Raw genomic sequence first — 50,514 nt, forward strand, 5'->3', positions numbered from 1 at the left:
GAATATGGAGATGATTGCCGAAGGCGTGGAAACCCAAGAACAGGTAGATTATTTAGCAGCTAAAGGGGTGTATCAACATCAGGGCTATTTTTATTCTAAGCCACTACCATTGAAAGAGTTATTACATTTTTATCTACAGGTTTCCCATGTAAGGTAAAGATCAAGGCAAAAAGAAGAGGCTCATCAGAGCCTCTTCTTTTTCAACTCATTATCAGTGGGTCATTTTATTTTTGATTAGCACGCAACGCTGCTCTGCTTGACGCGTTTCTAATAAAGTACGACGGCTAAGATTAGATAAGCCTGTTTGGCTGTCTAATACTTTATCCAAGGCGGTAATACTATTGTAATTACAGTCGGTTGGGATCAAGTTACGGCTGTAGCTACGCATAAACACTGGGCCCTTTTTGTCCATATCGGCTAAGTTTGCGAGGCGCTCTTCGGCGGTGGCTGCGCTTAAGAGTTTTTGCTCAGCAGGATAAAGGTTTTCCATGATGATGCGCTGCTTAGCAAACGGTAGGGCATCGGCGTGGACTTTACTCAACCAGCGACGTTTTGCGGCAGCTTCAGGACGGATCACTTGAGCGGCTAATGCCGCTTTTTCCCCAGAATCTGAGTTATCGCGTGCTATTTCCCGTGTTATACGTTGCTGCGCATTCGGGAAGTCGTAGCGATTAAGCTGGATTATGATAGCCCAGCGCAGATCTTGATCTAAAGTTAACCCTTTGATTTTAGTAGTGCCGTCTAGCAATTGCGCTAAATGACGTAAACTGTCACGATCGCTGGCTAATTGGATATAGGCATCGAACCAGCGGCGCTGGAAGTCATTGTCCCCTCGACTCTCCATGGTCTTACGAAGGCTCATTTGCGCTAAGCCTTTAACTGCATTTTCAGCATAGTTTTGCTGAATAGGCGCGATCTGCGCGAGGTATTCTTTACTGCGTAGCAAGCTAGAAATAATTTGACCGACCACAGTGTAGTCATTCTCCGCTGGGGCGTTGACGAATACTGTGCTGAGGTATTGATCTAAACTCAGGTTGCCCTCACGTACACTGTCCCACAAGCTTTGCCATAACATTGAGCGCAATAGCGGATCTGTAACTCGGCTTAACTGTTGCTTGGCGGTATCGAAGGATTTTTCATCGAGTTGCACCTTCACAAAGCCCCAATCATCATAGTTGGGGTAAACCAGATCGGGACAACGCTCACCGACTAATTGTTTCACCTCGGTACGCTCGCCCTTGTAGGTTACTGGTACTGTGGTCTCATGCCTTAAATCGAAACGTCCTTTAGTAAACAGTGCAATTTGGACTTTTTGCTCCCTCAGTGTCGGTAGTTCGCTGCTAGCGGGATATTGCAATAGGCTAAATTCGCTAATGCGGTTACCGTCGCAGCGGTATTCGGCTTTAATGGTGTTTACCCCAGCGCTGTATAGCCATTCCTGTGTCCATGCGCTTAAGTCTCTGCCCGCAGCTTTAGCGAGGCTATTGATAAAGTCATCAAGCTCGGCATTTTGGTAGCTGTATTGTTTGAGGTAGTTGCTCACGCCGCGGCGGAACACCAGATCACCAAGTAAATGGCGTAGCTGCTTGAGCGTCGAGGCGCCTTTTTGATAGGTAATAGCATCGATATTGTCGAAGGCATTTTGGGTGGTCGCTACAGGCACTTCAATCGGATGGGTAGTGACTAAGCTGTCTTGCTCATAGGCGCGCTGTTTGCCTTGAGCATAAAAACTGCGCCAAGCATTCGTAAATTCTGTGGCTTCTTGGGTCGCGAGTGTACCCATAAAAGAAGCAAAACTTTCGTTTAACCACAGGCCATTCCACCACTTCATCGTGACCAAATCGCCAAACCACTGGTGGGCCATTTCGTGCATAATAACACCCGCCAAGCTTTGTTTTTGCTCGGCGGTCATTTCTGCTTTGTGGAGGAAATGATCTTCGGCAAAGGTCACTGCTGCTGCGTTTTCCATTGCGCCATAGAGAAAGTCTGGCACTAGGATTTGGTCGTATTTTTTAAAGGGATAAGGAATACCAAAATAGGCATCAAAGAAGGTTAACCCCTGTTTTGTATAGGTAAACCAGTCCTGTGGGGTCACTTGGTGAGCAACGGATTGTCGTGCAAATAATCGCATAGGATAACGGCCGGAATTATCCTGCCACATATGGTACGGGCCTGCATGCATAGAGAAATTGTAAGGGCTTAATTTAGGCGTTTCAGGAAACTCCCAACGATTAATGGTCCCCGCAGGTGTGACAGAGGACTCGCGCATGGTACTGATCACTTGCCAATCCTTCGGCGCGGTCACACTGATTTTGTAATTGGCTTTTAAATCGGGTTGATCAAATACTGCAAACATCTGTTGAGCAGCGGCAGGCTCAAAGTGAGAGTAGAGGTAGACCTTGCCATCGACGGGATCTTGGAAGCGATGCAAGCCTTCGCCATTAGTGCTGTGCGCTCGGGTAAATTGCACTTCAACCGTGTTATCACCCGAGGTCAGTAAGCGGGTGTTTAAGCTGATATAGGCACCATTGTAATTGGGGTAAATGGCGGTTCCGTTAATCAAAAAACGCTTAATTTGTGCTTTGCTTAGATCCAAGCTCAGTTGCTTAGGAACCTCGCTAAGATTGAAGTGGATCTTAGTTGTTGCGCTGAATTGCGTGTCACCTGTCAGTTGAAAATCCAACTCATAATGCACATCCGATATTACCTGTGAACGTAGGCTTGCCTGATACTGGCTGATATAGGGACTGGCGTCCCTTGGCCCTGTATTTAAAGGACTTTTAACGGCGCACGACATTAATGCAGAGCAGGTGAGGGCGACTAGGCTAGCTTTAAACAAATTCACTACTTAAATCCTTCAACGATTTACTTTATTTATGGCGTAGATGCGGCGTCGTGGGGCAAGAGTCGGCCTGATTGTGTCGCGAACTCTTCTCCATACAAAAGCGGCATCATTGCTTAGTGTTTTGGGCGAGTACACTACCTTATTTAGCATGGATAACCAATGTTAAAAATGTAAAAAAAGCCAGCAAAAATGCTGGCTTTTTTTGGATGTTTCGGCATTAGCCTATTACTTTGAGCGGGATTACATGCCCAAGAAAGACTTAGATTTGGTCTTACGGATTTCTTTTTCGTCAGACCATTCGATAAGACCTGTTTCTAAGTCCATTAGACGCATAGTCATTTTGTAGTAAACGTCTTTGGTGCTGCCATCTTGCTTAACGATGCTAGATAGGTTGCCATACAGCATGTACTGGGCACCGATTTGACGACCAAACTTGATGGCGGTTGATGGGTCAACCATACCGGTATTGTTTTGGTAATCCAGTTGCTTACGAACTGAATCGACTTTAGTCATGTCGATGAAACGGAACTTGCCTGAGCGCAATAATTTGTTGCTGATAGAGTCGGTTACTGACTCAGTATCGATATGCTCAGAGGTTTTGTTTTTGATGCTATCGACAAACAAAATTGGGCGGTTATTCGCTGTCATGGCCACAATCGGTGGGAAAGTCATCATGCTATCAACCATTTTAGCAGCAATGGCTTGCAGATCCGTTGAGCCAAAGTTTTCGTTAACGGTTTCAACCTCTGTGGCATCACCATACTCTACTTTAGATTGACATGCAGCCAGACCCATCACGGCAGCCAGCACAAAAATCAGTTTAAATTGTTTCATAGTCAGTTCCATTTTGTGATTGTAAAAACTTAATGACACTCGTTTTATTCAAACATTCACCGCTCGGTTAAATGATTATTGAATAAATTCGGGTGTAATTACCAGTATCAATTGCCCAGACCAAGGTGGTCTTGCCTGCGGCAACGTCAATTTTGGCCGGTGGTGCTTTATCCAATTGCAGTGTGTATTCGCCAGGATTGAGATAACGCCTGCCAATTTGTGCCTGTTTCGGCAGTGTTAACCAACTACGGCGATCCGCCTGTTCGGTAACAACGTTAAAAATCTGCATAGCAATACTGCCAATATCGGCGGCATTATTGCCGGGTTTACCACTTTTTTCGACTTGATAAGCCATTTCCGATTTGGCATAAACCCTTGCAACTTGGCGGACTAAGGTTCCGGGTAAATCTTCTTTCAAGGCGGTAATCGCTAAGGCATCAATATTGGCGATAGGTTCAGTTTTAAGCACTGTGCCTAAGCCCTGCACTTGAGTCTCTGGCACATAGCTATTGTTTGGCCCATAGGTCGCTAGAGACACGGTTTGCCAGTTGCCATGGATAGTGAAGGGCACTGTTAGCGCTTGTTTTTCAGGGACAAAGCCCTTTTCGACCATCAACACTACTTGGCCTTCACCTGCTTTTGGGAGCTTGGCATCGCCCCAGCGCTTTTTAAACTCATCGTATTGCGGCATGCCGAGTTGTTTGGCAAGGCGGACTAAATCCTGTTGCAGATACGTGTTATCAGGAGTGATTTGGGCTGCTTTACGGTAATCGATAAAGGCATCGTTTGGTTCACCAAGCACTTCGTGTAGTACGCCCGTCGTGTAATAGCTATAAGCATTGAGGAAGGAGCTGGTGACTGTGCCTGCCGCTTGCCCAAGTTTATTCACTTCGGCATCGACCGTACCATTAGCCATAGCTTGTACCGATTTTTGCGATTTTTGATAGCGTTCTTGCTCTGAACTTTGCAATTCGTTACTACGACGAACTTCCACTAGCGCGCCTTGATAGTCGCCGCTGAATAGGTAATTGAGCGCCTGATATTGGTGCAGCATAATGCGCTCAAAGCCCGGGCCGCGGTAGGGAATCGCATTGTCATTTAACACTAAGCTTGTCGCCGTCGCGCCGATATCGCTGGCGCTAATCTTGGCTTTATCATCAAAGGCGGTGTAGGCCGCCACCGCTTGCTCGTAGTATTTTTTACTGCTGGCAAAATCCCCCGCAACTTGAGCGATGCGCCCTGCTTCTTGAGCGTAAAGCAAACCGTCATTGCCTTGGATATTACTGGCTAATTTGTCGATATCCGCCATGGGCGTCGCGGTATTGAGATCTTGTTTGATTGGCGCGATTTGTGCCGGATAATTGATAAAAATACTGTTATAGGCACAGCCGCTCGAACCGAAGATGGCGGCGAGCATCAATGTGCTGATGGTGGGTCTGATAAAAGAGTGAATGAAGGTGGTGTTCATGCCTGTGGGTTACCTTCTTGTGCCATTAGTGTTTGCTGTGGCATTTGTGAACGCTCAAGCAAAGTGATCCCTTGAAGATGATCAAATTCATGTTGGAAAATACGTGCAATAAAACCCGTTAATTCGGCGTGTTGCCACTGTCCCGCTAGGTTTTGATAGCGCACAACTATACTGTGGTGACGCCAAATGGTAAACCGTTGTCCTGGGACAGATAAACAGCCTTCCTCACCTTTTTCGAGTTGTAAAGATGCCAACTCGATGTGTGGATTAACCACCACAACGGGCTCCATTAGCGGTGCATCGGGGTAACGCTCGTTTGGCCGTGATGCCATGATAAATAGCGCTAGCGGGCTGTGCACTTGTGGGGCAGCGATACCGACGCCTTTTGCCTCTACCATGCTTGCCACCATTTGCGATGCTAACTGACTGAGCGTTTCATCAAAGTCGCGTACTTCAATTGCCCGTTGTTTTAAAATGGCTTCACCTACCTGGGCAATCGGTAGCGGCTGACAGGAGTGTTGTATCTCATTTTTAAACATCGCATTCCCTGGATATTTAGTCTTCATCGTTTGGCTGACGATTTTAGTTCGTTATTAATAATGGGGTGGCGGCGTTTCTTCAGCTTGGGTAGCAATATTGCTCGGCTCCATTGCCTGCAACTTGCCAACTAATAACTGGATCTGGTGCTGTTGATGGGCCACGAGTCGATTCAGCTTAATCACCTCTTGGTTTAATTCTTCGACAGTGAGTTCTTGAAAAGCTAATTTAGTTTGCAGCTCTTCAATTTGTTGTTGTACACCTTGCATGGCTAACCTCTATTGTTGCCAAGTCTCAACTAAGCCTTGGCTACTGATACTAACGACTTTATTGGTATCTCGAATTGCCACAGAGTATACAACGGCTCCTCGGTTTTGGCTGTTTTTCGTCAACGCAATTTGCCATTGTGCAATAGGTTTACCCGAACTGCGTTGCCAGAGTATGACTTCGCGGGCGGGAGTTCCCGTTAATAACTGCTTGTCTTGCTCAGTAAAACGTACTGCTGAAAAGGTCATTTGGCGACGATTAATTGCTAATTGATTTAAAAGTTTACCGGTTGAGTTGTCCCAAATTTTTGCTTCATTCGTACTGCCATTGGTAAAGCTTAAACTGCCACTGTCGTTCAGTGCCACCTTAGTCACCCGGCTACCAAGATCCCAAGTGTGGATTGGTTGTCCGGTTTGTGCCTGCCATAAAATGGCCTGCATATCATTTGACCCTGTGAGTGCGATGCGACCATCCGCCGACAGTGCAACCGTATTGACGCGTTCTTTATGGCCTAAGAATTTAATCAGTGCCGTTTTTGCCGCATTTAGAGACATTACACTGCCATCGTTTAAACCAATAAGCAAAACCCCATTGTTGGCTACCGCAACACTTTCTCCCGATGCGGGCAGTGACCACCAACCTACGGATTTTCCGTCGGCTATTGTCCATAGGGCAACTGAATCGCGGCTTAACGATGCGGCGAACTCACCATTAGGTGAAATGGCTGTGCTGGCCACGCCTGTATGAAGGTCGCCATGCACCCATTGGTATTTAAGGGTGTGCTGGGTTAAGTCCCAACATTGGACTCCTTGATTCTGAGTTGCGACAATTGCGAGAGTGCCATCACTCGAGAGACTTGCACTGTAAGAAGGGTCTTTTGAGAGCACGCGAATATCTTCGGCTTTAGGATAGCAAGCCGTCAAAAAAATCGTGCAAATTACCAGCAGTAGGGTTTTCTTCATGAACTTGCTCCTAAAGTTGGTGTCTCTAACTCGGTAGAGTGAAATTAATCACAGTTAACCCATAAAGAATCTAGTTGGTATAACCCAGATAACTAGTATAAAGTTGTCGCGCTTAGGTTATTGTAACCGCTTGAGGATGCTGAGGAAGCTTTAATGAAATCGATTTATAAATTATCGTTAGTTGCATTGGCTGTTATTGGCCTATCTGCTTGTAATCAAGAAGAAAAAGCAACAAATGCAAGCACAAATGTTGAATTAACGACAGAAGCACAAAAAGAAGCCTACAGTGTGGGTGCTTCAATCGGTCGTTATATGTCTGGTCATATTAAAGAGCAAGAAGAATTAGGCCTACCAGTTGACCGCACGCTGATCGTGACAGGTTTTACTAATGGTTTGAATGATCAGCTGAAGTTAACTGAAGAAGAAATGCAAACCATTCTTCAAAGTTTAGACAAAAAATTAAATGACAAGCGTACAGAACAAGCTAAAGCCATTGCGGCGAAAAATCTCGAGGATAGCAAAAAGTTCCTTGAAGAAAACAAAGCTAAGCCAGGCGTAGTCACAACTGAATCGGGCTTGCAATACGAAGTACTCACTCCTGGTTCAGGTGAAAAGCCAGCGGCTGAAGACACGGTTGAAGTAGATTACGTAGGTACTCTGATTGATGGCAAAGAGTTTGATAGCTCTTACAAACGTGGTGAAACGGCTAAATTTCCATTGAATCGTGTTATTCCTGGTTGGACCGAAGGCGTACAGTTAATGCCTGTTGGTGCTAAGTACAAGTTTGTTATCCCTGCAAACTTAGCTTACGGTGAACGTGATACTGGAACGATTCCACCAAACTCAACGCTGATTTTTGAAGTTGAGTTGAAATCAATTGAGAAAGCACAAGCTGCACCTGCTGCTGAACCCGCTAAGAAGTAATTTTTAGTTACAGTATGCTTTTATAAAAATACCGCCTTTGGGCGGTATTTTTTTATGCTGTTAAATCCTACTTTTGTTTTAATTCATTAGTAAACCGAGTTGTAACAGGCTATTTAGCTTTATTAGTGTTTTATTTTGTTATTTGAATAACAAGGTATTGCCGTATCAATAAGCGATTATTTTAGAACGATGGAAGACTGATTAAGTTTTAAATGAATAACGCATATTTAAAGCAACAAATTTAATACGCTTATTCAGAATGGCATGTTTAAAAATATCATAAAAATATCATATTTTTTTTGCGATTATTATTTGTTCACTTAGGTTAACTAGGGGGACTGGATGTCTTTTTCTTACTTATTGTTTTATCGCTGTTTAATAATTTTGTGTTATGGCACTGTTCTGAATGTAAGACAATTTACTCTGTAAAATTACATTTCCATCAATATGTTATGCATGCATAGTGAGATCTTGCCCCCTTTTTTTAGCCCTACAAGTCTGGAATAATCCGCCCGCACGTTAATAAAAATTAGCGGCAATATTATAATAATGGGGTTGTTGATATGGAAAATGTTAATAAGTTGACGGCTATTTCTTTAGCTGTAGCCGCGGCGTTGCCTATGATGGCAAGTGCTGATGTCATAATCACTGAGTATGTTGAAGGTAGCTCTAATAACAAAGCTATCGAATTGTATAACAGCGGTGATGCGGCAATTGATCTCACAGGTTATAAGCTCGTTCGTTATAAAGATGGCGCAACAGATGCGTCAGATATGCAAGTATTAGATGGCCAGAGCATTGCGCCTAAAGCCACTAAAGTGATTCTCAATTCAAGCGGTGTTATTACCCTGCCACAAGGCGTCGATAGTTATTCTGGTAGCTTAAGCTTTAACGGCGGTGATGCTGTCGCTTTGGTTAAAGATGGCGCCGTGGTTGATATTATTGGTGATGTGCCAACGCCAGTCGGTTGGGGACTCGATGTTACCCTTAAGCGTAAACTAGACTCATTAGTCGCAAATACCGTCTTTAATGCTGCCCAGTGGGAACAATTACCTAAAGATACTTTCACTGGTCTTGGTTCTCTGAATACGCCAACCGCACCAGAAACACCTGTATTTAGTTGCAGTGGCGCGAAAATTGTTCCTATTTATCAAGTACAAGGTGCTGGCGAATCTAGCCCTTATGTTCCTCAAGGTGCATTTGAGTCTGAAAGTGAAGTGACGGTTCGCGGGGTGGTGACTGCCCGTGGCGAGAGTTTGTTCAAAGGTTTTTATTTGCAAGAAGTGAAGGGTGATAACTCGCCATATACTTCCGATGGTGTATTTGTCTTTTTAGGTGAAACACCGCCAGCAGCGATCCAACCTGGGGTTGAAATCTGTGTTCAGGGTAAGGTCAAGGAATACTTCGGTCTAACCCAAATTGATATTAAAACCGATAAAAAATTTGAAGTGGGCGCGAAGGGGGAAGTTCCTGTCGCAGCGCCTTTCTATGTTGCCGAGGGAGAAACTCTAGCACAGGCTTTAGAGCGTTATGAAGGCATGAACGTGCTATTAGATGCTGGCAGTGATCTGAAGATCAGCCGCACCTTTAGCTTCGACTATGCGGGCAAGCGTAATAACATGTTGGTGTCTTACAAAGAACCCTTGATGAAGCCAACCCAGTTATACCCAGCGCTTTCTCCTGAGGCAACGGCATTAGTTAAATCTAACCTAGAAAATCAGCTGTTTATCGAATCCGATTACAAACCTGCTGACGGTGTAATTCCTTACTTCCCTGACTTTAATGCTGAAACAGGTTATATCCGCGTCGGTGATCAATTGACCAATCTGCAAGGGGTGATTGGTTATAGCTACGGGGCTTACCGTTTAGTGGCTACGAACACTATTACTGCTGGCGATTTTATCCGCGGCGATGATAGAACAGATGCACCAAGTGTGGCGACTAAAGGTGATATCCGTGTGGCCAGCTTTAACGTACTGAACTTCTTCAATGATGTTGTGGGTGGTGATACTAATCCATCGGGTGGCAACCGCGGCGCATTGACCGAAGAAGAAATGCTGTTACAACGTGCGAAAATCGTTAGTGCCATTACAGCCATGAATGCCGATATCGTTGGCTTGATGGAAATTGCTAACAACGGTTTTGGCGAAAAGAGCGCGATTAAGAACTTAGTCGATGCCTTAAACGAGAAGCAAACTGCTGAAAATGCTTACAGCTATATTGAAATCGTCGATGAAGATAAATACGACGGTAAGTACTTCGGTAGCGATGCGATTACCGTTGGTATGCTGTACCGTGCGGGTAAAGTAAGCCTTGCAGGTGCTGCTCGCACTATTGATACCCCAGAGCAACATGCGAGTGCAGGCAGTGTGACTCGCATTAAAGAGGGTAAGACTGAGACTAACCCAGGTAACGATGCTTACCAACGCCACAGCTTAGCGCAAACCTTTAAGATCCATAATGAAAATCTAACCGTTGTTGTTAACCATCTGAAATCAAAAGGCTCAGGCTGTTTGGAGGATTGGGTTAACTTCGAAGAGTCTGTTGATCCTGCGGATCAACAGGGTAAGTGTAATGCTTTCCGCGTGTCAGCAGCTAAAGTGATCGGTGAAGCGTTGAAAGACGTAAAAGGCGATTTACTGGTTATCGGTGATATGAATGCCTACGGTATGGAAGATCCTATCCGTGTATTGACCGACTACGATGCGAGCAAGTCTGATCGTGCAATCATGACCGCCTCTTGGACAACCTTAAATGGCAAAGTGTTTGAACGCCAAGGCAGCAAGATTGAGAAAGGTTATGGTCTTATCAATCTCAATACTAAAGCTCACGGTACTGGCACTTACTCATACAGCTACAATGGTGAGTTAGGCAACCTTGACCATGCCTTGGCAAACACTAGTCTCGCCAAGCGTTTAGTGGATATTGAAGATTGGCATATCAACTCTGTGGAGTCTACCCTGTTCGAATACGGCAAAAAATTCTCAGGTAATCTCGTAAAATCTGAAAATGCGTTTTCTGCTTCAGACCATGACCCTGTGATAGTTGCATTAAGCTATCCAGCACCTGTTGAGCCACCAAAACCTGAGCCAAAGCCTAAGGATGATGGTGGAGCACTAGGTTACTTAGGCTTAGCCTTGTTATCACTATTTGGATTACAGCGCCGTCGCCGTTAAATACGTGTTAATACGCTCACAACTTATTTTGTGAGCTAAACTCAGAGCTAAGGGATGGTTTTACCATCCCTTTTTATTGAGCTGGTTTTATTGTGTTTTCATCGTATTTCATGGGAATGAGTCTTGAGCCCAACGGAGAAAAAGATGGTTGTGAGTACACCCAAGCATTCCATTGGTGTTACCAAGGCGCCATTGTGGTTTTACGTTATCGCAGTCGTTAGTTTGCTTTGGAATATCATGGGATTATTGGCCTTTGTTATTCAAATGACTATGACGCCAGACGCCATGGCGCAGATGAGTCCTGATCAGATTAAACTCTATGAATCGACACCCGCTTGGCTCAACTTTGTGTTTGGTTTTGCGGTGGTTTCTGGCGTTATCGGTTGTCTGTTTCTACTGATTAAAAAAGCCTTCTCTTATAAAGTGTTGCTCGCGTCACTGGTGGCGGTATTGGTGCAGATGGGTTATGTATTTGGGATTCAGCTGGCGGCAGCGGTATTGGGTACTGATGCTCTTGTGATGCCAAGTGTAGTGATCCTTTGGGGGATTTTCTTAGTTTGGTTTAGCCGTTTGGCTGTCACAAAACATTGGTTAACTTAGTCGTAGCGTTTCCTTGCCGTACAGAACTGGTTAAGCGATGCCTTATGTGTTGAACTTCAGTCACTTCTTAGTAAACTGCTAGCTGGTTTTCTTTACTAGGATGTTGAAATGAGTATTTGGTTTAGGCCGGTAAGCTTAGAGGATTGTGCCCGTTTAGATGCTGGTATGGGGGGCAAAGGCACCTTGATGCAGACCCTAGGGATTGAGATCAGCGAGATTGGCGATGACTATATGAAGGCGACTATGCCTGCCACGCCCGCTGTACATAATCCCTTAGGCATTGTCCATGGGGGCGCGAACGTTGCCTTAGCCGAAACGGTTGCCAGTTATGCGGCAAACTTTGCGGTGGATTTCGAGCAATATTATTGTGTTGGACAAGAGATTAACGCCAACCATTTACGTGCTTCACGTAATGGCGTGCTAACCGCAACGGCAAAACCCATTCATCTGGGGAAACGCAGCTCGGTATGGGAAATCTTAATCCATAATAGTGCAGGGGAGTTGACCTGTATCTCACGGATGACAGCAGCGGTAGTTAAACGCTAATGCAGATTAACCAACCTGTTTCAATGTATAAATCGATAAATAAGGTTTTAATATGGATAGTGCAATGATTTGGGAATGGGTTGGTTATTTGGCGTCTGTGGTAGTAGCTATCTCTTTGATGATGTCAAACATCAAGAAGTTACGTTGGTTGAATTTGCTTGGGGCGGCACTGTTTGTTGCTTATGGGATGGCGATACAGGCTTATCCTGTTGCAGCGGTTAACTTTTTTATTGTACTCATCGATGCTTATTATCTTGTTGTTATCTACCGTGAGCAGCTAAGCCAAAAGTAAGTTTGGAGGTTGGTTTCGATGCAAGTCCTAACCAATCTGCTTATTTTTCAAACCTTTAATTTTAGTCCTCAGTGTAAAAACTCATATCTTCCATCAGTCGGGTATACCCTTTAATGGGTTTTACTCTCCAGATATTAAACAATAATACTGTCTGCACTTAAGTGATGACAGTGAGTATTTCTTAGTTTTAATCTTTAAAATAGATTGTTTAAATCTGTATTAATCGCTTTATTGGATTTTGTCTTTTCTCTATTCTAGCTCCATCGACAACACGTCGCCTGCCAAGGAGATAAGCCATGGCTACTATTTTCGATTTAATTGAATCTTGGATTCACACTAAAAAAGACTAAGGAGCAAGATATGAGTCAACAGTATTTAACCAGCCAGAGCGGTTCCCCTATTGCAGACGATCAAAACTCGTTGTCAGCGGGTGAGCGTGGCCCTTTACTCCTACAAGATTGGCATTTAATTGAAAAGCTTGCTCATTTTAACCGTGAGCGTATTCCTGAGCGTGTAGTTCATGCTAAAGGTACTGGTGTATACGGGACTTTCACTCTGACCAAAGACTTGAGTGATTACACCATTGCCGACCATTTCAATGGTGTGGGTAAGCAAACTGAAACCTTCGTGCGTTTCTCAACCGTTGGCGGTGAAATGGGCTCTGCCGATGCAGAGCGTGACCCCCGTGGTTTTGGTCTGCGCTTCTATACTGCTCGTGGTAATCACGACATAGTGGGTAACAATACGCCGACTTTCTTCCTGCGTGATGGCATTAAGTTCCCAGATTTTATCCATACCCAAAAGCGCAACCCATTGACCAACCTTAAAGATCCACAAGCGATGTGGGACTTCTGGTCATTAAACCCTGAAGCCATGCATCAGGTGACGATTTTGATGTCAGACCGCGGTATTCCGGCAAACTATCGCCAAATGCACGGCTATGGTTCGCATACTTTCTCGTTCTGGAATGCTAAAGGTGAGCGTTTCTGGGTGAAGTTTCACTTTAAATCGCAGCAAGGCGTAGTGAACTTAACTAATGAACAGGCTGATAAGTTAAAAGGGATTGACCCTGATTCATCGCAACGCGATATGGTGGTGGCGATCACCGATGGCAATTTCCCACGTTGGACGGTGAATGTGCAGATTATGCCTGAGGCTGATGCCAACACTTACCATATCAACCCATTTGATTTAACTAAGGTTTGGCCACATGGTGATTACCCATTAATTGAAATCGGTGTGTTAGAGCTAAACCGTTTACCGCAAAACTACTTTGCGGAAGTCGAGCAAGTGGCCTTAGCACCGAGTAACTTAGTGCCTGGTGTAGGCGCATCACCTGATAAAATGTTACAGGCACGTTTGTTCGCCTATGCCGATGCACAGCGTTATCGTATTGGCGCGAATTACAACCAATTGCCAGTAAACTGTCCACATGCGGCTAAAGCCAATCATCATCAACGTGCAGGCGCAATGGCAGGAACTCAATGTCCTTATCATGGCAGTCAAACAGGTGGCGATGCTTCAGCAAACTATGGCCCTAATAGCACTGCGGGCGCCTTGGTAGAACCAGCAAACTTTGCTGAGCCACCACTGCGTTTAGATGGCGAAGCGGCGCGTTACAGCCGATACAATCAGGATGATTACACCCAAGCCGGTAATTTGTACCGCATCTTCAGCGAAGATGAAAAAGCCCGCTTAGTGGAAACCATTTCAGGCTCACTGCGTCAAGCGAGTTTAGATGTACAGCAACGTATGCTGGCACATTTCCAAAAAGCTGATGCTGATTACGGTCAACGGATCCAAACCGCATTAGGGCTATAAGTTAATCTACTAACCCATAGCAAAGGCCTGTGATATCACAGGCCTTTTAATTATTTAAAATTCAATTAATTAGTTGAATTAATAGATTAAGGTTGCGACCCCAAGTAGGGCAAACAAAATCGCGCAGCCCCTGTGGATCCACTTCATCGGTAATTTTTCGGCACTAAAATGGCCCGCAATCACCACTGGCACGTTCGCCAGCAACATACCCAAAGTGGTACCTGCAACCACCATGGCTAAGGCATCGTATTTTGCGGCTAACACGACAGTCGCGATCTGGGTTTTATCGCCCATTTCGGCAATAAAGAACAGAATAAAGGTTGCGACAAAGGGGCCCATTTTATAGAAACGGCTTTCTTCAGCGTCCACTTTATCGGGGATTAACACCCAAAGGGCAATCGCGAAGAAGGAGGCGGCAACCAAGTAACGCGCTACATCAGGACTCACCCAGTTAATGGCCCATTGTCCAAGCCATGCGGCGGCAAAATGGTTAAACAGGGTTGAGAGTAAAATCCCCATAATGATCGCGGTTTTATTTTTAAATCTTGCAGCGAGTAAGAGGGCAAGCAGTTGAGTTTTATCGCCAATCTCGGCGATAGCAACCGTAAAGGTTGAGGCGAGTAACGCTTCCAAGTGTGATCCTTTTAGGGGTGGTTTTTGACATAAGCACAATAGACCGTCCACCCCTAGGTGCGGTTATTGTGCTCAGGTCTTGCAAGACAAATCGATGATTTGCTGTGAACACCATGGCATGTGGCCAAGTATGTTGATGCTCACCCTAGATATTGATGACTCAAAATCCAGTTAGCTACTCCCCCGAAGCGAGGTGGGCATTATACCCAAGTCGCGATCCGTTTCAAGGTTAAACTTATCAAGATTAAAAGCATAAAATCTGGCAGGTGCCAAAAAAATACCGATCCACATTCTGTAATTCATTGAATTGTAATAATTTAATTTTTGACAACGTTGTCTTTTGTTGTTAGTTTAGCCGCATCTCAGTCTTTGAGTTACATCCTGTTAACTTAATCAATTGAGATCCACCGTATTGGGCAAACTAATTGAAAAATTAGGACGCAAAGCCTCCGGTCTAAGGTTGTAAAAGGATGTTAACTAAGATAGCGGGGTTGCTGTAGAATTCAGCGAATATATTGAATTCTTTAAAAAATAAACGGCTTTGCTTAATGCTGTTTTGCCTAAATACCACTTTTATACCAATGCCAATCTTTTATTGAATGGCCCCTACGGAGTACATTAAAGTGGAACATCTGACTGCTTTTTCTCAATCAACTGTCCCTAAATTTGCAATTCCTAAGCTTACTCAGTTAAGCCTAGTAGCATTAGCCTTGACTGCCGGAAGTTCGTTGCTGAGCCAAACGGCATCGGCTCATGGTTATGTTATATCACCAGAGTCTCGCTCCTACGCCTGTAAATCGGGCAGCAACGTCAACTGTGGCGCCATTCAGTGGGAGCCGCAAAGTGTTGAAGGTCCTTCTGGATTCCCTGAGTCTGGCCCTGCTGACGGTAAAATTGCTAGTGCGGCAAATGGGGCATTTTCTCCTTTGGATGAACAGAGCCCAAGTCGTTGGTCTAAGCGCGATATCAAAGCGGGTTGGAATGACTTTTCTTGGCAGTTTACTGCTAACCACGTTACCCGCAATTGGCGCTACTATTTAACTCGTCAAGGCTGGGATCAAAATCAAGCTCTGAGCCGCGCAAGCTTTGACTTAGCCCCCTTTTGTGTGATCGACGGTGGCATGGTGCAACCGCCAAAGCTAGTGACTCATAATTGTTATGTGCCTGAAGATAGAACGGGTTATCACGTTATCTTGGCCGTGTGGGAAGTGGGTGACACCACCAACAGCTTCTACAATGCCATCGATGTGAACTTGAGCTCAGGCGCTGTGGTGCCGGGCGAGTGGACCGATATTGGTGATATTAATCCGTCACTCGATCTTAAAGCGGGTGATAAGGTGATGACGCGGGTGTTTGACGCCAACGGCGAGCAAACTGCCAAGCAAACTCAGATAACCATTGCCGATGCCACCCAAGGTGCTAAGCAAAATTGGCCATTCCTGTTAGCCAGTGCCATTAATGCTCAGCAGCCACAACTTAAAGCTGGGCAGAAGAATGCGGCTGGTGTGATTTCACCTGTGTATGGCAAAAATGAGATTTTTGCCGCGCCTAAGTCGGGCTTAGAGCGAGTGGAAGTGAGCTTTGATATTGCGCCAGCACCGGGAAATCAGCTTAATGTCACCTCCTTGGCCGATGATTACACCATTGTTGATGGTGCCGCGCAGGTCAGTTTTGATGTGAGCACCAATGCGGATATGCAGGTTTCGGCCTATTTATTTAGCCACGATGGCACCGCAGCAGGTTATGTGACGCAGGCGGTAAACAATACCAGCGCGAGTTTTGTGTTGGATGTCGTTGCCCCTAAGGCAGGACATTATCATTTACAAGTGAAAGCTGAGCCTAAACAAGGTGAAGTTATCCAGCAAAACTTTGATCTTTTCCTAAAAGATCAAGCCACTGCACCGGATGCTGACTTTATCTTCCCTGAGGGGATAAAAAGCTATGCTGCGGGCACTAAAGTGCTACAACCTAAAACTGGTAAAGTCTATCAATGTAAACCTTGGCCCTACAGTGGCTATTGTGTGCAATGGTCACCAACTGCAACGGGTTTTGAACCAGGCGTAGGTAGCTCTTGGACCATGGCTTGGACTGAGCTGTAATTTAACATTTTGAGTGATTGTTAAATTCAACGGAATGGACTTAAGCATATGGAAGGTGTTTAAGTCCATTATCAGCGCGTTTGTGATGTTGCAAAGGCCAAATTAACCTTACGATGATTTTAATCGCGCATTTGGCGTATTTTCACAAAGGTAGCGATTTTGTTGGTTTGTATGTTTTCGTTTATCACTGCGCTATTGAGTTGTTACCATTAGGCGCGCCTTCTATCTTTGTTCACAACTGGCTTGCCCACTGGGATTGGCTCTGTTAATGTCCCTAGCTATCTTCTATTACGCGCGTTGTCGCTGTTTTGCTAAGGCAATCACGATTGAAATTAATGTCACTTTTCTGCAAACGATTTAGTTAGCCTCAATGGCTACTGGGTTGAAATATTCAATAGCTATTGGGGCCAATTGATCTGCTCTATTGAGATCGGATTGGATGCTTTAAGTTTAGTGACGCTTTTCGTTTGAGATTGCTGTTGGCTTAATCACAGAGTGCGCAAGGCTTTATCCTTCAAATCTACTCAAAAACCTTAAAAAAATAATTAATACTTGAACAGGATAATTGTGTGAATTCAAAAATGTTAGGCTCGATAGCCATCGTCGCGGGAACCGCCATTGGCGCGGGAATGTTAGCCTTACCGCTCGCTACGGCGGCCTTAGGTATGGTACCTGCTATTTTGTTGATGGTAGTGATTTGGGGGCTGTCAGCCTATACCTCATTGTTAATGCTTGAGATTAATCTTCGTTCTGGCGTGGGCGATAATGTCCATGCGATTACTGGCAAATTACTCGGTAAGAAAGGCCAAATGGTGCAAGGCGCATCGTTCCTTAGCTTACTCTTTGCCTTAACGGCGGCGTATCTAACAGGAGGCTCATCGCTATTAGTGCTCAAAGCGCAAAATATGTTTGATATCGTGTTAGATAACCAACTTGCGGTGGTGTTATTCACCTTAGTACTGGGCGGGTTTGCGGCATTAGGCGTGGCTTGGGTCGATAAAGTGTCGCGCTTTTTGTTCTCATTGATGATTTTATTGCTGATTGTTGTCGTGCTGTTTTTATTACCTGAAGTCAGTATTTCCAGTATGGCAACCAATGCGATAGCGCAATCCTTGACCAGCAGTTGGATGGCGGCGATCCCTGTGGTATTTACCTCCTTTGGTTTTCACGTGTGTATTGCAACCTTAGTGCGTTATTTAGATGGTGATGCCGCCTCGCTGCGTAAGGTATTGTTAATAGGTTCAACGATTCCGCTTGCCTGTTATATCTTTTGGTTGTTAGTGACCTTAGGCACTGTGGGGGGCAATGAAATCAGTGGCTTTAATGGTTCTTTGCCAGCGCTTATCAGTGCGTTACAAGAGATTGCCCATACGCCTTGGATCAGTAAATGTATTTCGCTATTCGCGGATTTAGCTTTAATTACCTCTTTCCTCGGGGTGACCTTAAGTTTGTATGATTTTGTGGCAGAACTCACCCGCGCTAAGAAGACCTTTTTGGGGCGGACGCAAACCTGGTTATTAACCTTTGTGCCGCCATTGTTATGCGCGCTCTATGTGCCCGAAGGCTTTGTTGCCGTATTAGGCTTTGCTGCGGTGCCGCTGGTGGTGATGATTATTTTTCTGCCGATTGTGATGGCGCTACGTCAACGTCAAGCCGTGCCCCAAGGATACCAAGTGTCAGGCGGAACATTTACCCTTGGACTTGCAGGTCTGTTGGGAGCCATCATTATTGGTGCTCAGCTATTTGTCGCACTTTAAACTGCGGCAATTGAGCGCATTTAAACTTGTAGTGCTTAGTTAATGTATTTGCTTTGTAAGCGAATTTTTCTGAGTCTGTTATAAAGTGCGTGCGATATGCTAAAGTCAGGCTCTATGCCTGACTTTTTACTTTCTGGCTGTCGGGTAAGTGATTCACATCATACGTAGAAATAGCCTCGCAAGCGCTCGGCTTTCTTTATCAAAACGGACTTAAGACAATGAAAAAATGGTTACTCTCAGTTGCTGTGGCGGCGAGTTTTGCTTCCCATGCTGACGAAGGTATGTGGCAGCCCCATCAATTGCCCGCAATGGCCGATGAACTCAAAGCGAAAGGCTTAGAAATTGATGCTAAATCAATCTCTAAACTTACCGAATTCCCGATGAATGCCGTGATAAGCCTTGGTGGCTGTACGGCATCTTTTGTATCACCCAAAGGCTTAGTGGTGACTAACCATCACTGCGCCTATGGTTCGATTCAATACAATTCTACTGCTGAGAAAAACCTGTTACAGGACGGTTTTTTAGCTAAAACCTTTGCTGATGAATTACCCGCAGCCCCAGGCTCACGGGTATATGTGACTGAAGATGTGACTAATGTTACTGAGCGCGTTAAAGCTGGGCTAGAAAACAAAACGGGCCGTGAGTTTTATCAAGGGATTGAAAACCAAGAGAAAGCTCTCGTTGCCGAGTGTGAAAAAGACGAAGGCTATCGTTGCCAGGTGTATAGCTTCCACGGTGGCTTGGAATACTATCTGGTTAAACAGCTAGAAATCCGCGACGTGCGTTTAGTCTACAATCCTGCGGGTAGTGTGGGTAAATACGGTGGCGATATCGATAACTGGATGTGGCCACGTCATACGGGCGACTATTCTTTCTACCGCGCCTATGTGTCTAAAAATGGTAAACCCGCAGAATTTAGCGCTGACAACGTGCCCTACGAGCCAAAGAGCTTCTTAAAAGTCTCTGCTAAAGGCGTGAGTGAAGGTGACTTTGTGATGGTAGCGGGTTACCCCGGCCGCACAAATCGTTATCGCACCGCGACTGAAGTTCAAAATGAGTTTGAGTGGGCTTATCCCGAAGGCAAAATGCTGCGTGAGCGCTTTATTGAAATCATTAAAGCAACTGCGCCAGAGGGCAGTGACGAGCGGATTAAGTATGAGAGCCAAATCGCGGGCTTAGCAAACTATGCTAAAAACTTCACTTCGATGATCGAGTTCTACGGCAAATCGACTATGTTGGCCGATCGTAAAGCCCTTGAAGCTAAACTGGCTGAGTGGATCGCTAAAGACAGCAGCCGTGAGGCTAAATACGGTAAAACCTTAGCCGAATTAGATGCCTTGATTGCTAAGAGCAAAGCGCACCAAGAACGGGATATGATTTTAAGCTACATCAGTAGCACCACTATGTTACCAACGGCGACGAATCTGTACCGTTTAGCCCATGAAAAGCAACTGCCTGATATGCAGCGTGAACCAGGCTTCCAAGACCGTGATATGACTCGCTTTAAGGCAAGCATGGAACGTATTGATCGCCGTTATGCCGCGAGTGTCGATAAGGCCGTACTCTTAGATATGCTAAAACGTTATGCCGCGTTACCTGAAGCGCAGCGTTTACCTGCGATGGATAAAGCCTTTGGTATCGATAACAAGGTTAACGAAGCTAAGCTTGCTAAAACCTTAGATAAAATGTACGCAAAAACCGAACTCGGTAATAAAGATGTGCGTTTAGCTTGGATGGAAAAATCGGTCGACGATTTTAAAGCCTCTAAGGATCCTTTTATTCAATTTGCGGTGGCCATGTATGACACCAATATGAGCGAAGAGAAGAAAGAAAAAGAATTAGACGGCGAGATGATGAAAATACGTCCGCAATATATGGATGCCATCATTGCCTATAATCTTGAGCAGGGTAAGCCCGTTTACGCCGATGCAAACTCTAGCCTGCGTGTTACGGTTGGCCATGTAAAAGGTTATTCGCCAAAAGATGGTTTAGTGGCTGTGCCATTCACTCGCCTCGAAGGCATAGTGCAAAAAGACACGGGAATTGATCCATTCGATGCACCGAAAAAGCAGTTAGAGCTTATTAAACAGAAGCAATACGGTGATTTCTATATGAAATCCATCGATTCTGTGCCTGTAAACTTCCTGTCGACCTTAGATACCACTGGTGGTAACTCAGGTTCACCTACCTTAAACGGCCGCGCCGAATTAGTGGGTCTGCTGTTTGATGGTGTATATGAAAGCATTATCGGCGGCTGGGCATTTGATAATGAGATTAACCGCTCTATTCATGTCGATAGCCGTTATATGTTGTGGGTAATGAAATATTTGGATGGTGCCGACAATCTCTTAGCTGAGATGGAAATCGTTAAATAATCCATTGCCGGATTAGCGTCACTGCGGTCAAAGCAAGACAATAAAAAGCGATAAACCCATAGGGCTTATCGCTTTTTCATTTTGAGATGATAAAACGACCCAATGCCTGCGTATGGTGGAAAGCGGTTTGGGATAGATATTCATTAGGTTGAGTTGCACACGCCCTAGTGCTCGCTAAATATCAAATACTGACTTTCGTTGCATTCACTCAACGAGACAGTAAATAGAAACTAATATTGATACTGGCTTAGGGTTTCTATTAGGGACTAATTCAGCAGTATCCAGTTTGAATTTAGCCCTAAATGTCTTGTGGTGTAGCGCTGATGTATTCACCTAAAGTGATCTGTAAGATAAGAAGATCACTGCAGCTTTGGTGGCACAAAAAATAGTGTGCCACTTCACCCTTAGCAGATTATCAGTTCTTAAAAATTTGGACAGAATCATCTATCTCTGCGGGTTCTTCCTGCATAACGGGTGGGTTGGCGATATGGTCGTCTAAATTATCACTCAGCATTTCACGGTATTCTGCGCTAAACCAGTCGAGTGCATTGTCTTTTTCTGCACCTAAATCGGCTGATTTAATCGCCGCTTCAAAAGCATTAAAACGAGCCGCCGCAAAACGCAGGGCGGTACCTACTTTGCCTACATCACCTTCTTGCTGGCTTAGCTGATTGGCTAAGGCAATAAATTGATCGGCAAGTTCAAAAATAGTGGTGTTGCTCGTGTCTGTCATAGCGCTTACTCAAAATAATTTATTGGTGGGCGATTCTATCCTAATTTCGATCGGAAGGAATCGCTAACTCTTAACTATTGGGATCTAAGTCTGTTGTGACGGTTCCCGTTCTTGAATCGTAATAAATGGATAATTTATCGTTAGCCCGATAAAAATATCGGCATTGATTAGGGTTGAGATAACTGGCTTTATAGTCTGTTTCTGTGGCATCAATATTGAGTCGTGAGACGCTCGGCTGCGCATTTTGGAATAACACTTCCCATACAGAGACACAGTCTTCCACATTATCTAATGAAGGTGATGCCTCATTGCCATAAATATAGTGTTGGGCAGGCCAACCGTTAGCATTAAAGTCCACTTGTTCAGATTGTGCTGTGCCAAATACGGGCAAATCTTCCTTGGGGCCTGAGCCTACTTTCACTGCCCAAACTGAACGCGCTAAATTTAAACCGGATTTAAATCCTGCGCCTGCGGCTTTGACTGTAGCTATCTGCGCATCTTGCTGCACATTGATAAACTTGGGCAAAGCCACAACGGCTAAAATTCCAAGCACAATAATCACTACAACGAGTTCAATTAAGGTAAAGCCTGCGGATTGTGGACTTGAGCCTTGTAAGCGGTCGCGGATCATTTATCTGAATGAATAGGGGATAAGTGCCGACACTATAGCACTTAATTGGTGGCATTTTAACTTGAACTATCAGCAGTTCAGGCGAATTAATCGTACAGTGAGCTTGTCATGGTTGCTTATCACTTTTAAGCTAACGGCATTGTAACTTAAGTAAGAGAAACTGATTTTGGCGACTTGGCAAGCATTTATCGACCATCAACGTACGCAGCCTTACTATCAACAGCTGATCGCATTTGTGAATCAACAGCGAGAAGCGGGCAAAGTGATTTATCCTCCGAAAGAGGATGTGTTTAATGCATTCAAAACAACGCCGCTCGAGCAAGTGCGTGTAGTGTTAATTGGTCAAGATCCCTACCATGGCCCCAATCAAGCCCATGGTTTATGTTTCTCAGTGAAACGAGGGGTTAAACCGCCGCCTTCGCTTGCCAATATGTATAAAGAATTGGTTAACGATATTCCGGGATTCCATATTCCCAACCATGGTGATTTAACGGCCTGGGCTGAACAGGGGATTTTGATGCTTAATACTGTCCTCACGGTAGAACAGGGGCAAGCGCACTCCCATGCCAATGCGGGCTGGGAAATTTTTACGACGGAAGCGTTAAAGCTGCTTAATGCGCAGCAACGTCCAATTATCTTCGTGCTGTGGGGGAGTCATGCCATCAAAAAAGGTGCTGTGATTAACGCGCCACAACACCAAATTCTATCGGGACCGCATCCATCTCCTTTATCGGCGTATCGTGGTTTTTTTGGTTGTGGGCATTTTTCAAAAGTGAATCAACTACTGATGGCTCGGGGCGAAGCGCCGATCCAATGGCAAGTTTAAGTTCCATGTTGTAAAGAATGCTAAAAATAAAAAGGCCTTGCTAAGCAAGGCCTTTTTATTGATTGTTCACAACAGCTTAGTGGTTGCGATCTACTGATATTTTCGCCAGTGAGACTAATGCGGTTTTAAAATCACTGTCAGGTAATGCCGCAAGTGCAGCAATCGCCTTATTTGATTCCTCAATGGCCTTTTGCTGAGTATAAGTGAGCGCGCCGCAATGATGCAGAGCGGCAACTATCTTCTCAATCGCATGGGTGCCATCACCTTGCTCAATCGCATGACGAATGAGTTGCTGCTCTTCTTCTGTGCCATGGGCAATGGCATAGATCAGCGGTAAGGTCGGCTTGCCTTCGGCGAGGTCATCACCGATGTTTTTACCTAACTCTTCACTGTCGGCGGTGTAGTCGAGCAAATCGTCGGTCAATTGGAAGGCTGTACCTAAATACTTACCATAATCGCCCAACGCCGTTTCTTGTTCAGGTGTGGCGCCCGCTAATACAGCGGCAAGTAAGGTTGCGGCTTCGAATAGCTTTGCAGTCTTACAGTAAATCACCCGCATATAGCTTTCTTCGGTAGTATCTGGGTCATTACAGTTCATTAGCTGTAATACTTCGCCCTCAGCTAATACGTTGGTGGTATCGGCTAGTACCCGTAATACTCGCATATTGTCGAGTTCAGTCATCATTTGGAATGAGCGGGTATAAAGGAAGTCACCCACTAATACACTGGCGCTATTACCAAAGAGCGCGTTGGCGGTTTCGCGGCCGCGTCTGAGGGTCGATTCATCGACCACATCATCGTGCAGTAATGAAGCGGTATGAATAAATTCAATAATCGCGGCAAGCTTAAGGTGGGCTTCACCTTGATAGTCGACGGCGCGAGCGGCGAGGACGGATAGTAAAGGACGAAGACGTTTACCACCACCATTGATAATGTAGAAACCTAGCTGGTTGATCAGGGCGACATCTGACTCCAGCTGTTTATAGATCAGCTGATTGACTGCTTGCATATCAGTGTCAGCCAGTTGACGAATAGCGTTTAAATCCATAATAGACTCTGGTTGTGGGGCCATTACGTACCCGGCCTGTATTTTAGGCTCACGTGTTATATAGAATGAATTTTACCTAAAATTCTGACATATGACAGTACTCACACTACTAATGTGCGAGTTATTCCGGCCTTTTTTTATTCTTTCCTAATTAGGGCTTGCCAGATAAGGATTCTTCGCGTAAACTCCGCGCCCATTGTCAATAAAGTTTTTGTAGCATCCTGCCCCCAAGAATGTGGGCCAGCATGTTAGGAATATCGGAGTAAAATAGCTATGTACGCTGTTTTTCAAAGTGGTGGTAAACAACACCGTGTAGCCCCTGGCCACACAGTTCGTTTAGAAAAATTAGAAGTTGCTACTGGTTCAACTGTTGAATTCGATCAAGTTTTACTGATCGCTGACGGTGAAAAAGTGCACGTTGGTGCTCCTTTAGTGGCTGGCGGTAAAGTCGTTGCTGAAGTAGTAAGTCATGGTCGTGGCGAGAAAGTAACTATTGTTAAGTTCCGTCGTCGTAAGCACCACGACAAGAAGTTGGGCCACCGTCAGTGGTTCACCGAAGTTAAAATTACTGCTATCAACGCATAATAGGAGTCTAACTCATGGCACATAAAAAAGCTGGCGGTTCTACTCGTAACGGCCGTGATTCAGAAAGTAAACGTCTAGGTGTTAAGCGCTTTGGCGGTGAATCAGTTCTAGCTGGTAACATTATCGTTCGTCAACGTGGTACTAAATTCCACGCTGGTGTAAACGTGGGTATTGGTCGCGACCACACTCTGTTTGCTCTGACCGACGGTAAAGTAAAATTCGAAGTTAAAGGTCCTAATAACCGTAAGTTTATTAGCATCGAAGCTTAATTTTCGAGTCTAGCTTATACTGTAAAGCCCCGCCTTTGGTGGGGCTTTCTGTTTTTTGTGCTTCTACTTACCTACGTTTCTGGAGCGATTTGATAAATCTTTATCAAATTAAGGGCGTTGACTGGTAAGATTGGGAGCAAGTATCTCGAGTTTTTTGGCGACCGATGAAGTTAAACGGTATAATTCCTTCATTCAGTGATGCCAGGAGTAAGTATGAAGTTTGTCGATGAGGCAGTAATTAGGGTCGAAGCAGGCGACGGCGGTAGCGGTTGCGTGAGTTTCAGACGCGAAAAATATATCCCTGATGGTGGTCCTGATGGTGGTGATGGTGGTGACGGCGGCAGTGTGTATCTGGAGGCCGACGAAAACTTCAACACCTTGATTGAATATCGTTTTGAACGTTTCCACATGGCTGAGCGCGGTGAAAACGGTCGTGGCCGTGATTGTACCGGCCATAGCGGTAAAGATTTGATTTTAAAAGTACCTGTGGGTACTCGTGCGATTGATCATGATACCGAGGAAGTGCTTGGTGATTTAACTACCCATGGCCAGAAGTTATTAGTGGCAAAAGGTGGTTTCCATGGTTTAGGTAATACTCGCTTTAAGAGCAGTACAAACCGTGCGCCACGCCAAAAAACCTTAGGTACTCCGGGTGAAGTGCGTAGCTTAAAATTAGAACTGCTGTTGTTAGCCGATGTTGGCTTGCTTGGTATGCCTAATGCGGGTAAATCGACCTTTATTCGTGCAGTGTCTCGTGCGACACCTAAGGTTGCGGATTATCCCTTTACGACATTAGTGCCTAACCTCGGTGTGGTTAACCCACGTCCAGGGCAAAGCTATGTGATCGCAGATATTCCTGGTTTGATCGAAGGCGCGGCAGAAGGTGCGGGTCTGGGTATTCGCTTCTTAAAGCATTTAGAACGTTGCCGTATTCTGTTACATATCATCGATATCGAGCCAATTGATGGCACAGATCCTGTCGACTCTGCCCGTGCAATCGTCGGTGAGCTTGAAAAGTATTCGCCAAAACTGGCAAGCAAACCTCGTTGGTTAGTCTTCAATAAGGCCGATCTACTGCTCGAAGACGAGCTAAAAGAAAAGGTTGACCGAGTTGTTAAAGAGCTTGGTTGGGAAGGTGAGGTCTACACTATTTCCGCCTATGGCCGCGATGGTACTAAGGAATTAGCGACTAAGCTGTGGGATTTCATCCAAAGTCTTCCTCCTGAAGATAAAGATGCAAATCCAGACGATGAAGTCGAATTCAAGTGGGATAATTATCATCAAGCTAACATTGAGTCCGTCAATGAAGATTATGATGATGACTTCGACGATGACTTTGATGATGATGACTACGATGTTGAAGTCATCTACCAAAGATAATATCCATATCTAAGTTTTGAGAGTTTCGTGTACGCAGATACTCAAAATGATATTACTCGGCAAGTTGTGCGAGTTGCACAACTCTTGCTGGCCTACGGTGCTGAATCTGATTTAGTTGAAGAAATCAGCCAGCGCCTAGGTCAGGCCTTAGGCTTAGCAAGTATCGAGCTTTCTATTTCCTCCAATTCCCTCGTGTTAACGAGTTTAGTTCATGGTCGCTGTATCACGACAACGCGTCGGATCCGTGAGCATGGCATTAACATGACCATAGTGTGTGAGTTACAACGTATTTGTTTACTTGCAGAAAAAGGCCTCTATGGCCCCAATGAAGTGCGCAAACGTTTAGCCCGCATCGAGCCTAAGACCTATCCTCCTTATCTTGTTATATTGATGATAGGCTTATCCTGCGCGAGTTTTTGTCATCTCTTTAATGGTGATGTCGCGGCTTCTATTATTACCTTTTTCGCCTCTGCAGTGGGAATGTCGGTGCGCCTTGCGATTGCAAAGCGGCATTTTAATTTGCTGGTGAATTTTGCGGTGACGGCATTTGTCACTAGCATGTTGGCGCAGACGGGTTATGTATTCAACTTGAGTGAGACTCCGCAGGCGGCTATGGCGGCCAGTGTATTAATGCTGGTGCCGGGATTCCCAATGATCAATGCGATTTCTGATATGGTTAAGGGGCATATGAACGTGGGCATTTCCCGTTGGGGACATGCAACATTACTGACGGTTTCTTCGGTCATTGGGATTACAATCGCAATGCAACTTGGTGGTATTTTTCTGTGATGGAATTACTGACTATTTTGCTACACGATGCCTTTTTTTCAGCGATCCCTGCCATCGGCTTTGCCATGGTATTTAATGTACCTAAACGCTTTTTAGTCTACTGTGCATTAGCTGGCGCAATTGGTCATAGCTCTCGCACACTTATGCTGCAATTTGGCTTACCCATTGAGTGGGCGACCTTTGCCGCTGCGGCCTTAGTGGGCACTATTACAATCGGGTTTGCAAAGCGTCATTTAGCGCCGCCGTTGATGTATGCAGTTGCTGCCATTATCCCCATGATCCCAGGTACTTATGCATTCAATACTGTGATTGCCTTAGTGCAACTCACGGCACAATCGCAGGTAAGCCAAGAGCTAACAGGCCAAGTGATTAGTAATGGGTTAAAAACAGTCTTTATTCTAGGGGCACTATCGGTTGGTTTAGCCTTGCCGAGTTTGTTGTACTTTAGAACCCGTCCAGTTATTAAATAAAAACAATTCCACAGGAGTGACCATGCGCATTGCTATGATAGCCGCGATGGCAAACAATCGAGTCATCGGAAAAGACAATAAAATGCCATGGCATCTACCCGAAGATTTACGCCATTTTAAAGCCATGACCTTAGGTAAGCCAGTTGTGATGGGCCGTAAAACCTTTGAATCAATCGGTCGACCTTTACCTGGGCGTCATAATATTGTGATTTCTCGCCAAGCGGATTTATTGATCGAGGGTGTAACCTGTGTCACATCATTTGAAGCTGCCAAAGAGGCGGCTGGCGATTGTGAAGAGTTGGTGGTCATTGGCGGTGGACAATTGTATCAACAGCTATTACCCCAAGCCGATAGGCTCTATCTAACTCAAATTAACTTAGACGTTGAAGGTGATACCTTTTTCCCTGCTTGGAAAAATGATGAGTGGCAAGAAACCGAATCCGTAGCGGCTATAAATGCTGATGGGCTGGAATATCGCTTTATCAATTTGGCAAAAAAATGTTAAATTATGTCGTTATGTTGTGTACCCTGTGCGTATGGATTGTCAATATGTCGAAGGTATTATACCGGCTAGGCGCCAGTAGGCTGAGATAACTGTGTTATCGAGAGCTATCTGGACCTGAGAGGTCAATTATCGTTAGATATAGACGCAGACCATACAAACCATAAAAAAATTATAAGAAAGTATTAAGGAGTATCGGATGCGTCTAATGCCTGTAGCCTTGGCTGCACTAATCGGATTTAGCTATGTTTCTGTGCCAACCTCGGCTAAAGCGAATGAAGCAGATCCGCTTGTTGCGAGTATTTGTGATTACGTTAAAGCGAACGATAAAAACCGCTTACGTAAAAAATTAAAAGAAAGTCGTGTTAAATTGCGCCAAGTTTACAGCGGAATTAGTTGTGACGGCCAAAGCTTACTACGTACCGCCTATGCCGTGAATGCGAATGATGCAGGTGAGTTTGTTGCTAAGCGGTTATCCGCCAACGAGCTAAGCGTACCAGAAGCGGATGGCATGACTATCCAAGCTTGGGCTGAGGCAAATGGTCATAGTGCCAGTCCTATCACTGCAGCGGTTAAAGAGCGTTTAGGTGCAGGCGCAGGCGGTGAAGAAGAGTAATAGCCTGTTTAATCATTTTCTCGCGTGCTTTTACATAGACAAAGAATAATACATAAAAAATGCCGAACTCAGTTCGGCATTTTTTATGGGTGTCGTTTAGGCCGTTTTTACCGAATATTGAGCTGAGTTCCGAAATTGCATTTATAGCATTTGGCTGCGGTATAGCCTGATAACCTAGTTCAAGGGAAAGCGCAAGCCAAAGAAAAGGGCCGCGACAGCGACCCTATTTATACCTGAGTGTTTGCTTACACTCTAAATTCACCGACAGAAGCTTGTAGCTCTTCGGCAAGCTTAGCCACTTGGTGGCTTGATTGGGCGGTTTGATCTGCGCCAATCGCGGTCTCTTCCGAAATTGCTGCAATATGTTCTAGTTTTTCAGACACTTGTTGGCTTACTAAATTTTGTTCCTGCGCGGCGTGGGCAATATGAGTGCCTGCATCATAGGCTTTATGCACCGACTGGCTGATGGTCTCTAGGGCAAGGTTGGCTTGTTCTGTTTTTGCTACGCAGGCATTGGCTTGGGCACGGCCCATATCCATCGCAGCCACTGCTTGCTGTGCCCCTTGCTGCAATACCTCAATCATTTGTTGAATTTCACGGGTCGAGACTTGGGTTCTTGATGCTAGGCTTCTTACTTCGTCGGCGACGACCGCAAAGCCACGGCCTTGTTCACCCGCCCGCGCGGCTTCAATGGCCGCGTTTAATGCCAATAGGTTCGTCTGTTCGGCAATGCCGCGGATCACATCCAAAATCGAGCCAATTGAGGCGCTATCCGATTGGACCTTGTTAATCACTTGGCCCGCTTTAGCCACTTCTTCCGCTAAGGCCAGAATAGTGTGTTTATTTTCCTCGGCAATAGCACGCATATGCTTAGCTTCTTGATCAGCTTGTTTAATTTGTGCGAGTGCATCATCGGCACTCATCGACACTTGTTGCGCGCTGGAGCTTAATTCTGTCGTTGCAGTAGCCACTTGATCGACTTGATTCTTTTGTTCTTGGATACCCGTGGTGGTTTGTGCGGTGATTGCAGAGGTCTGTTCAGCTGCGGCGGCAAGCTGGTTTGAACGATCTAAAATACCCGCAATTAAGCCGCGTAAACTATCGACCAAGCGATTACAGTTTTTGGCAAGTTCAGCAAACTCATCGTGACCTGAATCATCTAATTTATGGGTTAAATTACCTGAAGCGAGCACATTCAGCGCATTGTTTACTTGGTTCAGCGAGCGTTTTAGGGGCGTGACTACGGCAAAGCTGATAATAACGGCGACAACAATTGCGATAAGCACCACAATCATAGTGCGGATACTGGCTGCATCAATTTGAGCAATGGTTTCTTGGCTCATTTGTGCCGCAACCGCTTCGATATTATTGCTCACTTCTTCCATGTTACGATCGATGATTTTAGCGTCTTTCTCAATAATGCTGAGTTGATTCGATGCCGCCAGTGCGTGGTTCAGCTGGCTCGCTTTGAGTTGCACCATAGAATCTGAGCCTTCGAGGAGTGCCAGTACTTTTTTAATATCTTGGTTAATCGATTCTAAGGTATCAGCTTCAATAATACCCTGCGCATGGCGGTTAACGTATTCGAGCTTATTTTTGCTTTCGCTAAGAATGTAATCAAGTTCCTTGGAAATGAGTTCGTGTTTACTCATTTCTTCGTTTGTCACCAAATCAGCAATGGTGGTGATGATATTCCCCATGCTGCTATCAATTGCACTGGCTGAAGCTGCAAGACTCTGGGCATCAGGGTTTTGGCTATTTTCTAAATCGATAATATCGAGCAGTACCGATGAGGCATCATCGGCGGCATTTTCGAGTTTCTTTTTTAAATTGATAAGCTGTTCTTGTTTGCTTAACGCGGCTTCTCGCTCGGTAAGCATGGCCAAACTATCCCGCTCAAAGGTAGAAAAGCTTGTATTTAATTGAGAAATCAATGATGACAAGTTGTTTTGCTTTTGAACAAGCTGGTTGAGATTGCTGATCTCATTTTTAAACTGGGCGCTATGGTCGTTAAATACTTTACGGATATCGGGAATGAGCCGAGATTTTGGGGCATGGTAAGCGATTAATACTTGACGCTGTTGCTCACTTAGGGACTCGGTTAAATGATTGGTCGATTTTAGGGCTGGTAGGCTGAGTTCTTGCATCATCGCCGAACTATCTTTGAGGCTAATGTTTGTCAGGTAAGAGGTAAATCCTAACAACACAAGTAAAAGCGTGACTATGCTAAACCCGCCAATGACTCGGGTGGCTACATTAACTTTCATAGGATACTCCGGTTATTATTATATTATTCCGAATGAAAAGATTATTAAATTCAGGGCTTAGACGCACTGTCGTTTATCGACCAAAGTTAAGGTTAGTTTAACTCTTTTTTAACTTTTTTTGGGTAATTTTTTGGTCTTTTTCAAGATGCCATAGGGTGAGATGTTCTCCCCAGCAACAGCCTGTATCGAGTGCTTTTAACTTAGGATCTTTCACTTTTCCCATCAATGCAGCCCAATGTCCAAACACTAAGGTGTGACTTTGGCGTAACGCCGATGTAAATTCAAACCACGGGCGAAGCTGTGGATTACTGCAATTTTCTGGTGGCTGTTTACAATCAAAATCCAAATGACCATCGATATACAAATAACGCATGCGGGTCAACGCATTAATACAAAATCGCAGCCGATTTATACCAATAGCACTTGGGTCCCAACGTTCTGCAGTGTCGGTATACATTTGGCGAATGAGAGCATCGAGATAATCATTTTGCTGTAGGGCTTGGCTAACTAGTTGGGATTCTTGCTTTAATTGTTCTAATGACCATTGCGGTGGCACGCCAGCATGGGTCATGATGACGTTATGTTCTGGCAACTCCCGCATTAGGGGTTGCTGCCTAAGCCAGTCGATAAGGCTCGAAATATCCGGTGCGTTTAATAGTGGTGTGAGGTTATCACTGGGTTTATCCCGCTTAAGTTTGCCATGCAGGGCCAGTAAATGCAGATCGTGGTTCCCGAGAACCGTTTTACCCGCATCACCTAGAGATTGAAAAAAGCGCAGTGTCGCTAATGAATCTGGGCCTCTAGCGACAAGATCACCCACCGCCCACAGTTCATCGCGGGATGGATTAAAGTCGACTTTAGCAAGTAATTTTTGGAGTTCGGCAAAACAGCCTTGGACATCACCAACAAAATAATGGGCCACAGTATCCTTTCTTAAATTAAATCAGTGTAATAAACCAGGGGTCGCTAAACGGAAGGGCTTAATGGTTGCCTTAAAACGTTCGCCAGATTCGCTGACCATACCATAAGTTCCATACATAATGCCAAGAGGCGTATCGAGTACTGTGCCACTGGTATATTGGTAGGCGGTATTGGGTGGAATGCTTGGGGTTTCGCCGACTACTCCTGCACCTTGTACTTCAGTCATTTTGCCGTTCGCGTCGGTAATGATCCAGTGACGGGTTTCGAGTTTTGCGGTCTGCTCACCGAGGTTGATAATGGTGATAGTGTAGCTAAAGAGGTATTTCTGATCCTCTGGCGAGGATTGTTGTTCAATATACTCGGTTTTGACTTCGACTCGGATAGAGTTATCCAATACGCTCATGTGAGTTCCTACAATGATATTGGGCACCTAGGTGCCCATCAAACTTAACTGCTTAAGCCTGCTTATCACATACCATATTCGCCATTGCAACATATTGTTCAACGGAGATTTGTTCTGGACGCAGGTTGTGATCGATACCTAACTGTTCGAACTCTTCATCACTTAACACTTGTTTGAGATTATTACGCAGTGTTTTGCGGCGCATATTGAATGCCGTGGTACATAGCTGGCGTAGCACATTCACATCTTTACAGGGGAAGGGTTTTTCAGCATAGGGCAAAAGGCGCACTACCGCTGAATCCACTTTCGGTGGCGGTGCAAAGCTATGGGGTGGTACTTCGAGTACGGGGACCACTTGGCAAAAATATTGTGCCATAACCGTTAATCTGCCATAGGCTTTCGTGCCTGGACTTGCAGATAAACGCAGTACTACTTCCTTCTGCAACATAAAGTGCATGGTTTCAATCAGTTCGGCAAACTCGAACAGATGGAACATTAACGGAGTTGAAATATTGTAAGGTAAGTTACCAAAAACTTTGAGTTTTTTACCTGGGACAACCAACTGACTAAAATCAAACTGCAATGCATCGCCCTGATGAATGGTGAGCTTATCCTTAAGTACTGGGTGATGCTGCAAGCGCTCAACCAAATCGCGGTCTAACTCCACTACTGTGAGATTGTCTATCGAGGAGGCGACTGGCTCCGTTAAAGCGCCAAGGCCTGGGCCGATCTCTACCATCACATGGTCGTTATCGGGGGCGATCGCACCCACAATGCGGTTAATCACATTGTTATCAGTTAAGAAGTTTTGTCCGAAACGCTTTCTGGCCGTGTGGCCTAAATGTACTTTGCTACTCATTAATATCTAATCGTTTAGTTTTTTGAGGATAACTCAATGGCTTTATTCAAGGCGCAGACAAAACTGCCGATATCGGCTTTGCCAGTTCCCGCAAGATCGAGCGCCGTACCATGGTCAACCGAGGTACGGATATAAGGTAAACCCAAGGTAATGTTTACCGATTTGCCAAATCCTTGTGACTTTAGAACGGGTAGACCTTGGTCGTGGTACATGGCCAAGACGACATCCGCGTCCTGTAAATATTTAGGTTGGAACAGGGTATCGGCAGGGAGGGGGCCGACAATGTTCATTTGAAACTCATTACGTAGTTCATTGAGAGCGGGAATAATCACATCGATCTCTTCACGCCCTAAATGTCCATCTTCACCCGCATGGGGATTTAAGCCACAGACATAAATCTTGGGCGAAGCAATGGCAAACTTGCTGATAAGGTCAGCGTGTAAAATCTTGATAATATGATGTAAGCGTTGGCGTGTAATAGCTTTAGCAACATAAGCCAGTGGAATATGAGTGGTCACCAGTGCCACTTGTAAACCTTGAGTTGCTAACATCATCACTACATCGGGGCAGTTAGCCTGATGGGCAAAAAACTCGGTGTGACCACTAAAGGAAATCCCTGCTTGATTGATGATCCCCTTATGCACTGGGCCGGTGACAACGGCATCAAACTCGCCACTCATGTTTTTTTCACCTGCGTAACGCAGAGTCTCAACCACATAGGTACTATTTTGCTCATCAAGTTGCCCACAAACGGCTTCAGTGACGAGCTTGAAGGGGGCGATTGTCAGCGTACCTGCTGCTTGAGGTTTTGGGGCCTGATCAGGCAAATAGGGGCGAAAGGTAACATGAAGGCCAAGTCGTTTAGCCCGGCTGGCTAACAATTCAGGATCCGCACAAACGACTAACTCAGCAGGCCAAGCCTGCTGAGCCAGTTGCACGACTAAATCGGGGCCGATACCCGCAGGTTCTCCGGGGGTAACGGCAATACGTTTAGTGGTCAATTTACCTTAACCTCGATTAGACTCAGGCTGAAAGACTTCAATGTATGCGTCGGCACGCATTTCGTCTAGCCAGTTTTGCAGTTCTTCGTTAAATTTGCGACGGAAAATCAGTTGGTGCGCACGGTTAGTATTAAATTGATCCGTGGCATCGGTTTTTCTACGCTCTTCTAACTGAGTGATATGCCAGCCGTGGGTAGTACGGAAAGGCTCACTGATCTGATCAGGACTTAAACTATTAAGTGTCTGCGCAAATTCTGGCACATAAATACCTGGCTCTGCCCAACCTAACTCGCCCCCCTTAGTCGCTGAACCCGGATCTTCAGAGTATTGACGGGCTAAATCTTCGAATTTAGCTTCGCCTGAACGAATTTGCTTCAGGAACTGTTCTAACATGGCCTTAGCGCGATCTTCCGACAGAATTGGCGATGGCTTGAGCAGGATATGACGCGCTCTCACTTCTTCAATTTCTTTGGTTTGTAAACCACGAGCATCCATAATCTTGATGATATGGAAGCCAGCACCGCTTTTAATTGGGCCGATAATATCGCCTTTTTTGGCGCCATTAATGACTTCAGCAAACAGGGTTGGCATCTCGTTGATGTTCATGTAATCCCAGATACCGCCTTCAAGCGCTTTGGGGCCTGATGAAGAAGCGATAGCGGTGCGGCGGAAATCCTCACCACTGTTTAAACGTTCAAGCACGGCGCTGGCGCGTTTGCTTGACGCTTCGAGTTGTTCACTGGTGGGATTACTCGGAACATCAATAAGGATATGGCCGATTTGGTATTCGACGTCCTTCATACCTTGTTCTTGGATCAGTTTTACAAGGCCGGTGATTTCCTGCGGTGAAACTTGGATACGGCGTTGTACTTGAATACGTTGAATTTCACCTAGGGTGATTTCTTCACGTAGTTGCTCGCGGTATTGGCTGAAGCTTAAGCCTTCGCTTTCAATTTTTTGCTGCATTTGCGCAACGGTCATTTTTTGCTCGCGCGCAATGTTTTCAATGGCTTGGTCTAACTGTAGGTCACCAATATGTAGACCAATGCGATCCGCCATTTGTAATTGCAGACGAGTCAAAATTAATCGCTCGATAACCTGGGTGCGCAGTGCACTGTCGGAGGGTAACGATTGATTCGCGGCCTTAGCATTGGCTTTAACCGTGTCAATCATATTGGTGATTTCACTTTCGAGCACAATACCGTCGTTGATTTGAACGGCAACACGGTCGAGTGGCTGGGGAGCTGCCATGGTTGGCTGGCTGATAGCGAGTGCAAATAAAGCAAAAATCAGATGTTTACTGGGTTTCATCCACAAAATCCTTGGCACGTTCTAAGGTCAGATTCGACGGCTTATTTAAGTTAACTTTACCATTTATATCGAAATTACAGTGAGTTGCCTAAATGTTCTTTTGTTGGTAACTCTTAAAAGATGCGTCACTCAATTCAGTTATTGGGTGAACGCACAGCTTTCATTAACTTGTTTGGACTCTCAGTCCTTGTTGAGGTTCAGCAATCTACCACAATTCTTTGCTAATTCCTCAGATAAAGCGGTTTTCTGTAGTTAAACAGACCATCATTGAGCATATCCGTTACACCTAATGGACCAGAACCACCGAGCCCTTTGATGACTAAGTTGAGGTACACACCACGCTCAAATTGCTCGCGCTCATCGATAATGGCTGAGCCGATGTTGTCATCGTAGTTGGTTTTAATGCGATAGTGATAACTGAGGCGGATTGCATAACAGCATGATTCATATTGGAAACCTGTATAGGTTTCTATGCTACGACTCTCGTTGAGGTCATAGTACCAGTTGCCAACAAAATAGAGGCTGTCATTGATAGGCCAAGCTCCGCGAACACCTGCTTGGGAGATATTAACCAAATCGTTAGTGTTGGAGTTCAGTAGATCGGGTACATAACGATAGCTTAATTGCAGTAGTTTGTTGGCTTCAGGACGGAAGTCTAAGGTGACTTCGGTCTTTTTATTGTCACTGGTGTTGGTATCGTACTGAATGGCTGCGCCTAAATACCAGTCTTGGCTTAAACGAGTATCTAACTCGGCCGCCAATACTGAAGTTGATTGATTTTGCTCAAAAATATTATCTTCATAGCCTAGCTTACTGTCTTGAAGATAGAAGATCTGTCCGAGACTGAATTTGGTCGCTTCTTGGTTGTGATCATCGAAGAAACGAGTTGTAATACCAAGAGTCACTTGGTTGGCATCGGCGATACGGTCAAGGCCAGAGAAGCGGCGATCCCGGAATAGACCAAAGTAGTCGTCCTGCAATTGGGCGGTATCGTAAATACCAATGGCCCGTTGATCCTCATAACCTACATACAGATACTGGAATTGAGGTTCGAGTGTTTGGCGATAATTTTGCTCAAATATCTCGGTAAAACGTTCAAAGTTGATTTGTCCGTTGATACGCACCTGAGGAATGGTACGGCTCACAGTGTCATCTAAGGTATCAAATTTAGTGTTATTTTTGTCCTGCCAATAGTTAGTTTGCATTAACTTTAATTGGCTAGTCAGTGAGCCTGAAGGACCATGGATTGGCAGTGTTAGGCTGGGTGCCATATGCAAACGGGTTGCCGTGTTTACATCGTCATCTTGGTGGGCAAAATTGGTCAGCTCTGAGTTAAAACCAAAGTCCAAGTTGTTCCAAAAGTCGGCGGCACGGTAGTTAAAGTTAACCTGTGGCATGACTTGGTATGGCTTTTCATCTTCGCCCAGTACTTTAATATCCTGCACCCGAGTGCTGATATCCCAATCACGTTCGAAGTAACTCACTTCGCCAATCCGTGATAATTGGTTATCGGTCGCACGGTTAACATCAGACTTTAAATCGTTGAAATAGTTGTTATCCGAAACTTCAGTAAAGTTAGTCAATACTCGCCAGTTTTTATCGATAGCCCCCTGGTGTTGCCAGTTATACAGGTAACGATTTGGGCTGCCACCGATCATTCGATCACTGCCTAGATATTCAAAATTCAAACGGCCATTTTGAGCTTCACCCGCGAGATAACGAAACTCAGTTTTAGTGAATAACCCGCGGTTAGTCATATAGTTTGGCGTAAATGTCAGGTCGTATTCCGGTGCAATATTCCAATAGTAGGGCGCTGACACCTCAAAACCGTTGGTGGTGCTGGTGCTAAAGCTTGGATAGAGGAAGCCTGTTTTACGTTTGTCTGAAACCGGAACCGTCATATAAGGGATGTAGAATACCGGAATATCGGCCACTCGCAGCTTGGCATTCCAGATCTCGCCCCATTCTTCTTCGCTGTTGATCTTAATTTTTTCGGCTTCAAGCAACCAAGAGACGTTGTCAGGCGGACAGGTGGTAAAGTTCGTATTGGTTAAAATCAGGTTGTTGTTTATGGTGATTTGCAGTTTTTCTGCATCACCGTGCACCTGTTGCCCGTGCAGCCAATACTGTGCGCCTTTGAGGGTGGCACGATTGCTGCGCATTTGCGCCTGTAGCGAATCTGCGGTAACGGTAAAATTGCTGTCTTGGAAGACTAAGTTGCCATTAGCATCAAATTGTTCTGTGGCTTGATCGAGGATGGCTTCATCGGCAGCGATGTGTCTATCGCCTTGGCTGAAGACCACATCACCGGTAAAAATCGCTTGCTTACCCATTTCAGCTTTTGAGCGGTCTGAAGCTATTCGAATTTTTGCTTGTTCAGCCGCACTCAACCCCGGTTGAGATACGATACGAGGTACTGGCGGTTCGATTAGGCATTGTGATGCTGAGGTTGCGGGAGATTCGTCTGCCAGGACTAATTTAGGTAACAGGCTCAAGGCCAGAAGGTAACGGATCTGCATCTTAGGTCAATAATAATGATTTCTTAGTCTGGACAAGTATCGACGGGGAAAGTTGCAAACTACAAGTGCAACGCAGCAAATAAATCTCTCAATTTCTTAGCTGTTTCCAAATTATATGCCAGCTATAATAAAGCAATTTTTCTATAAGAGCCATGAAATGACTTTATCCGATCCGAGATTTATTTCCCTTAATCAGTGGCTGAACCGTTATTTTTCCTATGATGTGACCCCGATATTGATTTCGGGTGATGCTAGTTTTAGACGCTATTTCCGCGTCGTTGCGCGTGATGCTAGCTATATTGTCGCCGATTCTCCGCCCGCCTTAGTGCCTATCGCGCCTTTTATCGCCCTCGCTAGTAGCTATGCGGCGGCGGGACTGACAGTTCCAAAAGTGATTACTACCGATGCCGAGCAAGGTTTTATGCTTCTGAGCGATCTGGGGGATACCCAGTTATTGTCTGTACTTACTGACGATAATGTCGCCGATTATTACCGCCGCGCATTGGCATTATTGCCTCAAGTGGCCTCAGTGGTTGAGAGCTTTGATCCTGTCACAGGCAACACGCAGCCCTTGCCTTTATATGATGAGGCGTTTGTGCGCCGCGAGCTGGAGATCTTTACTGAGTGGTTGTTAGAGAGGCATTTACAACTCGAACTTAGCCATGAGGAACGCTTACTGCTGGAGAAGAGTTTTGGCCTCTTAGTAGAAAATGCCCTCGCTCAGCCAAAGGTGGGGATGCACCGGGATTTCCATAGCCGTAACTTGATGCTCAAAGAGGGCGAGTTGTGCGTGATTGATTTCCAAGATGCGGTGTTAGGCCCTGTGACCTATGACGCTGTGTCTTTACTGCGGGATTGCTATATCCGTTGGCCGCAAACCATGGTGCTGGAATTAATGCAGCAGCATTATCAGCAAGTGCTTGAGTTAGGGCAAATTCCGGCGCAGACATCCTTTACCCAGTACCAAACTTGGTTTGATTTAATGGGGCTGCAGCGCCATATCAAGGCCGCGGGTATTTTTGCCCGTTTACACTATCGTGATAACAAGCCCGCCTATATGGCCGATATTCCGTTAACCTTGTCCTACATTGTGGATATTGCCAGTGTTTATCCTGAGTTGGCACCATTTTCCGCTTGGGTGCAATCGCGCGTTGTGCCTGCGTTTGCGGCCAAGGGAAAGGATACTCAGCCGGGAGACAAGCAATGAAGGCGATGATCCTGGCGGCAGGCAGGGGAGAGCGTTTACGCCCATTGACTGACTCTTTACCAAAACCCCTAGTACCGGTGTTAGGTAAGCCGCTGATTGTGTACCATATCGAGAAGTTAGCGGCGGCGGGTATCGTGGATATCGTGATAAATCACGCTTGGCTTGGGCATAAGCTGGTCGAAACCTTAGGCGATGGTCATGCCTTTGGGGTCAAGATCCAATATAGCGCCGAAGCATCGGCACTCGAGACCGGTGGCGGAATTAAACAAGCCTTGCCTCTGCTGATGACGGATGGCGACTCGGATGCACCGTTTTTAGTGCTCAATGGTGATGTGTTTATCGATGCCTTGCCGACGATTGTCCCCTTAGCGGATACAGCTCTGGCGCATTTATGGTTGGTGCCGAATCCCGAGCAACATCCTAACGGCGACTTTGCCTTAGAACAGGGCCTTGTACGTGAACAGGGTGAGCAAAAATACACTTTCTCTGGCATGGGCTTATATCGCCCATCATTATTTGACGGCACGCCGGATGGTGCCTTTGCCCTTGGGCCTTTGCTGCGGGCTAAGATGGCCGATGGCCTGATCACCGGGGCACACTTTAATGGACTCTGGTGCGATGTTGGGACGATTGCGCGTCTGCAAGCATTAGAGTCAGCGCTAGCGTAATGGCATATCGCCTAATGTTTAGCGCCCTGACTTAACGGTTTCACTCGCGATGTCGATTGAGTGACTGAATAAATTATCAAATTGGGAATTAAGATGCGCCTTTGGGGTAAGTTTTTTGGATTTGTTATCGGGTTTATGTTTGGCCGTATTTTCGGTGCTCTGCTGGGCTTATGGCTTGGGCATCTCTACGACAAGCGCGCTGGTGGTGGCGCCAGTTTTAGTCAGATCTTAGGTCAAGCCAAGAATCGACAGGGAATATTCTTTAACACCACCTTCGCCGTGATGGGCCATGTGGCCAAGGCGTCGGGTCGAGTGACTGAAACCGATATTCGTATCGCGACTATGTTGATGGATCAGATGCGCTTAACGGGTGAAGCCCGTAAAGAGGCGCAGCAGGCGTTCCGTGAGGGTAAAGAGCCCGACTTTGACCTGCGTAGCAGCCTGCAAGCCTTTCGCGCCGTGACCCAAGGCCGTCAAGAACTGGTGCAAATGTTTATCGAGATCCAAATTCAAACCGCCCTATCGGACGGTGAGCTCGATGCCGCAGAACATGCAATTCTGATGACGGTGGCCCAAGAGTTAGGTTATGGTCGTGGGCAACTCGATGAATTACTGAAACGTTGGCAAGCGGAATACCGTTTCCACCAAACCTCTAATGGAAATAAAACCTCGATTACCGACGCCTATCATTTGCTCGGCATTAATGCCGAGGCGACGGATCAAGAGGTCAAGCGGGCTTATCGTAAGTTGATGAATGAACATCATCCCGATAAATTGGTTGCTAAGGGGTTACCACCCGAGATGATGGAAATTGCCAATCGTAAGGCGCAGGATATCCAAGCTGCGTACGACAGAGTGAAATCGGAGCGCGGCATGCGCTAATGCTTCGGTTAACGTTGTCGACGCAAGGAATAATAACGATAGATAAGGGATTAAGATGAAATACGTTAACCGATTAAGTGTGATTGCAGGTTTATTACCTCTAACCCTCGCATTGCCAACCTATGCCGAACCCGAGCTGTTTGTCGCCCCCTACGGTGGTTACAGCTTTGGCGGCAGCTCGTTCGATATCAATGAACTCGATGCGAACAACGCTGAAACCAATAATAAGCAGAGTGTGGGTATCGAAGAGGCGAGCCATTACGGCCTCATGTTAGGGATTGGCACTAACGATCCCGGCAATATTTATCTGCTTTACAGTCGCCAATCCTCCGAGCTGAAAAGCGGTGGCCTGTTTACCCCTGACTTAGTCGCCTCCTTAGATGTGGACTATATCCACCTTGGCGGCACTTTATTCTTCCCAAGTGGCGATTTTCAGCCCTACATTACCGCCAGTGCCGGGGTTACTCGGATGATGCCCGATGATTGGTCAACGGAAACCCGTTTCTCCATGGGTATTGGTGGTGGCGTCGAATATCGTATGATGCAAAACTTTGCGTTGTTTGCGGATCTGCGTGGCTACGCGACCTTTATTGACAGTGACACCTCACTTTTTTGTAATGAAGACCAATGCTTATGGCATGTCACATCGGATGTAATGTGGCAAGTGCAAGCCAATCTTGGGGTCAAACTCAGTTTTTAATTTTCCTGCTTTATGGGCAAGGCGCAAACGCAGTTAAGAGGTAAAGATGAAAATAGTCGTACTCGATGGTGAAACCTTAAATCCTGGGGATCTAACCTGGCAAGCGGTCAGCGCATTAGGGGAATTTAGCTGTTTTGCTCGCACGCCCTCGGCGGAGATTATCCCCCGCGCTCAGTATGCCGAAATTGTGCTCACCAACAAGACGCCCCTCGATGCCAACACCTTAGCCCAACTGCCTAAGCTTAAATATATCGGCGTGCTCGCCACTGGCACTAACGTGGTAGATCTTGCCGCCGCAAAAGAGTTAGGCATAGTGGTCACCAACGTGCCCGCCTATGGTCCCGATGCCGTCGCACAAATGGTGTTTGCCCATATTTTGCATCACACGCAAGCGGTTGCGGCGCACCATCAAGCCGTTGCCGCAGGGCAATGGAGCAATTGCAGTGACTTTTGTTTTACCTTAATGCCGCTGCAATCCCTCAAAGGCAAAACCTTAGGCTTGATTGGTTATGGGGATATTGGTCAGCAGGTGGCTAAACTCGCTTTAGCCTTCGGTATGAAGGTGTTAGTCAATACCCGCTCCGAACCCCGTGATTTACCCCAAGGTGTGAGTTGGACATCCCGCGATACGGTATTTAAGGAGTCCGATATTCTCTCGCTCCACTGTCCACTTACCCCTGAGACCACCGAGCTGATTAATGCCCAAACCCTCGAATTAATGAAGCCGCAGGCGCTACTGATCAACACCGCACGCGGCGGCTTAATCGATGAGGCGGCGCTGGCGGCCGCATTAACGCAGGGCAAAGTTTTTGCTGGCGTCGATGTTCTCTCAACCGAACCACCGAGTGCAGATAATCCGCTACTAACAGCACCAAATATCAGTCTCAGCCCCCACAATGCTTGGGCGACCAAAGAAGCACGGCAGAACCTACTTAATATCGCAACGGCAAATCTTAAGTCCTTTCTCCAAGGGGATATTCGTAATTGTGTAAATAGCAAATAATATGAACAAGGAATGTTATGTATAGAACCTTATTGGTATGTATGTTGGGATTTGCTTTAAATGGCTGTGCTCATCAGATCAGGGTGCCAAGCTCCTGCCAAACCGTAAATGAGTGTGCAGAGTTAATAAAGCTCAAAATTCAATCCAATCTTGAATTTGATGAATCATTTAAAGATCAAACTGTAAAAGTTAACTTTCATCTTGATCAAAGCGCTAATGTCATTAGTTATAAAATGTTAGAACCTAGCAAGGTTATTAAACTTAATGAAGCTGTAAAATCAGCCGTGCTTACGTCATCACCTTTTACAGAGGTTTTATCCGCTGATTCAGTGGTTTTTTCTGAGATAAAAGAAGTAAATCTTATCGTGATCCCGCGGTTAGACTAAATGATACTTCATAAAATAGAACACCTTGCAATATGCTAGGTGTTATTTGAGGGATGTTTTGACTCTGATTTTAATCTCGTAAATTACTCTAGTTCATCTTTTCTGAATTAAAGTAACCCACATTTAAAAGAGCGCAGTACGATTTGGGCTAAAAATGCGTTGAGTTTAATGCATTCAAAGTTGGAAATAGCTTTAGGAAAGTTATGACTACGAGATTAATTTGCACTAATCTCGTATTTTCGTTGGCGAAACCACTAGCACTGGCTTGCCATGGTATTCGCTCACCGACACGCAGCAAGTCCATCCTTGGATGCTCGACCGCCCCGTCCGTGGGGCGGACGGTCGTCTCGCAAACCTCCACGGCTCACCTATTTAGCATCGGCGTAATCTGTAAGTTTTAAAGAAATACATAGCACGCTTTTGGGACAAAACCTTACTAGATTATTCACCCTTCTTAGCCTGATTCGGATTAGCTCTTCTAATAACAATGCTTCGTTTGGCAACAAACCAACCAACACTCAATATCTCCAGTCGGAATACGCATAACAGGGGCATGAATCAGTTCTCTGGAGATTTGATTCATCTTGAAGGAAAAAACCGTCCCAGAATCGCCGCAAACGGTGGATTGGTACGGATTTTAGCGGCTCGCGTGAATCAGTCTGGTGTAGAGTGATTCATGAGCTCACTTTGGGATATAAATGAGTTATCTCAATAACTCTAACTCGTTAAATTCGGATTAAAATATCTAGGGATTTATCTTTTGCAAAATAGTAAGAGCCGAAACGAGGCCAAGTGAGCTATAGCAGACGGTTGGGCAACTTATATTAGATGCACTATTGCTTCACAGGTCCAACATCCATTCCATCGTAGCTATCCAAAGCATACTTATTTGCAAAGATGTATAGTTCATCGTTTCTTTTATCTAGTGTCTTAGGTGAATGAATTTCAACCTTTTCTACATGTAACCAATAGATATCTGGCTCATTAGGATCATCTTTATCAGACAAGTATATATCTACGTATTTATATCCTTGTTTTATTAATACTTCGGCTGCTTGCTCTAATTTCTGTGGTTCGTGATGTGTAAAGAAATACCCCCAGAGCATGGGGCCAGATATATTCCATGATGTTTCATTTTTTATGTTCTGGAACATTTCGTTTAAGGAATCAAGTGTTATTTTTTTCCCAAGGATATCTCTCATATCTGCCCCATATGCATATGAATTGGCAATTATCAAACCTAGTAAGAATGTTCTAATATTCATTTTTCTTCTAACATTTTATCTGTGCGCATGCGCGATAATGGTTAACGTTGCTGGACCAACACAGTTAACTATCTGTATTGTAATGAACTTATCAGCTTCCGATTAAATATACCATCTGGGAAAACGCGAATGCGCGTTTTCCAAACCTATTAACTAAAATTCAGTTACTATATTCACCTGATTTTATAGAGTTTTATTTATTGCGGATGGAATTAGTGCGCACTGATTTTGTCTAAAAATCATACCAAAACACCTAAATTTAAATATGACTGTATACCCATACATTGTTAGCCGATTTCTGGTAAGGTCAAACACTAGATAAATGGATGAGATTTTGTATGGCAACAAGAGTAGGTATTTTCGATTGAGATAACGAGCCGAAACACGAAAGGGGGCAATATCTTTTTAGCTGAACGAGCAGCTAGAGGGATAGTTAGGGTTGGCATTGTTGCAACTGTTACCGTTGGCGGCATGGCCGCTCTTTCACATCCATGTGAACGCGGCATTTACACTTCCATGTGTTGCAGATGCCGCCGTCGAGCCTATAGGGACAACTCTTGTTAAATAAAGAGGCGGCGTGTCACTGGGGAAGCAGTGACAATTCCTCCTGCATACCTAATGGCAAATTATCAGGCAGTTAGCTTTAGCGCCTTTCTTTGGTGATATAAGAAAGGCGCTTTGTGTTTTTACTGTTTACGCTTTCTTCTGCGCCACGCGTAAGCGCCGAGTAGGGTGGCTATGATGGCAAAGCTAACGGCCACGGGCTTTTTCAGTTTGTGGTAAATCGCATTCCACTCGGCGATTTGGTTGGCTTTTTCCCGTTCGACGGCGCGGTCAAAGTCTGGGGTTTCACACTGAGTACCAAAATTCTCCGCCCAAGGCACAAAGGGGCCGTTGGCGACGTATTTTTTATAGTAGCGTTGGGCGAGTTCATCATCGCGATATAACACCCAACCTGTGGCTTGGCACAATAACGCCGCATAGGCTTGGCTGTTGTGGGGCACGAGATCGGCGGCCTTGCTTGCTAGTTCGGCGGCTTGGTAGCGATAGTGGAAACGTTTGTCGGGAATCGCTTGGCTGGCACTGATGCGTTGCTGCTCTTTATCACTGAGCTTATCCACTGCATACCAATCTCTTAGGTCGAACATTCCAGCATAAATCGAATAATCCGGCGCTAATTCAAAGCCTAAGATTTCCATTCCTTGATGACGCGCGAGTTCGGCGGCAGACCAATAGGCGCGGGCGCTCTCTATGCCCTTGCTACTCTTGGCTGTGGTCAGTGCCTTGCCATACTCCTGCACATTGGCATTGAGTGTGGGATTACTGAAATAAGCAGGCGCTTCGGCAATCGCGCCTTCACGCAGTAAGCGACGACCTAATAAGTAACGCAGGCGATTGTTGAGTGGCTCGACACTGTCGTACCAATCGCTGTCCTTGGGATATTCGAAGTTCATTACCGGCACATGCTCGTCGATAAACAGCTTAAGCTCGGCGGTGGTGAGCACGCGCTCGGCCACATAGGCAATATCCTGCCAATACTCATCACCACTGGTGAACAGTTGGCTTAGGGCATCGACATATTCGCCCCGTTCAAGGGATAGCACGCCCTGCTCGGCGCGAATGCGGCAATAGGTGGCTTGCTCGGCATCGGCTTCAATGGCCTGCTGCTGGGCATCCTGTTGGCTGGTAGTTACGGCAGTAGCGTTCATATCCGTTGGAAAATGGCGCACTGCTTCGGCATAGGCCTTGGCGGCTTGGGCTTGATCGCCCTTTTGCATCATTAATTTTGCCGTGAGCCACCAAGTCAGGCCGCTGGGTTTAGCGAGGGCAATGAGGCGTTCGGCACTGGCATAGTCGCCCAACTGATAATAAATCGCGGCTAACTTATCGCCTTGGCTCAGCATGAGGCCATCGGTTGGGAAGACGGTCAGCGTTTTAGCGACCTGTTGCCCCATTTCTGTAAGCTGTCCATCAAAGGCGAAGTCATTGGCGCTGCTCTGCCAGTAGGCGATAAGCAACTGCTGCACACTTGGTTGCTGCAATAAGGGCTTAATCTCAGTGATATCTTTCGCCATTAAGGTGCGGCTTAACATCAACAGCGAATCATAGCCACTGCTGTCGCCCTCAGCCGATTGAGTGGCATATAGCTCAATAATCTTATCCAGCGTGGCGGGATTTAAGGCCACATCAATTTTTGGCGGCTCATATTCCCCACGAGTGACTTCAATTTGAGCTTGGCCTTGATGCAGCAGAATATAAGCCTGCTCGCCAAGGCCGGCTAAGCTCAAGCGCAGCGGATCGGCGGCGCCTTGAGTCACCTCAGCTTGTAGCTGCTGCAAGTAAGCATTGGCTTGGACAAAATGGCTATTATCGTTGGCGGTTTTGCTCTTAATCAGCTCGATACGAGACAAGCTATACAGCGCCCACAGGCTGCGGCCCGCACGCTCACTCTCAGGTAGGGCGATGACTTTTTTAAAGTAATCGCTGGCTTTATCGTACTCTTTGGCATCAAACGCCATGGCGCCAAGGCTGTACCAGGTTAAGGCGGGCGCTAAGCTCTCTTTTAACTGCGACGCCAGTTGCTCGGCCTCAGCCAAGCTTTGTGCATCACGCAGGCTATTAACTTGCGCAAGTTGAGCCTCGGATAACTCACTGTTTTCATAAGCGCGAGTCTGGGAAAGATAGCGACTGTGTGCCTCATCCCAAAGATACTCCTGCGCCGCTGGCGCCCCCTGAAACTGCCAAGCTAGTGGTTTGGCTAAACCGCTTAGCTGCTGGCTAAAACTGGTTTGCGGTAAATAACTTAGGTTATTTTGCCTGTCTTGAGTCAACTGTAATGGGAAGTCGGGGCCACAGGCTAATAGCACAGGGGAGAAGAGACTTAACCCAATCAGGCTGGTTTGTTTTAATTTGGTTTTCCAGCGTGGAATAGCCTTCGCTGGCAATGAATTTGACTTATGGCGCATAAATTCCCTGTAAATGTAATGACTCACAACGTGCCCAGCCTATGACTCTGCGTCCATTTGGGCTTAGCTCGACCGCTGAGATTAAATTCGGCGCAAACTGCGTGGAGGTTGGTGCGGCTGCGCGCTCCGTTGAGGTGGCTTGCGGTAACTGCCACACTAATATTCCTTGGGTTAATTTGGCTTGATAACCGTTTTGCGCATCATACCCGCTGCACGCCTGCGCCGCTAGGGACAACTGGCTCGGTAACTTGCCCGCAAGATTGCCCTTATTGACTAACACCAGTTGAAATAAGCGGCTTCCCGGCGCCTCCTGTTGGGGCGACTCGGTATTGGCTTGGCTTAAGATTTCTAGCTCAATCTGCGGGGCGAGTGGTTGCTGCTTGGCGACGGCAATCAGGGTCGAGAGTGGCCAAACCCGTTTATCCCCTTCGAGGGGTAATCTAAACCAAATTATCCCCTTAAGCTTTGGGTCGGCAAAGGTGTGCAGTTTTTTTACAAAGGACTGCAACACCTGTGGATCGGCCATCAGCTCTTGACGCGCAAGATGCTGCGAAGATGCAGTGTCTACCAAAGGCATTTGCATCGGCACTTCACTCTCCACTCGATAACCCGCTGCCGTGCTATACACCGCCGAGCCGTAGGAGGGCAGGGCGATGAGATAGGGCACCTTAGCTAACCGTGACAGCTGCTCGACCCATTGCCAACCTTGGGTGGCGTCGAACAGCCCTAAACGTGGGTCGCTGACACTGTGAATTTGCAGTACCAGCTCATCGATACTGTCAAACAACGGCGGAAACTCTGGGCTGCTCATCCAAGCAGGCAATGAAGTAATACTGAGTTTTAGCGAGTGGGGTAATTGGCTTTTTAACTCGCGTAAAAAAGCGTTATAGGCCGCGAGTTTACTGCTGGCGCTATCGTGGTCGATTTCAATTCCCGCAAGCCTTGTGCCCTTTGCCTGCCAGTCTTGAATGAGCGCGAGGATTTTTTGGAGAGCTTCGCGATTATTTAGGCGCGTTAGTTGGCCATCTAATCTTATCACCGCCACTTTAGGGCGAGGATCGGCCTGTAACCAGGTATGGTTGACCTGCACTTCAAACCAGATATCCGCGCCATTGGGTTTGGGATGGGCTTGCAATGCTAGGATGCGAACGCCATTAAAGGTGTTTTGGCTTTCGACCAAGGCGCTTTGATTGGCATCGCGCCATTGCCGCTGCCAAACATACACCTCTTGGCTTAATTCACGCGGGGCGGCGGTGGCTGTTTTGATGCTCGATGTATCTTGATTCGCAGGCTGACAGGCACTAAGGAAAACTAAGCCAAAGGATAACGCCAGTAACTGGGATAACCTGAGCAAAAGGAAAAGGGTGCGATGTATCGCTTGCAAGGATTTTGAGTGCTTGGGCTCAAAGCGCTTGGGTTCAAAGCGCTTGAGCTCAAAGTGCTTGGACTGAAAGCGTCTAGAGTGAAAGCGCTTAGAGTGAAAGAGAGTGGAATAACAACTGCGTAAATCCATGGGATAAGAGTAAAAGCCTAGCGTGGATTGTGCCAAATAGAGGGCTACTATGCCTCAAAACCACCTTGGATTGCATCAGGCTTTTGCATTAGACGCGAAATCAATTTGGCTGGATAAGATATGGCTGTTAACTCGGCTTTGATGCCTTAATAACGCGCCCAGCAACAGGCTGGGCGCAGTCATTATCGCCAAGGTATTGGCGACAAGTTGTTAAGCATTCATGCCTAGAAAATCACTTTTACCTTAGATGCACTATCCAGCGCTTTGTTGACTGCGCTTTCGATATCTTTATCGCGGGCGAGGGCAACCCCTAAACGGCGGCGACCATCGATTTCAGGCTTAGCGAATAATCTGAGCTGAGTATTCTCCGCCGCCAAGGCATCGGCAAGACCTTGATAGCGAATGTTTTTCGATTTGCCTTCCACCAATACTACCGCTGAGGCGCTGGGGCCATGTTGGTGGATATTCGGGATCGGCAGGCCAAGAATCGCCCTGACATGCAGTGCAAACTCGGATAAATCTTGGCTAATTAAAGTGACTAAGCCGGTATCGTGCGGACGAGGCGAGACTTCAGAGAAGTACACATCACTGCCCTTCACAAACAGTTCTACCCCAAATAAGCCGTAACCGCCGAGGGCTTCCACCACTTTGCTGGCGATTGTTTGGGATTTTGCCAGCACGTCGGCCGACATGGCTTGAGGCTGCCATGATTCGCGGTAGTCGCCGTCTTCTTGTCTGTGGCCAATTGGCGCGCAGAAGTGGATACCATTCACTGCACTAATAGTTAATAGGGTGATTTCGTAATCGAAGGGAATAAAGCCTTCAACAATAACGCGACCACCGCCCGCGCGGCCGCCTTCTTGGGCGTATTGCCAAGCTTTGGCGCTTTGGGATACATCACGGATAACACTTTGGCCCTTGCCCGATGAACTCATCACGGGTTTGACCACGCAGGGTACGCCAATCTTGCCAATGGCTTGATTAAACTCGGTTTCAGTGTCACAGAAGAAATAGGGCGAGGTCGGCAGACCTAAGGTTTCGGCGGCGAGGCGACGAATGCCTTCTCTGTCCATAGTGAGCTTAGTTGCGCGCGCGGTCGGCACCACATTGAGGCCTTCGGCCTCCATCTCAACTAAGGTCTGAGTGGCAATGGCTTCAATCTCGGGGATTACTAAGTGGGGTTTTTCTAGCTCAATAACGGCGCGAAGGGCCTTGGCATCGAGCATATTGATCACATGGGAGCGATGGGCTATTTGCATGGCGGGGGCGTTGGGATAACGATCAACGCCTATCACTTCAACACCTAAGCGTTGTAACTCTATGGCGACTTCTTTACCTAGCTCACCGCAGCCAAGCAACATGGCGCGTCGAGCGCCCTCGGTGTAGGGGGTTCCTATCATGGTGTGGGTACCTTTTTATATTGGGATAATTGACGCCTTGGGACGTTCTTACGCCATAGTCTACCCCGATTGGCGGCAAAGCATGAGACTGAAATTAACAACTGTGTTTTTGATCAAGCTATTTAAGGGGGATTAGGGCGTGTTGACGTTTCGAGATTAGATTTTGTTCGTTCTGGCAAGCACGTGCTCGCGAAACGAGGAATGATGTGTAGTTATTCTACTCAAATGACGAGCGGCTCTTATGACAGAAAGTAAGAG

46 protein-coding genes and 1 riboswitch (1 of these 47 cut by a window edge) are annotated in these 50,514 nt (G+C 46.0%); of the genes, 25 read left to right on the top strand and 21 right to left on the bottom strand.

Annotated features, from left to right (window positions below; all coding sequences use genetic code 11):
* Positions 1-157 carry the 3' portion of an EAL domain-containing protein gene (locus IEY09_RS01435; protein ID WP_052183972.1) on the top strand. The gene continues 1,370 nt to the left of window position 1, outside the view, so 157 of the gene's 1,527 nt are visible here — the last part of the coding sequence; the start codon falls outside the window, past its left edge; the stop codon is at positions 155-157.
* Positions 158-211: 54 nt separating this feature from the next.
* On the opposite strand, the gene pepN is transcribed toward IEY09_RS01435, so the two are convergent.
* The 6 genes from pepN to IEY09_RS01465 all read right to left on the bottom strand — a co-directional run bounded on the left by pepN (position 212) and on the right by IEY09_RS01465 (position 6,913).
* Entirely contained in the window at positions 212-2,845 is a 2,634-nt protein-coding gene (gene pepN / locus IEY09_RS01440; RefSeq protein ID WP_037414906.1) for an aminopeptidase N, read from the bottom strand.
* Between the two features lie 240 nt (positions 2,846-3,085).
* A complete protein-coding gene (gene lpoB, locus IEY09_RS01445; RefSeq protein WP_007645693.1) occupies positions 3,086-3,679 on the bottom strand; it encodes a penicillin-binding protein activator LpoB in 594 nt (197 codons plus the stop codon).
* Between the two features lie 67 nt (positions 3,680-3,746).
* The gene (locus IEY09_RS01450; RefSeq protein WP_055646806.1) at positions 3,747-5,147 is read right to left on the bottom strand and encodes a COG3014 family protein; all 1,401 of its coding nucleotides are present in this window, start codon (positions 5,145-5,147) and stop codon (positions 3,747-3,749) included.
* The gene (def, locus tag IEY09_RS01455; protein ID WP_037426148.1) at positions 5,144-5,686 is read right to left on the bottom strand and encodes a peptide deformylase; all 543 of its coding nucleotides are present in this window, start codon (positions 5,684-5,686) and stop codon (positions 5,144-5,146) included. The genes IEY09_RS01450 and def overlap by 4 nt, the downstream gene beginning before the upstream one ends.
* A gap of 54 nt (positions 5,687-5,740) precedes the next feature.
* Complete coding sequence (locus IEY09_RS01460; protein ID WP_037414894.1) at positions 5,741-5,953, bottom strand: SlyX family protein; 213 nt, start codon at positions 5,951-5,953, stop codon at positions 5,741-5,743.
* Positions 5,954-5,962: 9 nt separating this feature from the next.
* The gene (locus IEY09_RS01465; protein WP_188869559.1) at positions 5,963-6,913 is read right to left on the bottom strand and encodes a WD40 repeat domain-containing protein; all 951 of its coding nucleotides are present in this window, start codon (positions 6,911-6,913) and stop codon (positions 5,963-5,965) included.
* Between the two features lie 153 nt (positions 6,914-7,066).
* Between IEY09_RS01465 and fkpA the strand changes: the two genes are divergently transcribed.
* The 6 genes from fkpA (at position 7,067) to katB (ending at position 14,272) form a co-directional block, all read left to right on the top strand.
* On the top strand, positions 7,067-7,837 hold the full coding sequence (gene fkpA / locus IEY09_RS01470; RefSeq protein WP_037414884.1) for an FKBP-type peptidyl-prolyl cis-trans isomerase: 771 nt from the start codon (positions 7,067-7,069) through the stop codon (positions 7,835-7,837).
* Positions 7,838-8,400: 563 nt separating this feature from the next.
* Positions 8,401-11,013, top strand: a complete 2,613-nt coding sequence (gene exeM, locus IEY09_RS01475; RefSeq protein WP_188869561.1) for an extracellular exonuclease ExeM — start codon at positions 8,401-8,403, stop codon at positions 11,011-11,013.
* Positions 11,014-11,157: 144 nt separating this feature from the next.
* Complete coding sequence (locus IEY09_RS01480) at positions 11,158-11,613, top strand: hypothetical protein (protein WP_037414879.1); 456 nt, start codon at positions 11,158-11,160, stop codon at positions 11,611-11,613.
* Between the two features lie 108 nt (positions 11,614-11,721).
* Positions 11,722-12,159: a PaaI family thioesterase gene (locus IEY09_RS01485; RefSeq protein ID WP_037414875.1), complete on the top strand. Its 438-nt coding sequence runs from the start codon at positions 11,722-11,724 to the stop codon at positions 12,157-12,159.
* Positions 12,160-12,211: 52 nt separating this feature from the next.
* Positions 12,212-12,451: a YgjV family protein gene (locus tag IEY09_RS01490; protein ID WP_037414872.1), complete on the top strand. Its 240-nt coding sequence runs from the start codon at positions 12,212-12,214 to the stop codon at positions 12,449-12,451.
* Between the two features lie 360 nt (positions 12,452-12,811).
* Complete coding sequence (gene katB, locus IEY09_RS01495; protein ID WP_037414869.1) at positions 12,812-14,272, top strand: catalase KatB; 1,461 nt, start codon at positions 12,812-12,814, stop codon at positions 14,270-14,272.
* Positions 14,273-14,350: 78 nt separating this feature from the next.
* Here the strand turns inward: katB and IEY09_RS01500 are convergent, their stop codons facing one another.
* Entirely contained in the window at positions 14,351-14,905 is a 555-nt protein-coding gene (locus IEY09_RS01500) for a TMEM165/GDT1 family protein (protein ID WP_037414866.1), read from the bottom strand.
* Positions 14,906-15,310: 405 nt separating this feature from the next.
* A riboswitch (cyclic di-GMP riboswitch) is annotated at positions 15,311-15,404 on the top strand.
* 124 nt (positions 15,405-15,528) lie between these two features.
* Here IEY09_RS01500 and gbpA point away from each other — a divergent pair.
* From gbpA to IEY09_RS01515, 3 genes are all read left to right on the top strand, one after another.
* Positions 15,529-17,004 (top strand): N-acetylglucosamine-binding protein GbpA, encoded by a 1,476-nt coding sequence (gene gbpA, locus IEY09_RS01505; protein ID WP_188869563.1) that lies wholly within the window; start codon positions 15,529-15,531, stop codon positions 17,002-17,004.
* Positions 17,005-17,585: 581 nt separating this feature from the next.
* Positions 17,586-18,761 carry an aromatic amino acid transport family protein gene (locus tag IEY09_RS01510; protein ID WP_188869586.1) on the top strand — a complete coding sequence of 392 codons (1,176 nt, stop codon included), beginning with the start codon at positions 17,586-17,588 and terminating at the stop codon, positions 18,759-18,761.
* A 218-nt stretch (positions 18,762-18,979) separates the two neighbouring features.
* Entirely contained in the window at positions 18,980-21,136 is a 2,157-nt protein-coding gene (locus tag IEY09_RS01515) for a S46 family peptidase (RefSeq protein WP_037414864.1), read from the top strand.
* 415 nt (positions 21,137-21,551) lie between these two features.
* Here IEY09_RS01515 and IEY09_RS01520 read toward each other — a convergent pair whose 3' ends face one another.
* The gene (locus IEY09_RS01520; protein WP_037421448.1) at positions 21,552-21,869 is read right to left on the bottom strand and encodes a DUF3144 domain-containing protein; all 318 of its coding nucleotides are present in this window, start codon (positions 21,867-21,869) and stop codon (positions 21,552-21,554) included.
* A gap of 70 nt (positions 21,870-21,939) precedes the next feature.
* Positions 21,940-22,500, bottom strand: coding sequence for a pilus assembly FimT family protein (locus tag IEY09_RS01525; RefSeq protein ID WP_037421445.1), 561 nt, complete (start codon positions 22,498-22,500; stop codon positions 21,940-21,942).
* 160 nt (positions 22,501-22,660) lie between these two features.
* On the opposite strand from IEY09_RS01525, the gene ung reads away from it, so the two are divergent.
* The gene (ung, locus tag IEY09_RS01530; RefSeq protein WP_086023977.1) at positions 22,661-23,326 is read left to right on the top strand and encodes a uracil-DNA glycosylase; all 666 of its coding nucleotides are present in this window, start codon (positions 22,661-22,663) and stop codon (positions 23,324-23,326) included.
* A gap of 76 nt (positions 23,327-23,402) precedes the next feature.
* Here the strand turns inward: ung and ispB are convergent, their stop codons facing one another.
* Positions 23,403-24,374 (bottom strand): octaprenyl diphosphate synthase, encoded by a 972-nt coding sequence (gene ispB / locus IEY09_RS01535; RefSeq protein ID WP_037421455.1) that lies wholly within the window; start codon positions 24,372-24,374, stop codon positions 23,403-23,405.
* Positions 24,375-24,647: 273 nt separating this feature from the next.
* Here ispB and rplU point away from each other — a divergent pair, with 273 nt between their 5' ends.
* The 7 genes from rplU to IEY09_RS01570 all read left to right on the top strand — a co-directional run bounded on the left by rplU (position 24,648) and on the right by IEY09_RS01570 (position 28,985).
* On the top strand, positions 24,648-24,959 hold the full coding sequence (gene rplU, locus IEY09_RS01540) for a 50S ribosomal protein L21 (RefSeq protein ID WP_011073451.1): 312 nt from the start codon (positions 24,648-24,650) through the stop codon (positions 24,957-24,959).
* A gap of 14 nt (positions 24,960-24,973) precedes the next feature.
* A complete protein-coding gene (rpmA, locus tag IEY09_RS01545) occupies positions 24,974-25,228 on the top strand; it encodes a 50S ribosomal protein L27 (RefSeq protein WP_007650346.1) in 255 nt (84 codons plus the stop codon).
* A gap of 213 nt (positions 25,229-25,441) precedes the next feature.
* Positions 25,442-26,608 carry an Obg family GTPase CgtA gene (cgtA, locus tag IEY09_RS01550; RefSeq protein ID WP_037421441.1) on the top strand — a complete coding sequence of 389 codons (1,167 nt, stop codon included), beginning with the start codon at positions 25,442-25,444 and terminating at the stop codon, positions 26,606-26,608.
* A gap of 27 nt (positions 26,609-26,635) precedes the next feature.
* Positions 26,636-27,397: a threonine/serine exporter family protein gene (locus IEY09_RS01555; protein ID WP_037421437.1), complete on the top strand. Its 762-nt coding sequence runs from the start codon at positions 26,636-26,638 to the stop codon at positions 27,395-27,397.
* Positions 27,394-27,867 (top strand): threonine/serine exporter family protein, encoded by a 474-nt coding sequence (locus IEY09_RS01560; RefSeq protein WP_037421434.1) that lies wholly within the window; start codon positions 27,394-27,396, stop codon positions 27,865-27,867. Before IEY09_RS01555 ends, IEY09_RS01560 begins: the two co-directional genes overlap by 4 nt.
* Before the next feature lie 22 nt (positions 27,868-27,889).
* Entirely contained in the window at positions 27,890-28,372 is a 483-nt protein-coding gene (folA, locus tag IEY09_RS01565) for a type 3 dihydrofolate reductase (protein WP_037421431.1), read from the top strand.
* 196 nt (positions 28,373-28,568) lie between these two features.
* The gene (locus IEY09_RS01570) at positions 28,569-28,985 is read left to right on the top strand and encodes a DUF3718 domain-containing protein (protein ID WP_037426172.1); all 417 of its coding nucleotides are present in this window, start codon (positions 28,569-28,571) and stop codon (positions 28,983-28,985) included.
* A gap of 245 nt (positions 28,986-29,230) precedes the next feature.
* Here the strand turns inward: IEY09_RS01570 and IEY09_RS01575 are convergent, their stop codons facing one another.
* The 7 genes from IEY09_RS01575 to lptD form a co-directional block, all read right to left on the bottom strand.
* Positions 29,231-31,252, bottom strand: coding sequence for a methyl-accepting chemotaxis protein (locus IEY09_RS01575; RefSeq protein WP_037430780.1), 2,022 nt, complete (start codon positions 31,250-31,252; stop codon positions 29,231-29,233).
* Between the two features lie 97 nt (positions 31,253-31,349).
* Positions 31,350-32,174 (bottom strand): symmetrical bis(5'-nucleosyl)-tetraphosphatase, encoded by an 825-nt coding sequence (locus IEY09_RS01580; RefSeq protein WP_047535502.1) that lies wholly within the window; start codon positions 32,172-32,174, stop codon positions 31,350-31,352.
* Between the two features lie 21 nt (positions 32,175-32,195).
* Positions 32,196-32,576 carry a Co2+/Mg2+ efflux facilitator ApaG/CorD gene (apaG, locus tag IEY09_RS01585; protein ID WP_037421420.1) on the bottom strand — a complete coding sequence of 127 codons (381 nt, stop codon included), beginning with the start codon at positions 32,574-32,576 and terminating at the stop codon, positions 32,196-32,198.
* Positions 32,577-32,628: 52 nt separating this feature from the next.
* Entirely contained in the window at positions 32,629-33,435 is an 807-nt protein-coding gene (gene rsmA, locus IEY09_RS01590; RefSeq protein WP_037421417.1) for a 16S rRNA (adenine(1518)-N(6)/adenine(1519)-N(6))-dimethyltransferase RsmA, read from the bottom strand.
* 14 nt (positions 33,436-33,449) lie between these two features.
* Positions 33,450-34,436: a 4-hydroxythreonine-4-phosphate dehydrogenase PdxA gene (gene pdxA, locus IEY09_RS01595; RefSeq protein ID WP_099457590.1), complete on the bottom strand. Its 987-nt coding sequence runs from the start codon at positions 34,434-34,436 to the stop codon at positions 33,450-33,452.
* A gap of 6 nt (positions 34,437-34,442) precedes the next feature.
* A complete protein-coding gene (gene surA, locus IEY09_RS01600) occupies positions 34,443-35,747 on the bottom strand; it encodes a peptidylprolyl isomerase SurA (RefSeq protein WP_188869565.1) in 1,305 nt (434 codons plus the stop codon).
* A 221-nt stretch (positions 35,748-35,968) separates the two neighbouring features.
* Positions 35,969-38,266 (bottom strand): LPS assembly protein LptD, encoded by a 2,298-nt coding sequence (gene lptD / locus IEY09_RS01605; protein WP_188869566.1) that lies wholly within the window; start codon positions 38,264-38,266, stop codon positions 35,969-35,971.
* 115 nt (positions 38,267-38,381) lie between these two features.
* Here lptD and IEY09_RS01610 point away from each other — a divergent pair, with 115 nt between their 5' ends.
* From IEY09_RS01610 to IEY09_RS01640, 7 genes are all read left to right on the top strand, one after another.
* Positions 38,382-39,473: an aminoglycoside phosphotransferase family protein gene (locus IEY09_RS01610; RefSeq protein WP_188869568.1), complete on the top strand. Its 1,092-nt coding sequence runs from the start codon at positions 38,382-38,384 to the stop codon at positions 39,471-39,473.
* Positions 39,470-40,141, top strand: coding sequence for an N-acetylmuramate alpha-1-phosphate uridylyltransferase MurU (gene murU / locus IEY09_RS01615; protein WP_047535507.1), 672 nt, complete (start codon positions 39,470-39,472; stop codon positions 40,139-40,141). The genes IEY09_RS01610 and murU overlap by 4 nt, the downstream gene beginning before the upstream one ends.
* A 93-nt stretch (positions 40,142-40,234) precedes the next feature.
* Positions 40,235-41,023 (top strand): co-chaperone DjlA, encoded by a 789-nt coding sequence (gene djlA / locus IEY09_RS01620; RefSeq protein ID WP_011718024.1) that lies wholly within the window; start codon positions 40,235-40,237, stop codon positions 41,021-41,023.
* Positions 41,024-41,078: 55 nt separating this feature from the next.
* A complete protein-coding gene (locus IEY09_RS01625) occupies positions 41,079-41,723 on the top strand; it encodes an outer membrane beta-barrel protein (protein WP_011718023.1) in 645 nt (214 codons plus the stop codon).
* A gap of 46 nt (positions 41,724-41,769) precedes the next feature.
* Positions 41,770-42,726 carry a D-2-hydroxyacid dehydrogenase gene (locus IEY09_RS01630; protein WP_188869570.1) on the top strand — a complete coding sequence of 319 codons (957 nt, stop codon included), beginning with the start codon at positions 41,770-41,772 and terminating at the stop codon, positions 42,724-42,726.
* 17 nt (positions 42,727-42,743) lie between these two features.
* Entirely contained in the window at positions 42,744-43,112 is a 369-nt protein-coding gene (locus IEY09_RS01635; protein WP_037421393.1) for a cell envelope integrity TolA family protein, read from the top strand.
* 203 nt (positions 43,113-43,315) lie between these two features.
* The gene (locus IEY09_RS01640) at positions 43,316-43,513 is read left to right on the top strand and encodes a hypothetical protein (RefSeq protein ID WP_162531797.1); all 198 of its coding nucleotides are present in this window, start codon (positions 43,316-43,318) and stop codon (positions 43,511-43,513) included.
* A 432-nt stretch (positions 43,514-43,945) separates the two neighbouring features.
* On the opposite strand, the gene IEY09_RS01645 is transcribed toward IEY09_RS01640, so the two are convergent.
* The 4 genes from IEY09_RS01645 to purT all read right to left on the bottom strand — a co-directional run bounded on the left by IEY09_RS01645 (position 43,946) and on the right by purT (position 50,256).
* The gene (locus IEY09_RS01645) at positions 43,946-44,377 is read right to left on the bottom strand and encodes a ribonuclease E inhibitor RraB (protein WP_229777638.1); all 432 of its coding nucleotides are present in this window, start codon (positions 44,375-44,377) and stop codon (positions 43,946-43,948) included.
* Between the two features lie 686 nt (positions 44,378-45,063).
* Positions 45,064-47,343 (bottom strand): tetratricopeptide repeat protein, encoded by a 2,280-nt coding sequence (locus IEY09_RS01650; RefSeq protein WP_188869572.1) that lies wholly within the window; start codon positions 47,341-47,343, stop codon positions 45,064-45,066.
* Entirely contained in the window at positions 47,333-48,856 is a 1,524-nt protein-coding gene (locus IEY09_RS01655) for a DUF3142 domain-containing protein (RefSeq protein WP_188869590.1), read from the bottom strand. The genes IEY09_RS01650 and IEY09_RS01655 overlap by 11 nt, the downstream gene beginning before the upstream one ends.
* A 224-nt stretch (positions 48,857-49,080) precedes the next feature.
* Positions 49,081-50,256 carry a formate-dependent phosphoribosylglycinamide formyltransferase gene (purT, locus tag IEY09_RS01660; RefSeq protein ID WP_188869574.1) on the bottom strand — a complete coding sequence of 392 codons (1,176 nt, stop codon included), beginning with the start codon at positions 50,254-50,256 and terminating at the stop codon, positions 49,081-49,083.
* Between the last annotated feature and the right edge of the window lie 258 nt (positions 50,257-50,514).

The sequence above is a fragment of the Shewanella xiamenensis genome (assembly GCF_014647135.1).
GTDB lineage: Bacteria > Pseudomonadota > Gammaproteobacteria > Enterobacterales > Shewanellaceae > Shewanella > Shewanella xiamenensis.

Bases quoted from the DNA above. Each gene is read 5' to 3' on its own strand.
- lpoB (WP_007645693.1), bottom strand. From the start codon at position 3,679: ATGAAACAATTTAAACTGATTTTTGTGCTGGCTGCCGTGATGGGTCTG.
- IEY09_RS01450 (WP_055646806.1), bottom strand. From the start codon at position 5,147: ATGAACACCACCTTCATTCACTCTTTTATCAGACCCACCATCAGCACA.
- def (WP_037426148.1), bottom strand. From the start codon at position 5,686: ATGTTTAAAAATGAGATACAACACTCCTGTCAGCCGCTACCGATTGCC.
- IEY09_RS01460 (WP_037414894.1), bottom strand. From the start codon at position 5,953: ATGCAAGGTGTACAACAACAAATTGAAGAGCTGCAAACTAAATTAGCT.
- IEY09_RS01465 (WP_188869559.1), bottom strand. From the start codon at position 6,913: ATGAAGAAAACCCTACTGCTGGTAATTTGCACGATTTTTTTGACGGCT.
- fkpA (WP_037414884.1), top strand. From the start codon at position 7,067: ATGAAATCGATTTATAAATTATCGTTAGTTGCATTGGCTGTTATTGGC.
- exeM (WP_188869561.1), top strand. From the start codon at position 8,401: ATGGAAAATGTTAATAAGTTGACGGCTATTTCTTTAGCTGTAGCCGCG.
- IEY09_RS01480 (WP_037414879.1), top strand. From the start codon at position 11,158: ATGGTTGTGAGTACACCCAAGCATTCCATTGGTGTTACCAAGGCGCCA.
- IEY09_RS01485 (WP_037414875.1), top strand. From the start codon at position 11,722: ATGAGTATTTGGTTTAGGCCGGTAAGCTTAGAGGATTGTGCCCGTTTA.
- IEY09_RS01490 (WP_037414872.1), top strand. From the start codon at position 12,212: ATGGATAGTGCAATGATTTGGGAATGGGTTGGTTATTTGGCGTCTGTG.
- katB (WP_037414869.1), top strand. From the start codon at position 12,812: ATGAGTCAACAGTATTTAACCAGCCAGAGCGGTTCCCCTATTGCAGAC.
- IEY09_RS01510 (WP_188869586.1), top strand. From the start codon at position 17,586: ATGTTAGGCTCGATAGCCATCGTCGCGGGAACCGCCATTGGCGCGGGA.
- IEY09_RS01515 (WP_037414864.1), top strand. From the start codon at position 18,980: ATGAAAAAATGGTTACTCTCAGTTGCTGTGGCGGCGAGTTTTGCTTCC.
- IEY09_RS01520 (WP_037421448.1), bottom strand. From the start codon at position 21,869: ATGACAGACACGAGCAACACCACTATTTTTGAACTTGCCGATCAATTT.
- IEY09_RS01525 (WP_037421445.1), bottom strand. From the start codon at position 22,500: ATGATCCGCGACCGCTTACAAGGCTCAAGTCCACAATCCGCAGGCTTT.
- ispB (WP_037421455.1), bottom strand. From the start codon at position 24,374: ATGGATTTAAACGCTATTCGTCAACTGGCTGACACTGATATGCAAGCA.
- rplU (WP_011073451.1), top strand. From the start codon at position 24,648: ATGTACGCTGTTTTTCAAAGTGGTGGTAAACAACACCGTGTAGCCCCT.
- rpmA (WP_007650346.1), top strand. From the start codon at position 24,974: ATGGCACATAAAAAAGCTGGCGGTTCTACTCGTAACGGCCGTGATTCA.
- cgtA (WP_037421441.1), top strand. From the start codon at position 25,442: ATGAAGTTTGTCGATGAGGCAGTAATTAGGGTCGAAGCAGGCGACGGC.
- folA (WP_037421431.1), top strand. From the start codon at position 27,890: ATGCGCATTGCTATGATAGCCGCGATGGCAAACAATCGAGTCATCGGA.
- IEY09_RS01570 (WP_037426172.1), top strand. From the start codon at position 28,569: ATGCGTCTAATGCCTGTAGCCTTGGCTGCACTAATCGGATTTAGCTAT.
- IEY09_RS01575 (WP_037430780.1), bottom strand. From the start codon at position 31,252: ATGAAAGTTAATGTAGCCACCCGAGTCATTGGCGGGTTTAGCATAGTC.
- apaG (WP_037421420.1), bottom strand. From the start codon at position 32,576: ATGAGCGTATTGGATAACTCTATCCGAGTCGAAGTCAAAACCGAGTAT.
- rsmA (WP_037421417.1), bottom strand. From the start codon at position 33,435: ATGAGTAGCAAAGTACATTTAGGCCACACGGCCAGAAAGCGTTTCGGA.
- surA (WP_188869565.1), bottom strand. From the start codon at position 35,747: ATGAAACCCAGTAAACATCTGATTTTTGCTTTATTTGCACTCGCTATC.
- lptD (WP_188869566.1), bottom strand. From the start codon at position 38,266: ATGCAGATCCGTTACCTTCTGGCCTTGAGCCTGTTACCTAAATTAGTC.
- IEY09_RS01610 (WP_188869568.1), top strand. From the start codon at position 38,382: ATGCCAGCTATAATAAAGCAATTTTTCTATAAGAGCCATGAAATGACT.
- murU (WP_047535507.1), top strand. From the start codon at position 39,470: ATGAAGGCGATGATCCTGGCGGCAGGCAGGGGAGAGCGTTTACGCCCA.
- djlA (WP_011718024.1), top strand. From the start codon at position 40,235: ATGCGCCTTTGGGGTAAGTTTTTTGGATTTGTTATCGGGTTTATGTTT.
- IEY09_RS01625 (WP_011718023.1), top strand. From the start codon at position 41,079: ATGAAATACGTTAACCGATTAAGTGTGATTGCAGGTTTATTACCTCTA.
- IEY09_RS01630 (WP_188869570.1), top strand. From the start codon at position 41,770: ATGAAAATAGTCGTACTCGATGGTGAAACCTTAAATCCTGGGGATCTA.
- IEY09_RS01635 (WP_037421393.1), top strand. From the start codon at position 42,744: ATGTATAGAACCTTATTGGTATGTATGTTGGGATTTGCTTTAAATGGC.
- IEY09_RS01640 (WP_162531797.1), top strand. From the start codon at position 43,316: ATGACTACGAGATTAATTTGCACTAATCTCGTATTTTCGTTGGCGAAA.
- IEY09_RS01645 (WP_229777638.1), bottom strand. From the start codon at position 44,377: ATGAATATTAGAACATTCTTACTAGGTTTGATAATTGCCAATTCATAT.
- IEY09_RS01650 (WP_188869572.1), bottom strand. From the start codon at position 47,343: ATGCGCCATAAGTCAAATTCATTGCCAGCGAAGGCTATTCCACGCTGG.
- IEY09_RS01655 (WP_188869590.1), bottom strand. From the start codon at position 48,856: ATGGATTTACGCAGTTGTTATTCCACTCTCTTTCACTCTAAGCGCTTT.
- purT (WP_188869574.1), bottom strand. From the start codon at position 50,256: ATGATAGGAACCCCCTACACCGAGGGCGCTCGACGCGCCATGTTGCTT.